The 57671-nt window shown below is 65.9% G+C and carries 51 protein-coding genes and 1 tRNA gene (1 of these 52 running past the window's edge); 24 read left to right on the top strand and 28 right to left on the bottom strand.

Translation table 11 applies throughout. From position 1 onward, the window contains the following. The 5 genes from J0P97_RS05380 to J0P97_RS05360 form a co-directional block, all read left to right on the top strand. On the top strand, positions 1–1356 hold the 3' portion of the coding sequence (locus J0P97_RS05380) for a glycoside hydrolase family 66 protein (RefSeq protein WP_215486760.1). The gene continues 237 nt to the left of window position 1, outside the view; only the last 1356 of its 1593 coding nucleotides appear in the window; the start codon falls outside the window, past its left edge; the stop codon is at positions 1354–1356. Beyond that, positions 1343–3079 (top strand): glycoside hydrolase family 13 protein, encoded by a 1737-nt coding sequence (locus J0P97_RS05375; RefSeq protein ID WP_215486759.1) that lies wholly within the window; start codon positions 1343–1345, stop codon positions 3077–3079. The genes J0P97_RS05380 and J0P97_RS05375 overlap by 14 nt, the downstream gene beginning before the upstream one ends. 144 nt (positions 3080–3223) lie before the next feature. Further along, positions 3224–3907, top strand: coding sequence for a GntR family transcriptional regulator (locus J0P97_RS05370; protein ID WP_215486758.1), 684 nt, complete (start codon positions 3224–3226; stop codon positions 3905–3907). Continuing rightward, entirely contained in the window at positions 3904–5154 is a 1251-nt protein-coding gene (locus J0P97_RS05365) for an MFS transporter (RefSeq protein WP_215486757.1), read from the top strand. The genes J0P97_RS05370 and J0P97_RS05365 overlap by 4 nt, the downstream gene beginning before the upstream one ends. A gap of 5 nt (positions 5155–5159) precedes the next feature. Further along, entirely contained in the window at positions 5160–6422 is a 1263-nt protein-coding gene (locus tag J0P97_RS05360) for a glucodextranase DOMON-like domain-containing protein (protein ID WP_215486756.1), read from the top strand. Between the two features lie 378 nt (positions 6423–6800). Here the strand turns inward: J0P97_RS05360 and J0P97_RS05355 are convergent, their stop codons facing one another. From J0P97_RS05355 to J0P97_RS05320, 9 genes are all read right to left on the bottom strand, one after another. Next, positions 6801–7472, bottom strand: coding sequence for a hypothetical protein (locus tag J0P97_RS05355; RefSeq protein ID WP_215486755.1), 672 nt, complete (start codon positions 7470–7472; stop codon positions 6801–6803). A 3-nt stretch (positions 7473–7475) separates the two neighbouring features. Then, the gene (locus J0P97_RS05350) at positions 7476–7844 is read right to left on the bottom strand and encodes a hypothetical protein (protein WP_215486754.1); all 369 of its coding nucleotides are present in this window, start codon (positions 7842–7844) and stop codon (positions 7476–7478) included. A gap of 184 nt (positions 7845–8028) precedes the next feature. Beyond that, a complete protein-coding gene (locus J0P97_RS15995) occupies positions 8029–8469 on the bottom strand; it encodes a nuclease-related domain-containing protein (RefSeq protein WP_344184845.1) in 441 nt (146 codons plus the stop codon). Next, the gene (locus tag J0P97_RS15500) at positions 8406–8786 is read right to left on the bottom strand and encodes a hypothetical protein (RefSeq protein WP_246539834.1); all 381 of its coding nucleotides are present in this window, start codon (positions 8784–8786) and stop codon (positions 8406–8408) included. The genes J0P97_RS15995 and J0P97_RS15500 overlap by 64 nt, the downstream gene beginning before the upstream one ends. Then, positions 8783–9496: a nucleotidyl transferase AbiEii/AbiGii toxin family protein gene (locus J0P97_RS05340; RefSeq protein ID WP_215486753.1), complete on the bottom strand. Its 714-nt coding sequence runs from the start codon at positions 9494–9496 to the stop codon at positions 8783–8785. The genes J0P97_RS15500 and J0P97_RS05340 overlap by 4 nt, the downstream gene beginning before the upstream one ends. Then, a complete protein-coding gene (locus tag J0P97_RS05335; RefSeq protein WP_215486752.1) occupies positions 9493–10101 on the bottom strand; it encodes a helix-turn-helix domain-containing protein in 609 nt (202 codons plus the stop codon). The genes J0P97_RS05340 and J0P97_RS05335 overlap by 4 nt, the downstream gene beginning before the upstream one ends. Positions 10102–10696: 595 nt before the next feature. After that, positions 10697–11413: a hypothetical protein gene (locus tag J0P97_RS05330; protein WP_215486751.1), complete on the bottom strand. Its 717-nt coding sequence runs from the start codon at positions 11411–11413 to the stop codon at positions 10697–10699. A 505-nt stretch (positions 11414–11918) separates the two neighbouring features. Beyond that, on the bottom strand, positions 11919–14042 hold the full coding sequence (locus J0P97_RS05325) for a GmrSD restriction endonuclease domain-containing protein (protein WP_215486750.1): 2124 nt from the start codon (positions 14040–14042) through the stop codon (positions 11919–11921). 89 nt (positions 14043–14131) lie between these two features. Beyond that, positions 14132–14722 carry a hypothetical protein gene (locus tag J0P97_RS05320; RefSeq protein WP_308163440.1) on the bottom strand — a complete coding sequence of 197 codons (591 nt, stop codon included), beginning with the start codon at positions 14720–14722 and terminating at the stop codon, positions 14132–14134. A gap of 127 nt (positions 14723–14849) precedes the next feature. Here J0P97_RS05320 and J0P97_RS05315 point away from each other — a divergent pair, with 127 nt between their 5' ends. Genes J0P97_RS05315 through J0P97_RS05295 form a run of 5 tightly spaced genes read left to right on the top strand, consistent with a single transcriptional unit; the run spans position 14850 to position 16974 of the window. Next, positions 14850–15068, top strand: coding sequence for a helix-turn-helix transcriptional regulator (locus J0P97_RS05315; RefSeq protein ID WP_215486749.1), 219 nt, complete (start codon positions 14850–14852; stop codon positions 15066–15068). Further along, the gene (locus J0P97_RS05310) at positions 15058–15351 is read left to right on the top strand and encodes a glutaredoxin domain-containing protein (RefSeq protein WP_215486748.1); all 294 of its coding nucleotides are present in this window, start codon (positions 15058–15060) and stop codon (positions 15349–15351) included. Before J0P97_RS05315 ends, J0P97_RS05310 begins: the two co-directional genes overlap by 11 nt. After that, a complete protein-coding gene (locus J0P97_RS05305) occupies positions 15348–15818 on the top strand; it encodes a hypothetical protein (RefSeq protein WP_215486747.1) in 471 nt (156 codons plus the stop codon). The genes J0P97_RS05310 and J0P97_RS05305 overlap by 4 nt, the downstream gene beginning before the upstream one ends. After that, positions 15815–16714, top strand: coding sequence for a hypothetical protein (locus J0P97_RS05300; RefSeq protein ID WP_215486746.1), 900 nt, complete (start codon positions 15815–15817; stop codon positions 16712–16714). The genes J0P97_RS05305 and J0P97_RS05300 overlap by 4 nt, the downstream gene beginning before the upstream one ends. Continuing rightward, positions 16711–16974, top strand: coding sequence for a hypothetical protein (locus tag J0P97_RS05295; RefSeq protein WP_215486745.1), 264 nt, complete (start codon positions 16711–16713; stop codon positions 16972–16974). The genes J0P97_RS05300 and J0P97_RS05295 overlap by 4 nt, the downstream gene beginning before the upstream one ends. 186 nt (positions 16975–17160) lie before the next feature. On the opposite strand, the gene J0P97_RS05290 is transcribed toward J0P97_RS05295, so the two are convergent. After that, positions 17161–18177, bottom strand: a complete 1017-nt coding sequence (locus tag J0P97_RS05290; protein WP_215486744.1) for a zeta toxin family protein — start codon at positions 18175–18177, stop codon at positions 17161–17163. 689 nt (positions 18178–18866) lie between these two features. Between J0P97_RS05290 and J0P97_RS05285 the strand changes: the two genes are divergently transcribed. The 7 genes from J0P97_RS05285 (at position 18867) to J0P97_RS05255 (ending at position 31797) form a co-directional block, all read left to right on the top strand. Next, complete coding sequence (locus J0P97_RS05285) at positions 18867–19460, top strand: hypothetical protein (protein WP_215486743.1); 594 nt, start codon at positions 18867–18869, stop codon at positions 19458–19460. Beyond that, positions 19457–20527, top strand: a complete 1071-nt coding sequence (locus J0P97_RS05280; RefSeq protein WP_215486742.1) for a hypothetical protein — start codon at positions 19457–19459, stop codon at positions 20525–20527. The genes J0P97_RS05285 and J0P97_RS05280 overlap by 4 nt, the downstream gene beginning before the upstream one ends. A gap of 22 nt (positions 20528–20549) precedes the next feature. Then, complete coding sequence (locus tag J0P97_RS05275) at positions 20550–23627, top strand: helicase-related protein (protein WP_215486741.1); 3078 nt, start codon at positions 20550–20552, stop codon at positions 23625–23627. After that, positions 23627–26968 carry a type ISP restriction/modification enzyme gene (locus tag J0P97_RS05270; RefSeq protein WP_215486740.1) on the top strand — a complete coding sequence of 1114 codons (3342 nt, stop codon included), beginning with the start codon at positions 23627–23629 and terminating at the stop codon, positions 26966–26968. The genes J0P97_RS05275 and J0P97_RS05270 overlap by 1 nt, the downstream gene beginning before the upstream one ends. Continuing rightward, positions 26968–28029, top strand: a complete 1062-nt coding sequence (locus tag J0P97_RS05265) for a DUF3644 domain-containing protein (RefSeq protein WP_215486739.1) — start codon at positions 26968–26970, stop codon at positions 28027–28029. Before J0P97_RS05270 ends, J0P97_RS05265 begins: the two co-directional genes overlap by 1 nt. Before the next feature lie 143 nt (positions 28030–28172). After that, a complete protein-coding gene (locus tag J0P97_RS05260; RefSeq protein ID WP_215486738.1) occupies positions 28173–31184 on the top strand; it encodes an AAA family ATPase in 3012 nt (1003 codons plus the stop codon). Positions 31185–31245: 61 nt separating this feature from the next. Further along, positions 31246–31797: a uracil-DNA glycosylase family protein gene (locus J0P97_RS05255; protein ID WP_246539833.1), complete on the top strand. Its 552-nt coding sequence runs from the start codon at positions 31246–31248 to the stop codon at positions 31795–31797. 19 nt (positions 31798–31816) lie between these two features. Here the strand turns inward: J0P97_RS05255 and J0P97_RS05250 are convergent, their stop codons facing one another. Further along, positions 31817–32704 carry a class I SAM-dependent methyltransferase gene (locus tag J0P97_RS05250; protein WP_215486736.1) on the bottom strand — a complete coding sequence of 296 codons (888 nt, stop codon included), beginning with the start codon at positions 32702–32704 and terminating at the stop codon, positions 31817–31819. Positions 32705–32827: 123 nt separating this feature from the next. Here J0P97_RS05250 and J0P97_RS05245 point away from each other — a divergent pair, with 123 nt between their 5' ends. Next, positions 32828–35179 carry a DUF262 domain-containing protein gene (locus J0P97_RS05245; protein WP_215486735.1) on the top strand — a complete coding sequence of 784 codons (2352 nt, stop codon included), beginning with the start codon at positions 32828–32830 and terminating at the stop codon, positions 35177–35179. 73 nt (positions 35180–35252) lie between these two features. Here the strand turns inward: J0P97_RS05245 and J0P97_RS05240 are convergent, their stop codons facing one another. The 10 genes from J0P97_RS05240 to J0P97_RS05195 all read right to left on the bottom strand — a co-directional run bounded on the left by J0P97_RS05240 (position 35253) and on the right by J0P97_RS05195 (position 44863). Beyond that, positions 35253–35705: a single-stranded DNA-binding protein gene (locus J0P97_RS05240; protein ID WP_215486734.1), complete on the bottom strand. Its 453-nt coding sequence runs from the start codon at positions 35703–35705 to the stop codon at positions 35253–35255. Between the two features lie 34 nt (positions 35706–35739). Continuing rightward, positions 35740–36222 carry a hypothetical protein gene (locus tag J0P97_RS05235; protein ID WP_215486733.1) on the bottom strand — a complete coding sequence of 161 codons (483 nt, stop codon included), beginning with the start codon at positions 36220–36222 and terminating at the stop codon, positions 35740–35742. Then, complete coding sequence (locus J0P97_RS05230) at positions 36219–36617, bottom strand: hypothetical protein (protein ID WP_215486732.1); 399 nt, start codon at positions 36615–36617, stop codon at positions 36219–36221. Before J0P97_RS05230 ends, J0P97_RS05235 begins: the two co-directional genes overlap by 4 nt. Then, positions 36614–38443: a type IV secretory system conjugative DNA transfer family protein gene (locus tag J0P97_RS05225; protein WP_246539832.1), complete on the bottom strand. Its 1830-nt coding sequence runs from the start codon at positions 38441–38443 to the stop codon at positions 36614–36616. The genes J0P97_RS05230 and J0P97_RS05225 overlap by 4 nt, the downstream gene beginning before the upstream one ends. A gap of 21 nt (positions 38444–38464) precedes the next feature. Further along, positions 38465–39742, bottom strand: coding sequence for a ParA family protein (locus J0P97_RS05220; protein WP_215486730.1), 1278 nt, complete (start codon positions 39740–39742; stop codon positions 38465–38467). Between the two features lie 2 nt (positions 39743–39744). Beyond that, the gene (locus tag J0P97_RS05215) at positions 39745–41265 is read right to left on the bottom strand and encodes a putative type IV secretion/conjugal transfer ATPase (protein WP_215486729.1); all 1521 of its coding nucleotides are present in this window, start codon (positions 41263–41265) and stop codon (positions 39745–39747) included. A 429-nt stretch (positions 41266–41694) separates the two neighbouring features. Beyond that, the gene (locus tag J0P97_RS05210; RefSeq protein ID WP_215486728.1) at positions 41695–43185 is read right to left on the bottom strand and encodes a hypothetical protein; all 1491 of its coding nucleotides are present in this window, start codon (positions 43183–43185) and stop codon (positions 41695–41697) included. Then, on the bottom strand, positions 43185–43481 hold the full coding sequence (locus J0P97_RS05205; protein WP_204962929.1) for a hypothetical protein: 297 nt from the start codon (positions 43479–43481) through the stop codon (positions 43185–43187). Before J0P97_RS05205 ends, J0P97_RS05210 begins: the two co-directional genes overlap by 1 nt. A 19-nt stretch (positions 43482–43500) precedes the next feature. Further along, positions 43501–44103, bottom strand: a complete 603-nt coding sequence (locus tag J0P97_RS15740) for a M23 family metallopeptidase (protein ID WP_215486727.1) — start codon at positions 44101–44103, stop codon at positions 43501–43503. A gap of 13 nt (positions 44104–44116) precedes the next feature. Beyond that, the gene (locus J0P97_RS05195) at positions 44117–44863 is read right to left on the bottom strand and encodes a hypothetical protein (RefSeq protein ID WP_215486726.1); all 747 of its coding nucleotides are present in this window, start codon (positions 44861–44863) and stop codon (positions 44117–44119) included. Positions 44864–45249: 386 nt separating this feature from the next. On the opposite strand from J0P97_RS05195, the gene J0P97_RS05190 reads away from it, so the two are divergent. Both J0P97_RS05190 and J0P97_RS05185 read left to right on the top strand, forming a co-directional pair. Further along, entirely contained in the window at positions 45250–45573 is a 324-nt protein-coding gene (locus tag J0P97_RS05190; protein WP_215486725.1) for an ArsR/SmtB family transcription factor, read from the top strand. 79 nt (positions 45574–45652) lie between these two features. After that, on the top strand, positions 45653–46123 hold the full coding sequence (locus J0P97_RS05185) for a hypothetical protein (RefSeq protein ID WP_215486724.1): 471 nt from the start codon (positions 45653–45655) through the stop codon (positions 46121–46123). A 327-nt stretch (positions 46124–46450) separates the two neighbouring features. Here the strand turns inward: J0P97_RS05185 and J0P97_RS05180 are convergent, their stop codons facing one another. Continuing rightward, a complete protein-coding gene (locus J0P97_RS05180; protein ID WP_215486723.1) occupies positions 46451–46603 on the bottom strand; it encodes a hypothetical protein in 153 nt (50 codons plus the stop codon). A 319-nt stretch (positions 46604–46922) separates the two neighbouring features. On the opposite strand from J0P97_RS05180, the gene J0P97_RS05175 reads away from it, so the two are divergent. Continuing rightward, a complete protein-coding gene (locus tag J0P97_RS05175; protein WP_215486722.1) occupies positions 46923–47978 on the top strand; it encodes an EcsC family protein in 1056 nt (351 codons plus the stop codon). Positions 47979–48060: 82 nt separating this feature from the next. Here the strand turns inward: J0P97_RS05175 and J0P97_RS05170 are convergent, their stop codons facing one another. Both J0P97_RS05170 and J0P97_RS05165 read right to left on the bottom strand, forming a co-directional pair. Then, on the bottom strand, positions 48061–48717 hold the full coding sequence (locus J0P97_RS05170; protein WP_215486721.1) for a hypothetical protein: 657 nt from the start codon (positions 48715–48717) through the stop codon (positions 48061–48063). Next, on the bottom strand, positions 48718–49083 hold the full coding sequence (locus J0P97_RS05165) for a hypothetical protein (protein WP_215486720.1): 366 nt from the start codon (positions 49081–49083) through the stop codon (positions 48718–48720). Positions 49084–49581: 498 nt separating this feature from the next. Between J0P97_RS05165 and J0P97_RS05160 the strand changes: the two genes are divergently transcribed. Continuing rightward, a complete protein-coding gene (locus J0P97_RS05160) occupies positions 49582–50763 on the top strand; it encodes a site-specific integrase (protein ID WP_215486719.1) in 1182 nt (393 codons plus the stop codon). A gap of 46 nt (positions 50764–50809) precedes the next feature. On the opposite strand, the gene J0P97_RS05155 is transcribed toward J0P97_RS05160, so the two are convergent. From J0P97_RS05155 to J0P97_RS05140, 4 genes are all read right to left on the bottom strand, one after another. Beyond that, positions 50810–50885, bottom strand: a tRNA-Met gene (locus tag J0P97_RS05155). Between the two features lie 134 nt (positions 50886–51019). Further along, positions 51020–52624 carry a catalase gene (locus tag J0P97_RS05150; RefSeq protein ID WP_215486718.1) on the bottom strand — a complete coding sequence of 535 codons (1605 nt, stop codon included), beginning with the start codon at positions 52622–52624 and terminating at the stop codon, positions 51020–51022. A 171-nt stretch (positions 52625–52795) separates the two neighbouring features. Further along, entirely contained in the window at positions 52796–53533 is a 738-nt protein-coding gene (locus J0P97_RS05145) for a phosphotransferase (RefSeq protein ID WP_215486717.1), read from the bottom strand. 48 nt (positions 53534–53581) lie between these two features. Beyond that, entirely contained in the window at positions 53582–53980 is a 399-nt protein-coding gene (locus J0P97_RS05140; protein WP_215486716.1) for a YccF domain-containing protein, read from the bottom strand. A 141-nt stretch (positions 53981–54121) separates the two neighbouring features. Here J0P97_RS05140 and J0P97_RS05135 point away from each other — a divergent pair, with 141 nt between their 5' ends. Continuing rightward, on the top strand, positions 54122–56554 hold the full coding sequence (locus J0P97_RS05135) for an ATP-dependent helicase (RefSeq protein WP_215486715.1): 2433 nt from the start codon (positions 54122–54124) through the stop codon (positions 56552–56554). A 25-nt stretch (positions 56555–56579) separates the two neighbouring features. Next, positions 56580–57611, top strand: a complete 1032-nt coding sequence (locus tag J0P97_RS05130; RefSeq protein ID WP_215486714.1) for an SseB family protein — start codon at positions 56580–56582, stop codon at positions 57609–57611. The last annotated feature ends 60 nt before the right edge of the window (positions 57612–57671 follow it).

The raw sequence follows: 57671 nt of genomic DNA, 5'->3' as shown, positions 1-57671 counted from the left end.
ATCACAGACGATGCGCGCGCCCGGCTGCGCTACGGGTTCGTCGCCAGCTACGCGCCCGGCAAGGACGTCCACGCCGTCGCCGACCTCGCGCGCAGACTCCACCTCAATGGCATCCAGTTCTACGACTGGGCGTACCGGCACGCGGATCTTCTCGGTGGCGGCGAGCAGTACGACGACGCGCTGGGCCAGCCGATCACTCTCGAGACGGTCCGGGCGCTCGTGGACGCGCTGCGCGCAGCGGGCGCGGCTTCGTACGGGTACGCCGCGGTGTACGCGGTCGGTCCCGAGGAATGGCCGCGGTGGCAGCAGCACGCGCTGCTGCGTCCGGACGGGGAGCCTTATGCGCTCGGTGACTTCCTCTTCATCCTCGATCCCGCGTCACCGCCCTGGCTCGCCCACTTCGCACAGGATCTGCGCGCATCGGTGGAACAGGTCGGCTTCGACGGTTTCCACCTCGACCAGTACGGGTACCCGAAGCACGCCGCCACCCCGGACGGCACCGCGATCGACGTGGCCGAGTCCTTCCACCGGATGATCGACGTGGTGCGCGACAACCTGCGGGACGCGCGGCTGATCTTCAACAACGTCAACGACTTCCCGACGTGGGACAGCGCGTCGGCGCCGCAGGACGCGGTCTACATCGAACCGTGGAAGCCGGTGCTCACACTCGGCGCGCTTGCTGCCGTGGCGACACGGGCGCGGGCGGTGGCCGGGGACAAGCCCGTCGTCCTGGCCGCCTATCAGCACGTGTACGACCAGGCTCCCGCCGACGCATCCGATCGTGCGACGGCCTTCACCATGGCGACCCTCCTCTCGCACGGGGCCACCCAGCTGCTGGCCGGCGAGCACGGCAGACTGCTCGTGGACCCGTACTACGTCCGCAACCACGAAGCCGAGCCGCGGACGCTCGAGTTCCTCACGCGCTGGTCGGATTTCGCGCTCGAGCACGATGCCCTGCTGCTGGATCCGCAGATCGTCGACGTGACCGCGTCGTACGTCGGCGACTACAACGACGACCTCGACGTGGCCTACGCCGACGTCGCCGTCGCCGAGACGGCGGTAGCGGGGGCGGTGTGGCGGCGGGTCACCCGCGCCGCCGACGGTCTCGTCGTGCACCTGATCAACCTGGCGGGGCAGGAGGACACCTCCTGGGATGCGCCGCGGAACGAGCCGGCCGCCACCGGCGACGGGGAGCTGCGCTTCCGACACATCCGCGGCCGGATGCCACGCGTGCGCGTCGCCGATCCCGACGCCGGCGGGCGCTTGAGCGATCTCGAGGTGCGTCTCGAAGAGAACCACGCCGTGGCCGTCCTGCCGCCGGTGCACATCTGGCAGGTCGTCCATGTCGCTCTCTGAGGTGCTCTTCCCCGGTGCGGACGTGCCGGCCTCGTCGCAGTGGTGGAAGAGCGCGGTCGTCTACCAGATCTACCCGCGGAGCTTCCAGGATTCCGACGGCGACGGGATCGGCGATCTGCAGGGTATCCTGCAGCGCCTCGATCATCTGGAGCGGCTCGGCGTGGACGTGATCTGGCTCTCGCCGATCTACCCATCGCCGCAAGCCGACAACGGCTACGACATCAGCGACTACCAGGGCATCGACCCGGTCTTCGGCACCCTCGATGACTTCGACGAACTGCTGACGGCGTTGCACTCTCGCGGCATGAGGCTCGTGATGGACCTCGTCGTCAACCACACCTCCGACGAGCATCCGTGGTTCGTCCAGTCGCGGTCCTCGATCCACAGCGCCAAGCGGGACTGGTACATCTGGCGACCGCCGCGAGCGGGGCACGCCCCCGGCGAACCCGACCGCGAGCCCACGAACTGGGAGTCCTTCTTCTCGGGGCCGACGTGGACGCTCGACCCCGAGACGGGGGAGTACTACCTGCACCTTTTCGCGCGGAAGCAGCCCGATCTCAACTGGGAGAATCCCGAAGTTCGTCAGGCGGTGTACGAGATGATGCGCTGGTGGCTCGACCGTGGGGTCGACGGCTTCCGGATGGATGTCATCAACCTCATCTCCAAGAACCCGGACTATCCCGACGGACCCGTCCGCCCGGGTGCCGAGTACGGCGACGGATTCGCGCACTACTCCGCCGGCCCCCGCCTGCACGAGTATCTGCAGGAGATGCGCCGCGAGGTCTTCGACGGGCGCGGTTCACTGCTGACCGTCGGCGAGACGCCGGGCGTCACGAAGGACGCGGCGGCGCTGTTCTCCGACCCCGCGCGGCGCGAGCTCGACATGGTCTTCCAGTTCGAGCACGTGAGCCTCGACCACGGCGACGGGAAGTTCCGTCCCCGCGCGCTCGAGCCGGGGGAGTTGGCGGCATCCTTCACCGAGTGGCAGGACGCGCTCGCCGACGCGGGATGGAACAGCCTGTACCTCGCAAACCACGATCAGCCCCGCCCGGTGAGCCGCTTCGGCGATGCCGGCGAATGGTGGCGGGAATCGGCCACCGCGCTGGCCACGGTCCTGCACCTGCAGCGCGGCACCCCGTACGTCTACCAGGGCGAAGAGCTCGGCATGACCAACGCACCCTTCGACGCGATCGAGGACTACCGCGACGTCGAATCGCTCAACTACTACGCGGACGCCGTGACGCGCGGAGAGAAGCCCGAAAGGGTGCTTTCGGGGCTCATGAGGATGAGCCGCGATCACGCGCGGACGCCCGTGCAGTGGGACGCCAGCTCGAACGCGGGATTCTCGACGGTCGTCCCATGGATTGCCGTCAATCCGAACCACCGTCACGTGAACGCGCAGGCGCAGTACGGCGATGCCGCCTCGGTGTTCTCCCACTACCGGGCGCTGATCGCTCTGCGACACCGGCTTCCCGTGGTCGCTGACGGCGACTTCGAGCGACTGGACGTCGGCGCGCCGGCCGTGTTCGCCTTCCGGCGCACCCTCGGCGCCCAGCGCCTGCTGGTGATCGCGAACCTGTCCTCGTCGGCGGTGACCCCGCACCTGCCCGAAGCTGAGCGCGACTATTGGCGCGACGAGCGTCCGATCTTGAACAACGTGGACGGCGAGGATCGTGCCGATGCCGCCCTGAGTCCGTGGGAGGCGAAGGTGTACGCCCGCTGACGTGGCTCCGGCGGGGACCGGCTCACCGGGTATGCCCCCGACGACATCGGCCCGTGCCGCGCGCCGATGCGTGGGAAACGCCCGGCCGTTCGAGCGGGACTCGAGCAGTCGATTCATGACATAGATACGACTAGTATCTATGTCATGGATACATTGGAGAGCGACATCGCCGCAAGCTCGACCCGTGCGGTCGACACGCGCTCCGCGGCGGAGATCGCTTATCAGGTCGTCAAGCAGCGGATTCTGGACGGAGAGCTGCCCGGTGGGTCGATGGTCAGCGAGGGCTCGATCGCCGAGGCGCTCGGGATGAGCCGCACGCCCGTGCGTGAGGCATTTCTGAGCCTGCAGGCCGAGGGGTGGATGCGGCTGTATCCCAAACGCGGGGCCCTCATCGCCGAAGCCCAGCCGCGCGAACTCGAAGACGTCGTCGACGCCCGCGTGCTCATCGAGACGGATTCCGTGCGCCGAGTCGGTCGCGACAGCGGGCGGGCGCAGGGCCTCGTGGCCATTCTCACCGCCATCATCGAGCGGCAACGCGCGGCCTTCGTCGAGCAGGATCTCGACGGACTCGCCGAAGCCGACACCGCCTTCCACGCCACCATCGTGGAGGCGGGTGAGAATGCCCTGCTGGCGGGATTCTTCGCGACGCTGCGGGACCGTCAACGACGGATGGTCACGCGCTCGCTCTGGCGGCGAGAGGATCGCACCGCGCAGGTGCTCGCCGACCATGAGCTGCTCGCACGCCTCATCGGCGATCATGACCCGGATGCCTTCGAGGTGGCGCTCGCGCGGCACATCCGCAACACGCACCGGGATCTGCTGTCGTGAGCGCAACCGCCGAGGTTCCGACCGTCGCCGCCGCGCCCCGCGCCGCCGCGTCCCGCGCTGCCGCGCCGTGGCTGAGCGTGGGCGCCGCGCTGTTCGCCGTCGCGTGGGGAGGGAACGAGTTCACCCCGCTGCTGGTCATGTACCGGCAGATCGACCAGATGAGCGCGCTGACGGTCAACGTCCTGCTCGGCGCCTACGTGCTCGGCATCGTGCCCGCGCTGCTGCTGGGCGGTCCGCTCTCGGACCGCTACGGCCGGCGCCCGCTCTTCGTGCCGGCACCGCTGATCGCCGTCGCCGGCAGCGCTCTGCTGGCGGTCGGCGCGGCCTCGGCGCCCCTGCTGTTCGCCGGCCGGGTGCTCTCGGGCGTCGCCCTGGGCCTGGTGATGGCGGTGGGGACCAGCTGGGTCAAGGAGCTCTCCGAGGCGCCGTTCGAACTCGACAGCGTCGACGGCCGCGGCGCGTCGCGTGCCGCGCTCGCGCTGACGTCGGGCTTCGCGCTCGGCGCCGGCGTCGCCGCCGCGCTCGCCCAGTTCGGCCCGCTGCCGGCGGCGTCTCCGTACGTGGTGCACATCGCCATCACCCTGGCCGCCTTCTTCGTGCTGCTGCGGGCGCCCGAGACCCGCCGGCGCCGCCTGGACGCCGCGCCGCTGCTCGATGACCTGCGCATCCCGACCGCAATGGACCGGCGGTTCCTGCTGGTGGTCGCGCCCATGGCGCCATGGGTATTCGGCACGGCCGCCAGCGCCTACGCCATCCTGCCGGGGCTGATGATGTCGCAGGTGCCGGGCCTGGAGGTGGGGATCTCGGGCCTGCTGTGCGTGGTCGCCCTCGGCTGCGGCGTCGCCGTGCAGAAGCTCGCCGCCCGGATCGACTCGCCGCGCTCCGCGCGCGGCGTCGTCGCCGCGCTGGCGGTGACCGTCCCCGCGATGTGCCTGGCCGCCGTCGCCGTCGGCCTGCACTCGCTGCCCTGGGCGTTCGTCGCGGCCGCCGCGCTGGGCACCGCCTACGGCATGCTGCTGGTCGGCGGTCTGCGCGAGATCCAGCGCATCGCAGGACCCGACGACCTCGCGGGGCTCACCGCCGTGTACTACTCCCTGACCTACCTGGGCTTCTTCATCCCGGCCATCCTGGCGGCGCTCGGCGCGTGGATCACGTATTCTGCGATGTTCTTCGCGGGCTCCCTGATCGCAGCCCTCAGCCTCGGCGTGGTCGCCATGAGCGGGCGTCGCCACCTGCCGACCGGCTGACACCCGTGATCGCGGGGCAATGTCTCTGCGGGCCTCGGCGATCAACCCTCGGCACCCTGCTCGGCTCGGTCGAGGATCCGGTCGGCGACGACAACGGGCCCGGCACGTACACCTATCCGACCGGCATCTTCGACCTGACGGGCCTGGACGTGTATCGGGACGGCGACCTCGTGCGATTCGTCGTGGCGACGGGTGGCGAGATCCACAATCCCTGGGGTGGCTCGGGCATGAGCACGCAGCGGGTCACCATCTACGTGCGCGACGGCTCGTCGACCGCGGTGACGCCCATGCTGCCCGGTACCAACACCTCCACAGAGGGCGCCTGGACGCACGCGATCGTTGCGGACGGCCGGTACGCGGATGCCGCGTTCGGTGGCGGTGTCTACGACGCCGACCACCGGCGTGTCGGCGCCGTCACCCTCGACCCGAGTGGGTCGATCATCGCCACCGTGCCGGCCGCCGCTTTCGCGGGGAGCGACCTGGCTGACGACGGATATCAGGTGGCCATGTTCAGCGACGCAGAGGACGGTGAGGGCGTGGGCAACGTGCGCCCCGTCTACAGTGCGGAGTGCGCGCAGGGCATCGACTGCCCCGACTTCGTCGGCCCCTTCCGCGGCGGCGGCGGAGCAGGAAGCTTCACCGACCAGGACCCCTCGCGAGTCACCGACACGTCCGACTCGAACGCATTCGACCTGTTCACCGGCGCGAGGCCGCAGGCCGAGGTGATGGAATGGACGCGCGGTCCGGTCATCGCTCCCTACCTCGCGCTGGAACGTGCCGCCGACCCAGGCACCGACCCCGGTACCGATCCGGGCACGGACCCCGGTACCAATCCGGGCCCGGACCTCGGTACCGATCCGGGCACGTTCCCGACGATCGCCATCGCGGGCGGAACCGTCGTAGCCGGCGGCAAGGTCACGGTGACCGGCGCGGGCTTCGCACCGACCGAGTCGTTGCAGGTGACGCTGCACTCCGATCCCGTGGACCTCGCCGTGGCGGCATCCGACGCCTCGGGCGCATTCTCGACCGAAGTCACCGTCCCCCGCGAAACGCCACCGGGCGCGCACCGCATCGAGGTAAGGGGAGCGGCGTCCGGCTCGGCATGGGCGAACCGCACCGTGACGGCGGCCGCCGCACCGCCCGGAACGCTCGCCGTCACCGGCGCCGACGTCCCGATCCTGCTACTGACGGCGCTCGCTCTGCTGGCACTCGTGGCCGGTGCCGCACTGCGCCACGTCCGCTCGCGTCTGGAACGCCATCGGCCGTAGATGCACGGCGCAATACGGAGCGGTGTGCTCAGGGTGTGTCCAAATGGCGTCCAGGCGGTCATCGCCGAGCGGAGCGAAGTGGCCGCGATCCCTTGAAAGCACTGGGATCGCGGCAGTTCGCGCATTGACGCGGCGTGGGGAGTCGAAACTTCGGTTGCGCTGATTTCGGTCTTCCCGGGGAGGCGCGGAATTACGCGGGTTGGGGCGTCCTGCCGCGGAAAATCAACGAAGTGCGGACTGCGATCGAGTCTCGTGTCGTTCGGTTCTGATCAGCGGGGCCGGTCTGAATCTGCGCGGGTTGTGTCCGCATGGTGTCCACGGCGTGAGGGAGATTCGACGATACGTTGTGTCGCCTTTCGCCTAGCGGATACGTCGAGGTCACTCCCATACTTCAACGAGGCCGACATCGTAAAGCTCGATCTGCGCCACGCCGTTGTACAAGGAGATCGGTCCGGTCGCGCAGAGTGTCGTGCCGGCTGGCAATGACTCGACGCTGCCCACATCCCAGAGGACGATGGTGAACCGAGCGGGGTCGGGGTAGTCGCGTCCGATGTTGAGGAAAATATCGTCGTTGTCGGCACGTGTGGTCATCAGCGGTCCGCATACCCGCTGGTTGGTGCCGGCATAGTCTCCAGCGGTGTCCCAGGAGAGTCCGCCAGCTCCGCTGGCGGACGAACCCGAGTCCGCGGGAGCGGAGTCGGAGCAAAGGCCGTCCTGACGTAGGAGCTGCACAGCTTCGGAGCGAATATGCTCCGCCCACTCGTCGCAGGTATCGAACGCGAACTGAGGGTCCGCGCTACGTGATGAGATGTAGTCGATTGTCACGTCGTAGGCGTCGGAGCAGTTGTCGGCGAGGTATTGGATTTCCTCGTCGATGGCCGAGGACGTATCGTCAGCGCGTGCGCGATGGATGACGGACGTCGAGACGTCGTCGCACGAGATCGTCGACTCTTGCACGTGGTTGGCGTAACCCACACGGCTACACGCCGTGAACGCGCTGGCAATCACGATCGCGGCGACGACGACCGTAAGGGTGCGGATTGTCGGCATTGATCAGCCCGCGAAGTCGCAAGCTATGGCGTTATACGAGTGCATCGCCGGGTCGTCCGTCGCCGTGAAGTGCGAGTCGCCCTTCGGCTTGATAGTGAGTTGAGCGAGGTCGGCCGACGACAACGCTGAATCGGCGGACAGGGCGACGAGATTGCCGTCGTCGACCGTGGCATCGGCGTACATCCGGTTTCCAAAAGCATCGACCAGGACCTCGTACTTCCCGTCTGCGTTCACGAAGACGGCGGTGCAGTTGTAAGGCCCGTCCTTCAGGGCGGCGAAAGAGGACTGAGAGTTCCACCACCAGATTCCGCCGATGGCCAGCGCTGCGATGACCGCATACGGCTTCCAGGTGCGCCACACCGATTCGTCCACTTTTCCCCCAGTAATGATCGCCTGCCGGTCGACCAGATCGCCGTTGAACGCAGCCCGGGACCTTCCGCGGCATGGAGGAGCCACTGGTCACGTACTCGCCCGCCCCCAGAGCGGACGCTACCGACCATAGTGGACCGCACGGCCCCGCCGCGAGACTTCGCGCAGTCCAGCGAGGATCAGATCCCTACGCGACCGAGAACGCCTCCGCGCGGCACGCGTGAGCCTCGCTGACGTCGAAGGCCGCGCCCGGCGCTTCCGTCATCCGCTTGACGAGGAGTCGCGGCCAGACGACGTGGACGTCGTCGACCGTGAAAGATCCTCCGAGGAGCGGCCAGTCGGCTTCGAGAAAGCACAGCACGCCTGTGATCGGGATCGTGTCGTGGGCTAGTGCCTCGCGGACGCGGTCGACTTGCGACTTCACGCCGTCGACGAGTTTGGTGCCGTCGCGGCCGCCAACTCGAAGCGACTCCACCCGCGGTCGGAAGAGGCCGCCCCCAACGCGCAGCTCCGGGCGCTTGTCTTTGTATCGCTTCGCGTCGATCCCCCAGACACCCGAGGGCCCTATCGCGATGTGGTCGATGTTCGTTTCGCCATGAGCTCCTCGCCGACCGCTCCGCGCTCCCACGCCTTCGTGCTCTGCGGATCGTCAGACAGTGCGAGGATCAGCCCGCCGAGTTTCGGATGCTCACCGCGGATCCGCTGCTCACGGGCATCCCGGCGTCGCTCGTACTCTCGGCGCGCGGACGCACCGGCTTCGCCGCCCACGACTTCGACCGGGGGCGCCTCGACTGCCGTTTTGTCGCACTCCACGCAGCGAATCGCCTTTCGAGCCCGCTCGTAGATGGCCTCGGCACCCGCACCGTGCGCGCGGCCGCACAGCCGACAGCTCCCGGCGTAGCGCAGCTTCATGCGTTTGTCGTCGGGACCGAGTTCCAGCGTCACGTGCCCGCTCCGAGCGTCGGTCCCGGGCGCCCGTCTGACCGGCGACGAAGCTGCAGTTCAGCTTCTTCGATCCATTCGCGTGCGAGGGAGGCGTAGCGGCGACGGTCCTTCTGGTTGAGTCCGGCGAGTGTGGGGAGGAGTTCGAATGTCGTGCGCATGTGCCCGGGAATGTCATCGACAGGTCCGCCGGTGGATGACAGGAGAACCTCGATCACGCCCGCGGCGGTGCCGCCGCTGTCGATCAGTGCGACGAGTTCGCGGGCGTCCTTCCTTCCCTTCTCCGTCGCGTGCCGATCCAGCAGGGCGGCGATCTTCGTGGCGATGTGCGCGTCGAGCGTCAGCATCAGCCAGCCCTCGACCTTGAGGTCGGGGTCGACGTACCGGGTGAGTGCACCGACGTCGAGGAGCAGCTTGGTCCCGAGTTTCGATTCGTATGGGAAGTACGCGTCGACGTGGACGCCGTCGGCGTTGCCGCGCGCTTTCCGTCCGCCGCTGTGAAGGTGGTTCTCGCTGTACTCGGTGAGGCGTTCCGGGAGCCGCTGTCGGAGGCTCTGGTCGGTGATGATCAGGTCGATGTCGTGGCTGATCTCGCCGCCGACGCGGGCGTTCGTCGCCCACCCGCCGATGAGGATCGAGGGCTCTAGGTCGTATCCGAGCGAGTCGAGCAGAGCACGAAGGCGGCCCTCATCGTCCGCCCCGAGAATCGTCATCGCACGTCACCTTCCTGATCCCACTCGCGGTCCCGCAGGAAGCTGTCGCGCAGCGCCTTGCGGAACTCGGATGACTGCCACCCCGGAGTCGCGAAGAGATCGGCATACGTCTGAGCAAGACTCGAGTACCCGTTCCAGGTCTTCGCCGCACGCTTGTCCATCGACAGCACGCGTACCTCCTTGCCGGCGGGCAGGGTGGTGAGATTCACGGACGCGGGCAGGTACACGATGTGTTCGTTGAAGTCCGCGACGGCTCGGCCGTTCAGGATCGCGTTCGCCGCATCAGCGCCGCCGAGCGCGTAGGGGCCCAGCTTCGAGTCGAGAACCGGACCGATGCCTTCGCGTGTCGTCCACGTGAGGGTGTCGCGCTCGAGGTTGCGCCACGCGCACAGCATCGTCAGCAGCTTGTCGATACTGACGACCGCGAGCCCGCCCCGGCTGTATCGATCGACGGTCCCGTTGCTCTCGAGTCGCTCGAGAGCAAGATACGCGGTTGTGCTCGGCACGCCCGCTTCGTAAGCGAGATCCGCGACGTTCCGCCAGGTGCGCTGCCCTTCGATAGCGCGATCCGCAAGGGCGCGCCACACCAGCTCGTTTCCCTTCATCGCTCTCCCCGGCTTCCAGGTATTCAAATGATCACAGTTACGGGATTACATGTAACCATGATTACAGGAAAATCGGAAGAGTGATCCACGTGACGAGAACGCGAAACTGGGCGTCGTGGTCAAGGTGTGTCCACCTGGTGTCCGGATGGTCGTCACCGAAGAGGAGCAAAGCGGCCACGATCCCTTGAAAAAATTGGGATCGCGGCCTTTCGTGAAGAGACGCGGCGAGGGGAGTCGAAACTTCAGTTGCGCAGACTTCGGCGCCTCCGGAGAAGCGCGGAATCACGCGGGCTGGGCCATCCTGCCGCGGAAAATCAAGGGAACGCGGGCCGCAATCGAGTCTCGTGTCGTTCGGTTCTGATCAGCGAAAGAGGTCTGGATCTGCGCGGGTTGTGTCCACATGGTGTCCACGGGGAGCCATTCTGCCAGTCGTTGAGCTTGGGTGCGGTCGCGGGGCTGAAGTGTGCGCAGAAACTGCAGTTTGGCTTGCTCGAGCGGGCCGCCCGCGACCCGCGCGAAGTTGCGCCGCGGACCTCCCCGCAGGGCAGGTATCAGCTATCCGCGGCACCGCAAGCTAGACGCAGCTGCCCAATAATCACACGGTGCTGAAAAGGTCGAGTCCAGTCACATCGACCGTCTCGCCGAACGCGCGAGCGACTTCCGTCGCGACTACACCCGCGCCGATCGAGTAAATGCGCGCGGCCGCGACTGCTGGCCAGAAGTAGAGGGCGCGCTTGTCGGGGAACCCGCGGATGGTTGCCAGAACGTTTGGATCGTTCGCGCTCGGGAGGTTCCCCTGATTGGCGAGCGGGCGTGCCGACACTGGAGCAGGCCATACCTCGGGGCCAAGTCCGGTGACGAGACCGTGCGCGAGGCAGTGGCGCACCTGCACCCAGCCCGCCGAGCGTTCGAGCACCTCAGCCCATGAGGTGGCTCGATCTGCCCACGCCGTCGCTGCCGTCTGCCGCGGGAGCGTAATCGTCCAGGTCGTCGCTGGTGCTGACGATATCCCTGCTGCGTAACCAAGCTTCTCCACGAGCGTGGCGAGCGAAGGATTGGTGAGATCGGCGTTCTTGGCCACATGGGCCCAGGACCGGCCCTGTTCGACAAGCGCTCCCGCGAGCAAGTCCTCGGCAAAACCCTCGAATGCGCCAATCACCGCAAGCGTCGTGGCCGCGGGTAGCGCGGAGTACTTGCGCCCCGGTCGGCCGACTGGGCGAGGACTCGGCCACAGGTCGAAGAGGAGACGAGGAACTTGAAGCGCTACAGCATACTTATCGACCACATCCTGGAAATTCACGCGCACAGCCACGCTGTCAAGCTATCGCTATCTGCACGAACGGAAGGCGGTGCGTGCCCTTTCGCGCATTCGTTTGCCGTCAGCTCCGGACGCCACCGTCAGGACCCTGGAAGTAGCAGCGTTGACCGCGGCAAGCGATTACGCGACGAGCGTCGACCTTCGCCCCGTTTGGTGATACGTCAGCTTGACTCGATCGCCCGGCGTACTTACACAAGCACTTCGGGTGTTGCTGGTGGTAGAGCCGCGCTCGCGACTTCGCCGGATAACCTGCGAATGAGTTTGATCTTCTCTTCGAGCCGCACACGATCCGTCGAGTTCATCTCCTCGTGAACCATTCGGGCGAGATAGCTTCCGCCCAGGACGAGCCCGTTGCTGCGGTTGGCCACTGAGGGCCACGGTTTGCCGCCCGAGGTTTAAATCCTCGACGCCTCGGCAGCCAGTACTTCGAAGTCGACCGCCCCGTTTCTTCTATTGAGCCGACGCAGTTCGAGTACCGCACGATCTATCTGCGCCGACGTCATGGCTTCGGGAGTTCGAGGTCTTCGTCGGCGGGCATGGAGTTCTGGAAGTCGGTGCGTACGTCTCGCAGCCTCCGGCCGTCTGCGATCGCCCAGAAGTACCAGCCATTCGTCGACCGCTTCCGCAAAGCGATTCCGGCGGCAGACGGTGATTTGTAGAGCTTGCCGTCGAGAAGGATCGCCCCGTCGGCGGTGATGGTCGCTTCCCGCCCCTTGTAGTCGCGGTGTGTTGCGACGAGGCTATCTCCGGCGCGCAAGAGTCCAGCCTCGATGAGGTGCTTCAACTCGACCCAGTCGCCCGCCTTGGTCTGCGGGTCCACCACCTTGCCATGGTGCCCCTCGGGAACGGGCCACACGCGAAGCAGCGTCTCGATGAGCTCCGCGGTGCGCTCATCGATGAGTTCCTCGTCCCAGGCTTCGTGCTCAGTTCGCTTGATGACGCGACCGGTGAGCGTGATCGTGTTGTGATCCTGCAATGCAGAACGCTTCAGCGACCACGGTCCGTTGGAGACCTTGGAATTGAGTGACCGAGTCAAAAGGGTCAAGTTTCCAAGACGGTGCACGTGCGCCTGCCGTGCCTCAACATCGTCCGGATCGACCGGCCAGGTGTCCTTCCAGCTCCGCGGCAGCAGGTGCTCGACCGGATAACCCTTTCGTTCGATTTGAGGTTGCCCAGTCTCCGCGCGGTAGTAGTCCTCTGCTGCCTCGAGGAGCATTCGCAGCCGACCCCGCGGGAAGCGTGTGTAGGCGGCCTCGATCGCGAGCGTCTGCCGAAGCTCATCGTCGCCGGGCCAGTATGTGCTCGTGACGTTGAGGCGTGCGAGGTGGCCGGTGACACGCTCGGCGATGTCGCTGGCCGACGCTTTCGCGTTCGCGGCGATGAGGTCAGCGACGATACGGCCGAGGTCGCTCCCCGAGAGCCGCAGCAACTGGCGTCGGATCATCCAGCTCTCGGCAACGTTGATGATGCGGTCTACCGAGTCCGGTGTGATGCCGCGGCCGGGTTCATGCGCCCAGATGAGCAGAGGCTTGAGGACCTCAACGCCCGCAGCCTGCATTCGATAGACAGCCATCTCGGTTGACGTGAGGCTCCCGCCTGGGCGGGCTGCGGACTCCGTCCAGGATTCGTACTGCTGGGCCTGTGTCTTGATGATTGGTAGGAGCTGTCCCATGGACTGACTGGATTCCAGCTCGACGTAGGACTTGAACCTGTTGAATGTCGCTTGCGGGCTGACTTCCTCGCCGGTCCGCGCTACGAGCCATTGGTTGAGGAACAGTGAGCTACGGCTGACGAGGCTGCGGCCGACGCTCACTTCCTTCATCCAGAACTTGGTCTCGAACGGCCAGTCCTCTCGATAAGCCTTCGCGGTGTCTGCCCCCTCAGCATCCAGTCGCTGGAAGACGAAGTTCCGGACGAGATCAGCGGCCGTCAGAGGCGTACCCCGCGCGTTGAGGGTCTCGAAGATCTCTTGCGAGTTCTCGGAGGCCTCCAGTTCGATCGAGACCAGTTGCAGACCGTCGAGCAGAACCGTGGTCAGCTCCTTCGCTTTGGCTTCGTAGTCCTCGGAGTCCACCGCCCCCAACCACTGCTCGACAACCGTAGAGAAGTAGGCGTGTGCCCGCACGATCTGGGAGTCCGAGTGGACCATTCCCGCGTGATCGACAGGCGGCTCGGCAATCATCACCTCGTCGAATGCCGCGCGATCCTTGTTGAGGTGGCGAACCTTCAGCCGGCTGTCACCCTCTTCGACGTAAATCTCGTCGTTGTGTGTCAGGCGCTCGAGCTGCCCGGCCAAGCGAGCCTGCCCGTTCTCCGCCAGGAGTGCGCAAGCGGCGTCGGCAAGAATCTGCAGCGTCGTGAGTCGCTGCTGGCCGTCGATCACGTTCCACGTCGTCAAGCGCCGACTCTGTGCATCGTGGGACTGCAGAACGACAGCCCCCAGGAAGTGCGTCGCACCCGAGCGTGGCTCCGCGATCCGCAGCTCCGTCACCCGGCGGATGTCGCTCCACAGCGGCGCCCACTGCTCTTCCTCGCGCCAGACATACGGACGCTGGAACAGGGGGATCACGAAGTGCTGGGGCAAGTTAAACAGCTGCAACGGTGTTCGCTTGAACGTTTCCACGGTGTCGATACTTCCGTATGAGTAGCTCGCTCGCGAAGTCGTCGGCGCTTTCCCCACCTACACGTGAGTGATGCGCCCCGAGGCGAAAGCTACGCGCCAGCGGGCCTGCCCACATTCGACGTCATCCCCACGAGCCAGCCCGCCGCCCGCGCTTTCTGGACCCAATCCGACGCGGTGCGCTCGGGCACGTCCAGTTCCAGGGCGATGAGCTTGACCGGCGGGAGGTCCGCCAGCGCGGCGGTGCCATAGAGAATCTCGATGACCTCCCATCGCTCGCCCTTCATCCCTCGCTTCACGACGGCCTGCGCCATCCAGGGCGGGATGATGCGGCCCTCCGCTGTCGTGAGATCCGCAACCGTCGTCCACGGCGCATTGGGATCGTCGCCGAGTTGAAGTGCGACGCAATGGGGGATCGCGACCTGCAGAATCGCCTGCGGCGCTGCGTGCTTCAAACGGTCTTCGTTGAAGTCGTCAGCGATCGCCCGGTTGACGATCGTGGTGATGACGTAGCGGCCGCGGGCTGCGCTGTAATGCGCTTCGATCGTCGTCTCGACGCCGGTCGACTCATCCACGGCGGTCGCGACGAACGCGGGAGCGATGCGCAGTGTCGACCCCACTGATTCCGAGACGGCGGATGCCGACATCGTCTGGCCATCGATTGTCCGCACGTCGACCTTCACCCCCTCATCATGTCCTACTCGACACGAGTTCTGCAGAAGCCCTTGACTAAGGATACGACTTAGGAGTGTACTGCTGTCAAACGTCAAATCGAATCCGCATGAGGAGGCGAGTTCCATGACGACAGCGATGAACTCTGACACTGCCGGTCTCAGTCACGTCTTCCTGAGCCCGGACGAACTTGCTGCGGCCCTGCCCGGCGTCACCAAGAGCACCCTCGCGATGTGGCGCTACGAGGGAAGGGGGCCGCGGTACCGAAAGCTCGGACGCATCGTCGTGTACGCGCTCGATGAGGTCGAGAAGTGGATCGAGGACGGAGCGAGGGAGGGTGGCTCCCATGCGCGCTGAGACTTCGACCAACGGTCTTCGATCAACGGAGCGCGCCGTCTCCGTGTACACAACGGGACCAGAGTGCATCCGGTGCGTTCTCACGAAGCGCGTACTCGCGGAAAAGGGCGTCCGATTCCTCGAGGTCGACATCCGAAGCAACGACGCCGCGCGCGAGTACGTCGTAGACGATCTTGGATACACCGAGGCGCCGGTGGTTGTCGTCACCGACGAAGACCACTGGTGCGGCTTTCGTCCCGACAGGATCGACGCGCTCGCCGACCAGCACCGGAGCCTTCGATGAGCTCGCTCGCAGCAGCTGCCGAGGGTGAGAGTCTCGCGGAAGCGGGGGAACGTATCCGGTCGGCCGCTCCGATCCGCGGCGACCGCGCGACCGACGAGGACTGCCGCATCCGACGTGCGCTGATCGACGAAGCACTGGCAGTCCGCGGCATCCATCCCGGTGCGCACGAGTGGCACACTGCCCAATTCGTCGACGGACATGTCGCCGGCGTCTGGGCGAACTCAGTCGAGGAAGCTGAGCTCGATCTCACAGTCTGGTGGGGCGTCCAATGCCATTGGGTCACCGTCGACCCGCACTGCCTGCTCTTCCACGAGTACTTCCCGAAGGGCAAGCGGTCGGCAGCAGAGGCCGATCGACGCTTCCCGCTCGCGCCTCCGCGCACGTTGCGCGACCGCTTCGCGCCCGCCGAATCGCTGCTTGACGCTATCTGGTCGCCACCGGCATCCACTGCTTCGTTCGTGAGGTGATCACTGTGGTCGACGATGCTGAACGGCTCCAGCGAGCGAACGAGGACCTCCGCCTTCAGATCGCGCATGCTCGCGCTGCCCTATACGAGAGGGAGAAGCAGCGGAAGGAGCGGCGCCGCGAGTACGCGCGCGAGTATTACGCGGCACATCGCGACGAGTACCTCGACTACCAGCGCCAGTACCGCGCCGAGCAGCGCGAGAAGGACCCCGAGGCGTATCGGGCGGGCAAGCGCGAGCGCAACCAGCGCTGGCGCGATTCGCACAAGGATCAGGTCAATGCGCGGCTGCGCGACAAGTATCGCGACAACGCCGAGAAGCACCGCGAGCGCCGACGCGAGTACTACGCGGAGCATGCCGAGGAACAGCGTGCGCGCCGTCGCGAGTACTACGCCCGCAACAAGGAGAAGCAGAAAGCCTCCCATCGTGCGTGGCGCGACCGCGAAAAGCGGCGCCGAGCGGCCGGCCTGCCGACGCAGCGTCTCCATCGCGTACCTCGCGACGAGCGCAAAGCCAACCGCGTCGCTGCCGACGCCTTCTTCTCACGAACCTGGACCGAAGAGGAACTCATGACCATGATGGAGATCTTCGTGACGCCGCCGGAACTACTGGCGGCGTGGAAGCGAGACTGCCTCAAGGCGCGCGCGACCTACACGCTGGCTGAGCAGCAAGAGGAGCTCGCGCGTCTGCGGAAGGAACTCAACCGTGTGGCTCCCGGCCCCAAGCCGAAGCCGAGCCTGACGCCGCAGCAGATCGAGGAGGCACGGATGGACGCCATCGCGAAGCAAGTCAACGATCGCCTCCGCCACCGCGAGGAGCAGCGGCGCGTTGATCATCTGGACCCCGTCGCCCCGCATCCGATGCTGCATCAACCCAACACGACAGGACTGAGCCGATGAGCGCCATCGACCGAGACCGCGCCGAGAAGGTGCTCTACCGCACTGCCATCAGCGCGTTCATGTATTACCCCGACAAGCCCGACAACGAGCCGGGGTACGACGTCGAAGAGGACGTGGCGTGGTGTGTTGCGCCGCTTGATCGACAGTTGCCGATGCCGGATGTCGAGATCTTCCGCGGAGTCATCCGGATGCTAATCACTGAACCGCTCGCGGACCGACGGCCCTTGATCCAGAAGCTTGCTGAGCTCTCGGGGGAGTAGGAGGCGGATCGGTCCTGGCGGCCGATCGTAGCGACCTCCGGCGCGCTCCGTTCCGGCCCTGCGGCATATCCTCCCTCGCTGCGCTCAGTCCGGTAATCCTCGCACTCGGCACTGCTCGCGCCTCCGGTCGCGTTGTGAGCCACTACCAGGAGGATCCGGGAGGAGTTGGCGCACGCGAGAGTGGCGTCAGCGCGAAATGCCGCCCCGCTCCGGGCTTTTCGGAGAGATGACGGGCGCGGCGAGGTCGACGGCCTGCTCGCGTGGCAGCGAACGCTGCAGCTCGCTCAGGCGCGCCGCCGTCTTCCGTTCGATGGTGCTGACGAACTTGCCGTCGCTGGGCACGTACAGCTCGGGGATGACCTCGCGGAGAGCGACTTCATGCAACTCGAAGAGCAGCTCGGTAACGCCACGGGGAAGATCGCGACGCGTCAGCGCGAAGTCGGTCGCGTGGTGCAGCTCGCTGAGCCACTGCGTGGCGTCGAACCGACTCAGGCGTGCGGCCTGCTCTGACTCGAGCGCTCCAACGCCGCCCACGAACGCCGCGTCACCGTCAGCGCGGTGCGCGTCGAACACTGAGTTGCCGTCGCGGCCGATCACCGTCAGACGGCTGACGGAAGCGGAGTTCACGGTTGCCTCGGCGAGAGCGCGGGTCGCCTCGAATGCGCGGTCGTGGGCTTCTCGGCTGACGAGCCGTGCAAGCTTGCCGGCGTGAGCGTTGGCCAGGTAGAGGGATGCGACCGAGAGAAGACTCTCGGCTCGCCGTGATGCGACGATCACGACGCGCGTCTGAAATCCCGCCGCCGCGAAGCGTTCGGTCGTTGCGACCGCCACAGCGGGGTCCTGAAACGCTCCCCCGAGTACCAGGGATCGCTTGTTCTCTCGGGCGTAGCGTATGCAGTCGCGCATCCATACCGCTGTTGCTCGGGTGACGGCGTCGAGTGACTCAGGTGCGCTGGCGACGGAAAGCTCAGCGAAGCGCGGGTGAAACGCGCGCAGATCATCGGCGCCCACAACGGCTGGCGCTTGATCGTGATCGACGATCAGAGTCCGGATCGCCCTCTCACGTGCAGTCCCAGGCTGGCCAGCCAGCAGGGTGAGAGATGGTGACTCTTCAGGGTGGGTCGAGCTCTGAAAGACCAGAGGAAGGACATCGCGCGCCTGTATCGCGTCGCGCTCACTCGAATCGAGCTCCCAGCCGGTCAAGGCGTCAACTCCGCAATCCGAAGGGCGATTCGGTCGGCGAGCGAGTTCACGGCCGCGCGGTCGTGTCCATCCACGTCGAGGATGTCTCGATGCAGCTGCTGAAGCTCGGACAACGCAGCTGCTGAGGGTTCCGAGCTCTCGATGGAAGACTGCAGAAGCAGGCTCGTAAGCAACGTCGCGGACTCGCGCATCGCCTCGTAGGCGACAGCGTCATTGACGCGCCATGCCGATATCCGAGCCACGCGGCCTCCCTGGCTCATCGTACCGGCGACGCTGGGACACGTGCAGATCGGCCGCCGGCTTGGCCGTCGGGGAACCGGAGCCAGCCAACAGGTGTGTCCGTCGTGGTTCCTGAACGATGGCGGGAGCGACAGTTCGCGGGACCGGCTGCGCCGTTTAGCCTGGGTCACCGAAAGCGACTGTACTCGTCAAAGGTGGTCGGAAGTGGCCACAGTGACGGCGATCTCGCGCGAGGTCTCGTCCGTCGTCGACGGATAACCGCTTCGCTACGGTTACATGTAGGTAGTCGCTTCTTGGTTGTCTTTAGACGTCGTCTTGGGCGTCCTGGGAGCGAGCAGGCGTCGTTGCTCGCATTGATCACTGGGGTCTTGTCGGAGCTACGGCATAGCTTGGAAGACTTCGCACGGAGGACCCAGCGGAGGATCTGCAGAAGGAAGGCAACGCGCAACATGAACACCTTCACGGTGGGGACGGTGAGTGTCGAGGTGATCGATGGCGAGCACGCGATCGCGGTCGTCCCGCCGAGCCAGTGGCACGGCGATCGGCAGGAGCGTCCGGCGCACGCGTTGCTCGCCAACCTTAAGGCGGACGACGGCCTTCGCGCACAGGTCTCGCTGGTCCACTGGGACGACAGCGACGAGATCTCGCTCGGCTTCGCCGAGCTGCTCTCGGGCCCATCCGACTATGAACGGCTGGAGGACGCAGGAGCGATCTCGCCCAAGCTGATCGACGACAAGCTCGTCGCGCGGATTCGCGCGCTCCGCTACGGGAAGACCGGTAGAGCCACCGGCGCGGCGGTGGAGTGGGCGCAGATCAGCGAGTGGGCGGGCGGCGACGCGCACGGCATGCTTGCCGACCTCGGAGCGACGCGCACGGGCACGTATGGCGTGCTGCTGCCGAGCTCGACGCGCTTCAAGACCGAGCCGGCCATCGAGGTGCCCGTCGCTGATCCGTCAGCGTTGTTCGCTGTCTACGCGCTCACGCGCGTCGTGCCGATCATGACCGGCTACGGCAAGGAATCAGTGGAAGGCCCGAACGCATGAGCGGCGTCGACGTCTCTATCGCCCTGCCCGAGGACGAGACGCCTGGCGAACTCATCAAGGGCTACTTCACCCTCATGCGCGCATTCGGGTGGGATCTCTACGTCACAAGCCACTTCACGCTACGGGAATCGTTGGGGTCGCAGTGGTTCGCGGCCCGCATCAGCGAGCTGAAGGACTCGGACCCGAAGAACTGGCGACCCAACCACCGCTTCGAGCCGCAGGATCCTGGGGTGATTCTCCGCGATTACATCCACGAGCAGGATTCGCCGTATTTGACCGTGTTCGGCGGGCAGTTCCAGAAGCAGACAGCCGCGAAAAAGATCCTCGCCACGAGAAACACCTGGTTCCACTTCGGTGACGATCCGACGACGGCCCAGCTCGAGGAGGCGGCGAAGGTCGTGCGCGGTTTCGTGCATTCCAGCGATATGCACATCGCTGGGCGCATCGACGCGCTGATCGAGCGACTGAGTGATCTGCGTACCGGGCGCCATCCCGTGGAGGCCGCGCCGAGTGCGTCTGCGACGATTCCTGCCGTCCCCGAGTCCGCCCCGCTCGACGCCCCGGAGGACTTGCCACGCCCGAGCATCGGGGGCACCTGGGTCGGTCCCATCCCGGAGCTGCGCTACCGCATGACCCGCGCTGGAGACGTGGTGCACCCCGACACGATGGAGTCTGTGCGCGCCAACGTCGCTGGCGACTTCGCCGACAAGTTGCGCGCCTGGACGGCCGTCGAGCCGCGCGGCCGCGAGTTGTGGATCGACTCGGACGGAGCCGTTGGCGGATTCATCGGTGCAACGCCTCGTCTGCTCGGCTACCTCGGCCCCGACCCCGTGAGCGACGTCGCTCGCGGTTTCTTCACCCCGCATTTCTACGGAGTTGAGGGCGACGAGATCGCCGACCTCGACTCGGGCGAGCGGCGACAGGTGCCGTTCGCGTCGCGCATTGCCGATGACGTGATGCTTCGTGTGACGACGTACGGCGATGTCCTGGTCGTTGGGGACGCAGACGGCGTGGAACGGGTGGCCACGGTGACGGCCGCCGAGTGGTTTCCGGGACACCTGAACTAGACGTGGAGAAGAGATCGGGCAAATGACTACCCCCACCCTGAGCGACCTGATCGTCGACAACTCCGACGAGCACTGGAAGGCACTGGACTACGTACGTGAGTGGTGCCAGATCAGCGAGTCGATCGACATCGCCACCGGTCACTTCGAGCTGGGCGCGTTCCTCGCGCTCGACGGGGAGTGGCAGAAGGTCGACAAGATACGGCTGCTGATCGGCGGCGAGACCAGTCGTCAGACGGCCGATGCGATCGCCGCCGCGCTCGACCGCTCGATCGAGGTCGAGCGTGCCGATGGCGACCCGCTGCTGACTGGCGCCCCGGCGGTCGTCCAGGCGATCCGAGATGGGAAGATCGAAATCCGCACCTATCGGGAGAAGAAGTTCCACGCGAAGGCGTATATCACCCACGGTCGCCTGTCCGTCGTCGGCTCGGCGGCGTTGGTCGGCAGCTCGAACTTCACGAAGCCGGGCCTGACACAGAACGTCGAGCTGAATGTGCGCTTTGGTGGCGTAGAGGTCCGCGAACTGCAGACCTGGTACGACCAGCACTGGGAGGACTCGATTCCGGTTGAGGCCGAGTTGCTCAAGGTGCTCGATCACAACGTTCGGGAGTTCACGCCGTTCGAGGTCTGGATGAAGTCACTGCAGACACTCACGCAGTCGGTGGATACGCCGGATCGGGAATGGGAGACCAGCGAGTCGAAGATCTATCCGACCCTCGCGCCCTACCAGCAGGAGGCGTTTCATGGTCTGCTATCGATGGCGCAGGCCTGGAAGGGCGGCTTCCTCACCGATGGTGTCGGGCTCGGCAAGACCTTCGTTGGCCTGATGCTCACCGAGTATTACGCGGTTCGCAAGCACCAAAACGTGCTTATCCTGGCGACGAAGACTGCCGAGGACGCTGTCTGGCGCAAAGAGCTGCAAGAGCGGCTGCCGTCCCTCGATGGCGAGTTCACGAATGTTCGGATCATGGCGCACACGGATTTCCAGCGCAAGGATGCCGCCGAGCGAGTCGAACGCCTGAAGGATCGCGTTGACGTGGTGATCATTGACGAGGCGCACAACTTCCGCAACCACGGTCCCACGGACTCGCGCTGGTGGAAAGTACAGGAACTGTGCGAGGGCAAGACCGTATTCCTGCTCACGGCGACGCCGATCAACAACTCGTTGCTCGACTTTGCTCACCAGACCGAGCTGTTCACCGGGATGCAGGAAGGTTACTTCGCATCGCTCGGCATCAGCGGTCTCACCGCCTACTTGTCCGGGGTGGAGCGCGCCTTCTTCAGGGCTCGATTTGAGGCCGCGATCAGTGGGGCACCAGTAGACCTCACTGACTTCGATGATCTACTGCGGCAGGACAAGCTACTCCAGGCGATCGTGTGGCAGAACACCCGCAAGTACGCGAAAGAGAGTTCGAAGGCGGCAGGTGGCCCGGATGTGCTTTTCCCGGAACAACAGAGGCCAGAGGTCGTGTCGTACAGCCTGAGCGGGCACTATGGGCGACTCATGGACGAGATTGAGTCCGCCTTCCAGCGCAGCGCCCCGCTCTTCGCGCTGCCAATGTACTACCCCTTGGCCTTCTCCAGGGACCCGGACGTGGATACCCGCGCCCAGAATAGGCAGCAGCAGGTTGTGGCGCTGATCCGCACGATCTTCCTGAAGCGGTTTGAGAGCAGTATCGCGGCCTTCGCTGGTTCCTGCCTGGACCTGACGACGAAGGTGCTCGACTGGCTGTCGATGAACAGTGCTGGCGACGAGGCTGCCGAGGAGCGCCTGCAGACGTGGATGGGCACCTACGGGGATCTGCGCAAACGGGTGCACGACCAGTTCCGACCCACTCGGGAGTTCGCCGACATCGTCGACGTGAGCGATCTGACTGCGGAGGAGTTGGACGAGCTGGAGCTGGCACTCGATCCCGCCGAGTACAAGCTCGATGAGATGCGGAACTCCGCGTTCGACGATCTCGACCAGCTCCGCATCTTCCTTGAGCTGTCTCTCGTGGCCGAAGGTGGTGACGACAAGTATGATCACCTCCGCACTCTGATCGACCCTGCTCAACCCCTCGGTGCCGAGCCTGTTTTCGACCCGCTGTTCCGCGAGCAGAAGGTGCTCATCTTCACCGAATTCGCCGACACAGCGCGGTACCTGCATGAGCGTCTTGTTGCTGACGGTATCGCGGATGTCGATCGACTGGACGGCTCACGCACCGCCGACCGGGTGGCGATGATTGAGCGCTTCGCCCCGGTCTACAACCGGGTTTCGCCCGCCGACCGGGCGAAGCAGGCGCCGCTGCGCGTCCTCATCACAACTGACGTGCTCGCTGAGGGCGTGAACCTCCAGGACGGCACACTGTTGGTCAACTACGACCTGCATTGGAATCCGGTTCGGCTCATCCAACGCATCGGCCGTGTCGACCGTCGCCGCAGCCAGGTTCAGGAGGACGAGATTACTGGCAGGGTGGAGGCGCGGGTCAATGAGCGGAAGGAGATCCGCATCCGGAACTTCCTCCCTCCGGATGACATAGAACGGTTGCTTGCTCTGCATGGCCGGGTCGAGGGCAAGATCCTCCTCATCTCGAAGACGCTGGGCATCCCGGGCGGGAAGCTTCTGCACGCCGATGACATGCTCGACGACGTGAAGGTGCTGCAGGCCTTCAAGGACGAGTATGAGGGGGAGCTGAGCCCGCTGGAGCAGCTTCGTCTCGAGTACCAGGAGCTCATCGCCGCCGACCCGGGTCTCGCCGATCGGATCGAGGCTTTGCCGCGCGGTATAGGCACCGGCAAGTCCTGCTCCGAGAAGGGCGTCTTTGCCTGCCGCGAGGTGCCGACGCATGTGAAGACCGAGGACGGTCCCGGCTACTGGACGCTCGACCGACCCCAGGTGGTGTGGGTGCTGGATCGCGACGGAGAGCAGACCGAAGGCGTCACAGAGATCGCCGATCTGATTCGCAGCGATGCCACGATCGCATTGGTTGGCCCCACTGCGGCGGTCGCTCAGGCATTGCGCGCCGCAGAGCGCGAGCAGGCGAAGCGGTACCGCAAGGACGTGCAGCTCCCGCTCGACGCACCCGCACCGCGAACCGTGGCCTGGATGGAGCTTCGCTGATGTCGACAATCACTGAGTACCTGAAGAAGGCCGGTTCTTCGCTGCAAGCCTTCACCGACTTGTTGATCTACGGTCTGAAGTGGCCGATTCCGAGCGGATTGGAGTGGGACGACCTGCCTATCGACTGGAGTCCGGCGGAGCTTGACCTCGACCCGGAGAAGGTCGGGCCCATCCGCATCCATCAGTTGAACATCGTCACCGATCAACAGGTCGGCATCCTGGTCTTACAGTTCGATGGCAAGCGCCTCCCGGTCGCGGCCGTTCGTCGCATCATCGAGCGCTTCCTGAAGACGTCGGGCGGTAAGACCCGAAGCGGTCGGCGACCGGCGTGGGAGGAGGACCGTGTTCTTGTGTTCGCCATCTCGCCGCAGGACAACTCGATCCATGCGATCGGTGTCGGCCGTGAGGATGGCCGCCGGGTGCTGCGCTCCCTGTCCTGGTCGACCGGATCGACGCCGGCGCGACTGGAGCTGATCGCCGAGCGCGGCGTACCGGAGCTCGTCTGGGGCGACCGCGGGCCGGCACTCACGACCGGCCTGTCGAGAACTGCAGGCTTCGGGGCTTACCGGGGCGCAATCCGGTCGGCCGCATCGCTTGCGGCACGGATGGCTGAGGTCGCGCGCGAGCTGCGGGAAGAAGTGCTCGACCTGCTGGATGTTGAAACCCAGGGCGGCCCGATGCGCACGCTCCTGGGTGAGTTTCAGGAGCGCCTACTCCCGGATCTCGATCATAAGAAGTTTGCCGATGTCTATGCCCAGACGATGGTGTACGGCTTGCTATCGGCACGAGTGACGCACCCGGAGCTGTTCGCCGGAGATCGACCCCTGCTAGGCATCCGCTTCTCTAACGAGCTGCTCGACTCGATCTACGCCCGGTTCCGCGAGCAGACCGCAGGCGAGCTCGACGTCGACGAGCTCGGCCTCGGGGAGCTGGCAGGTGAACTCGCGAAAACCGATATCGAGGAGCTCCTCGCCGATTTCGGCTCGAAGGATCGGAAGATGGACCCGGTCGTCTTCCTTTACGAGCAGTTTCTTCAGCAGTACGACAATCGCCAGCGGATGGATGCGGGCGCTTTCTATACACCGTTGCCCGTCGTGCAGTTCATGACGCGTGCCGTCGACCACATCCTCAAGACCACCTTCCGGCTCCCGCTCGGTATTGCCGATCCGTCGACATGGTCAGCGGTATGTCGCAACCTCGGGATCGTTCTCCCTGACGACACGGTGCCGGACCGAGCGTTCGTCTCGATGGTCGATCCGGCGACCGGTACGGGCACCTACCTCATGGAGTGGATCCGCGTTGCACGGGAGTCCTTCGTTGCGGCGAATGGCAGTGACAGAGGTTGGTCCAAGCACTTCGAACAGCACGTTGCTCCCTCAATGCACGCCTTCGAGCTAATGCTTGCTCCATATGCGATTGCGCACCTGAAGTTCGCCGTAGAGGGTCATGCCGCGGGGATCGACGACATCGAGCCGACGATTCTGCTTTCAGACACCTTGTCGTATCCCGCTACACAAGGAAGCTGGGACTTCGACGAGGATCCGATTGCGGTCGAGGCGCAAGCTGCTGACGACATCAAGATGACCGAGCGATTCACAGTTGTCATTGGCAACCCGCCGTACAACCGAGAACAGGGTGCGGCGGCTGGGGAGAAGCGCGGCGGTGGCGTGGTGCGGCATGGAGTTCCTGGTATCGAGCCTCTCATCAACGATCTGACGAAGCCGATGAGCGACGCTGGGCTGGGCGTTCACATCAAGAATCTCTACAACGACTATGTCTATTTCTGGCGATGGGCGACCTGGAAGGCGACGCAGAACCTCGGCGATGGTCCGGGCATTGTTGCGATGATCACCGCAGCGTCTTACCTCAGCGGTAAGTCGATGAGCGGGCTCCGTGCGCATCTTCGCGATGTGTTCGACGACTTCTACGTGATTGACCTCGGCGGCGAGGGACGCGGGGCGAACACGGAGGAGAACGTCTTCGACATCCTCACACCGGTCGCGATCGGCATCGGGGTGCGGTCCACCGGTGCGCGCAACAGCTCGAAGAGCCGAAACTGCCGGGTGCACTACGTGCGGGTCAGCGGCAGTCGAGCCGACAAGTTTGACTGGCTGGAGCGTGACTTCGCCGACGTCGACTTTATCGAGGTGCCGGGCAAGCATCTCGACTCGCTCGCACCTGCGGCGAGCGGCGCTTACGCCGACTGGCCGAGCCTGGAGGACCTTTTTCCATACTCGGTTAGTGGTGCACAAGCCAAGCGTTCGTGGCCAATAGCTGTCGACTCGCCGACGCTCGGACGACGGTGGGCGGCGCTCCTAGCGTCGGCCGAGCGCTCACGAGCTTTCAAGGTTACTCGTGACCGAACGCTGGAAAGCACCCCGATCGCGCTCCAGTCGCCCCCAGAGCGACTGGTTGCCCTTGCAAAACTGTCAGGCTCAGCACAGCACGAGCCTATTCAGTACTACGGTTACCGCAGTTTCGACCGACAGCGCATCCTCGCGGATGCCCGCCTGCTCGACTACGCGCGCGGGGACCTCTGGGCCAGTCTTAGCGAAGGCCAGGTGTTCCTAACCTCTCTCGCTGCAACCACACCTCTCGGTTACGGCCCGGTGCTAGTGGCGTCTCCTTATGTTCCGGACATGGCAGCCTTCCGGGGGGCGTACGGTGGCAAGGATGTCTTCCCCCTATGGATTGGCGCTGCACCTGTAGACCCCAACCTTGCACCTTCCTTGCTTGACGGCCTTGCTGGGGTCGTCGGCGAGGGGATCGGCCCGGACGAGGTGCTGCAGTACCTCTACGGGATTGGCGGCACCGCCGCGTTCAGTGAGCGTTTCGCCGAGGAGCTTGCGGTCGCCGCCGGCCCAGTGCACCTGCCGATTACGAAGGATCGTGCCCTATTCGGCGCGGTCGCGACGCTCGGTAAGGAACTGCTCGCCTGGCACACCTGGGGCGAGCGTTACACAGACAGTCCGATCCCGCTCGGGCCTGCCGCCGAGGTCGCGAAGATCACCGGCAAACCGGAACACTTTGGCTACGACACCGCATCGCAGACCCTCACCGTCGGCAACGGGGCCATCGCCCCGGTCTCACCGGCGGTCTGGAACTTCGAGGTTTCCGGCATGAAGCCACTGCAGAAGTGGCTCGGCTATCGGATGGCTAAACGGCAGGGCCGAACCTCCAGCCCGCTCGATGCGATCACCTACGACGAGTGGACCTTCACCGACGAGCTGCTTCTTGTCGTCAGCATCCTCCAGCACACCGTGGACCTCACCCCGCGCGCGGCTGAATTGCTCTCCCGCGTCCTCGACGGCCCGCTCTTCACCGCCGAGGATCTGAGCTGATGATCAAGGAAGCGCGACTCCTGAAGGAGAAGGCAGTGAACTCGCTGCTCCTATCGATCGACCACTTCAACCGAGTGACGGATGTCGGTCGACCGGAGGCGGTCCTCATCTTCGCCGATCATTCGTTCGAGATGCTGCTCAAGGCGGCGATTCTCGCGAAGGGCGGCAAGATTCGGGAGCCGAGGGAGAAGAACACCATCGGTTTCGACCGATGCGTCCGTAAGGCGCTCTCGGAACTCAACTTCATTACCGACGAGCAGGCGCTGGTACTTCAGACGATCAACGGACTCCGGGATGCCGCCCAGCACCACCTCGTTGAGCTTTCCGAAAGCCAGCTCTACTTCCATGCCCAGTCGGGGGTCACTTTGTTCCGCGACATCCTGAGAGATGTCTTCTTGGAGGACCTGGGCGCAGTGCTACCTCAGCGCGTTCTCCCTGTTTCGACGGTGGTGCTGACCGATCCTCTGGAGATGTTCTCGTCGGAAGTCGAGGTCGTTCGTGAGTTGTTGGCTCCAGGACGTCGTAGACGCGCTGAAGCCGCAGCGAAGTTGAGGGGTATCGCGATTGTAGACGGCGCATTGCGGGGCGATCCTTTGCAGCCGGGAGATGCCGAACTTCAGCGGCTTGGCCAACGTCTTGTCGCAGGTGAGACCTTCGCTGATATCTTCCCCGGTATCGGCTCCATCAACTTCAGCACGGATGGTAGCGGGCCACAGATGGGGCTGCGGATCACCAAGAAGGAGGGGGTGCCGGTAACTCTCGTGCCCGAGGGGACGGCGGGCTCATCGGTGGTCGCTGTGCACAAGGTCGACCTCCTGGGTTTCTACAATCTTGGTCACGCTGACCTCTCGAAGAAGGTCGGCCTGAATCGCTCGAAGACGACCGCAGCAGTAGCTGTAGCGGGTCTCAAGGCTGATCCGGACTGCTACAAGGAGGTAGCGGTCGGGAAAGCGCGATACCAGCGCTACTCGCAGAAGGCGATCGATCGCATCCAAAGGCTTGTCGAAGACAAAGGTGCTGATCAGATCTGGGCGGAGTACAAAGCGAAGCGTGAGAATTAGGATGCCCGCCTGGCGTAGGCGTCAAGACTCACGGGCGTGCACCGAACTCGACGAGAGACGATGAACTCAACAAGAGGCGATGCACGCAGGCACTTTCTGTGGAACTAGTATCGAGTTATACATATTGCGGCTAGACTCGCCCCATGCGCGGAGGCCTGGAGCGCTGGAAACGTGGTGTCGGATCGCAGGGGGTTCGACAGGCGCTCGCGTACGCATTCCAGGGATCCTGCGATTCCCACCTTCGATCCACCGCCGGTGCTGAGGCGCTCGCCGCCTACAGCGAGGCCGGCGGCGGTGTCGTCACGCGCTTCGTCGTCGAAGACGGCGCCGTCAACGCGGACGCCCTCAACGAGCAGCAACTTCGTCGCTGGGTCGACGGTCGCGACCCTGCGAGCGGCGAGCGTCGGGGGCGCGATCTGACCTCGCCTGACGCTGACCTCATCCTTGACGGCACGATCAACGCCCCGAAGTCGTACAGCATCGCGGCCATGCTTAACGCAGACCTCGCAACCGAGTTTGAGGCGCTCCAGGATCGGCTCCGTGACCTCATCATCACGACCTGGCAGCGCGAGTTGAACGCGCGCCGAGGCGCCGGCGGTCGCATTCGAGAGCGTCTCCATCGCATCGAGGTGGTCGAGCTGCAGCACCGCCGGTCGCGCGCGCTCGACCCGCACATCCACCGTCACCTGTGGCTCAACGTCAAGGTGCTCGGCGAAGACGGCAAGTGGTCGAACGTCGACTCCCGAGTGGCCATGAAGATGCAGACGGTCATCAACGCCGAGGGGGAGCTCGCGGCGCGCACCGATCCACAGTGGCTCGACGCTCTGGCTCGGCACGGGCTGACCCTCGACGCTGGCGGCGAGATCGCAGAGCTTGCCCACGCCGTGCGTCCGCTCTCCCGACGTTCGACGCAGATTGAGGCGAACCGTGCGGTGCTCCTTGCCTCCTGGCGCGGTGACCACCCCGGCCTCGAGCCGAGCCCCGACGAGCTGCATCGCATCGACCGCCTCTCCTGGGCAAGAGCGCGACCGAACAAGCCGGGCGACGTCGACGAAGCCGCATGGGAGCAACTCATCGCTGACGAACTCGCGGCGATCGACCCCGCCATACTGCGCGACCGGGACGCCGTGTCGGCGGAGAGGATGCCGGTCGACAAGCTCGACCGGGACCTGCTGGCCGCTCAAGCCGTCGTCGAAGCGGATGCCCGTTCAGCATGTTGCGGCGGACGGTTCAGTCTGTTCGATGTCAGAGCCAGCGCGACGCGCGCTGTCGCGGCATCCGGCGTCGTCGCTCCGCGAGAGCTGCTGCAAGAGGTCATCGACGACGTTATCGTTCGCGCGCTCGCGCAGACAGTCGACCTGCTCGAGGGCGAGATCGACCGCCCCGCGCATATCAAGGGGTACATGGCCTCGAGCACCGCAGCGGCGAAGGTCGAGCTCGCTGCTCGTTTCGACGAGCTCGCCATCGGTGGCGTGCCCGCAGATCAGGCTGAGGTCGTGACGGCGGCCGCAGCGGTGCTGCAGAACGGAATTCAACTCGAGACCCGGCAGATCGAGGCTGCTGCGGCAATCGCCGGCACCGATCGCTTGGTCTCCATCACTGGCCCGGCGGGCGCAGGGAAGACGACGATGCTACGCGTCGCGAAGGCCGCCCTCGCACACCGCGGACGCCGCATGGTCGTCGTCGCTCCCACCAAGAAGGCGGCATCCGTCGCCGGTCGCGAGATCGGCACCTCGGCCTCCAGCCTGCACGCGTTGCTCGGCGATCACGGCTTCCGATGGGGACGCGATGCCGCGGGTGCGGAGACTTGGACGCGGCTGACCGTTGGAGCGATCGATCCTGTGACCGGCGTCGCCTACACGGGGCCGTCGCGATATCGGCTCGTCTCAGGTGATCGAGTGGTCGTCGACGAGGCCGGCATGGTCGACCTCAATGCAGCAAACGCGCTCGCAGCGATCGCCGTGGAGTCGGGCGCTGGCATCGCGATGGTCGGCGATCACATGCAAGCGCGCCCGGTCGGTCACTCGGGAGCGATGGCCACGATGACCCGGCGGGCGACTGCCGTGGTGGAGCTGACATCCGTTCACCGCTTCACCGATCCCGAGTACGCGGCTCTCACGCTTCGAATGAGGGAGCCTGCGTCGAAGGATGCTGCGGCCGCCGTCGCGACCGAGCTCGCAGACCGGGGACTCATTCACCGCGTAGCCGACCATGTACAAGCGCGCGACGTGATGGTGGAGTCGTACTTCCGCTGGGCGGGCGGTCAACGGCGCGTGGCTCTCGTAACTAGCACGAACGAAGAGGCGGATGCCATCAACGAGGCCATCCAGCAACGACGAGTCGATCGCGGCGACTTGAACGTTGATCGAATCGCGGTCGGGCAGAACGAGCAGCGGCTCTTGGAAGGCGACGTTGTTCAGACCCGCCGCAACGATCGCGCGACGGGCGTGGAGAACCGTGCGGTGTGGACTGTTCACCGGATCACATCAGCGGGCCTCGAGCTACGCAGCGTGAACGATGCGATCGACACCCGCGTCGTGAGCCACGAGTACGCGGCCGAGCACGTGCACCTCGCGTACGCGTCGACCGTGCACGGCATCCAGGGAGAGACGACGGATGCCTCGATCGTCGGGCCGGGGGTCGACGCGTCGGGTTTGTACGTCGGCATGACGCGTGGGCGTGCGCGCAACGAGGCGATCGCGATTGCGCGAACCGATGCCGCGGCGAAGGAGCAGATCGCGGACAGCATGCTGCGCGGCGTCCCTGAGGTCAGCATCGACGACTCGGTGCGCGCGGCGCGGAGTGAGCTCGGGAGGGCGGCGCGGCCGTCATTGGACGCAGTCGGCGGGGACCTGCGGCGACTGAACGAGTGGATGCGTACCGCTCGGCGAACACTGCTCAACCTCGACAGTCGGGCCGCCGCTCATGAGGCGGGCGCGCATGGTCGAGCACGTCGAGGTGAATCGGACCCCGAGGCTGCGGAAGTCCGTCGTGTGCTGCGTTCCGAGTACGAGGCAGCATCGCAGCGACACGCGGACCTCGTGCGCCAGTACCTCGGGGCCAGAAGCAACGGCGGCTCGACTGCTGATGCTGGGGACGCGGCTGCACCCCGTGTAGCGCCCGGGGAGCGGAGCCACGCGCTGCTGAGCCGCTGATTTCGATCGATCGGGCCGGCGCGTCCGATCGATGCCCGACATACCTGATAGAGAGATCCTCATGGACAAGTTGATCGGCTATCAGGCTCGCGAGCATTGGATGGGACACGAGGTACTCACGATTGCTGATGTGTGGCCGGCCGAGCCGCGCGCCATGATCGTAGGGCTCAACCCCGCACCATCGAGCGTCGAAGTGGGTCACTACTACCAGGGCCAGGTCGGTCAAAGCCAGCTGCGCAAGCTAGCCGCCGCGGGGTTATTCGGTGCGCCGTCCGGCCGCTACTTCGAGGGGGCGGCGCTCGCCGCGAGAGTTGGCTTCACCGACATCGTCAAGCGTCCGAGCCGCGGTGAAGGCGACGTCGGCGCTGACGAAATCCGGTACGGGAGCGCTCAACTCACCGACAACCTCCGCGCGCGCGGTGTTGGACTCATCGTCTGCGTGTTCCGTCATCCGGTGAAGGTTCTGCTCGGCAGCGAAGGTGTGGCGGGGATGCAGCCGAAGGTGACGCCGTGGGGAGCGCGCGTGTTCCGGATGCCGGGACCGTTCGACAAGCGCGAGAACGTCGAGCGTGTGATGTCGGAGCTATCCGAATACCTGGATGCGGGCGAGTAGCTGGCGCGTCTCTGCGAGCTCACGTCGCGGTGCGCAGGTGGGAGAGGACGAACCGTCCGACCGTGACCTGGCGATCGGCGAGTTGGGTCGCCGCGCTCAGGGACGCCGTCGCATAATCGGTGTCGAGGTCACCTGTGATCGGCCGCACGCCATCTGTGTAGTGCATGACGACCGCCCCTCGCTTTCCTCGAGCGGCCACCTCCCGGAGCTCCGCTGGCGAGAGATATGACGCGGTCCCACCCAGCGCCAGCACGCTGTCAAAGCGGCTGCCGCACAGCACTCGCTTCTCTTGTGCTTCGCTCCAGCTCATTGGATGGATGCCGGCTGTGACGGGGTACTTGGCGACGAGCGCGTTCAGCATCGCGGTTGAGGGATCGATGCCGACGTAGCGGATCGGGTCCACGAGGCCGGCTGTCAGCGGCCATCCCGTGCCACACCCGACGTCGAGGGTGCGCCACAACTGCTCACCGAAGACGCTGTGGATGAACGATGTCGCACCGTCGAACTCGTCGTCGGTGAGCGATTGCTTCTTGTCCCACTCTGAAGCGACGGCGTCGTACGCGGAGGCGACGTTCGACCGCGTGACAGGCATGTTCTGGATGCCGTAGATATGCTCCACGCGGCCGCGATTGACGAGGGTCGTCTCGTCAAGGTCACGATCCATCGTCCAGTGCTTCCACCCCATCGGCGTGCGCAGGTAGATGCGGGTCCATTTGTAGAACTTCATGGGCTCACCGAACGTCTGGATCACATGTGCGGCGCGCGCGAAGTCCGCGGCATCCAACCCCGCTGTCTTCGGCGACGCGACGTACTCGTGCGGGGCACCCTCCGCATACGTCGTCGCGAACTGCCAGTCGAGCTCAGGCTCGAGGTCGAGCCACCAATTGAGGTCCGTGCGGGTGATCACCGTATTCTCCAAGTTCCGCACCGCCCACGAAGTCCGTGCACAGATAGGATCGCCGGAACCGCCGACATCGAGCGACGAAAGCGGAATCAATTCGGCCACTCAGGCGACTGGCATGATGGCGCTATGGGTGACTCGGATCGCGGCGACGCTCTGGCGGCGTCGGCCTCGGTGGGGGAGCTGGTTGCGCGACGATTGAGTTCAGCTGACCGTTGGAACCTCGCGCTGGTACAACGCGCCGAGGTCTGGGACGAGCTGCGGATGCGCCACCTTCTTGACTCGCTGCTCGCCGACTACCCGATCGGTGCCATCCTGTTGAGTTCGGTCCGGGAACCCACGCGCGAGCTCGTCGTTCAGGCGGATGGGTCGCGAGCGGAGACGGATGCAAATGCGGGATCGTGGCAGATCCTCGACGGGCAGCAGCGCATCAACGCGGTGTTCTCGATATTCACTCGGCACGGACATTACGGTCACTTCCTCCTTGACATGTTGATGGAGCGACCCGCCCCCGCACCGGCGCAGGGGCGAAGCGCGAAAGAACGTGCCCTCCCACATATTCGGCATCTGCGCGACACTAACGAGGACTTGGAGTCCAGGGGGCGCTTTGTCGATCTCTCCGGTTGGGCTGACTGGGTTGAGAGTTTCGATGATCTCCGGAACTGGCAGATCGACGAGCGTGCAATCGGTGAGCTGCTCCACGAACTTGATCCGAAGTTCGTGCACGATGTTCCGCCTGAAGCGAGGCGGATCGCAGTGAAGAACCTCGACCGGTTGATCCGAGCGTGGACTAAGCGCTCCATACCCGTCCTCCGCGCAGAGATGGACACGCCCCTTGACGTCCTAGAAGTCTTCAGCAGGATCAATCTCGGTGGCGTAGATGTCGCAGGAGCGGACGTCTACTTCGCCGGCGTCAAGACCTTCTGGCGAGACGCCGAGGCCCGCGTGGACCAGGTCCTCGACGACGCGCCGATGCTCCGAAACAGGCTCGGCGCACTTCGCTTCCTATCGAGGCTCGCAAGTCGCGCGCTCGGGCACGGTGACGTACTACCGCTCACGGTGGACAGGCTGGCAGGTAAGAAGGGAGAGCTGCTCCGTGCGGCACTCGCGGAGATCACTGAGCCCGGTTCTGATGTCCGCGTCAGGCTGGCGGCCTTCGCGTCGTGGTACACATCGGAGTCGAGCCTCGGCTATGTGCTTCACCAAGTCACGGCCGAACTGTGGGACGAGGTGCTGTCGTGGGCGGTGTCCTCGCCGAGATCCGATGTCGACTGGTACCGCGCGAGCGTCGAGGCGCTCGATACCTATCTGCTCGGAGCGACACTTTTCCGATACCGCGGTGTGATGGGAGATACCTTCCGGCGCATCGCCTTGCAGGAGTCCCTCGAGGCAGGGAGCAACGCCCTGTCCTTCCCGCTGGATGAGATCGTCTCGGTTGTCAGAGCGAAGACCCGGTTGCGCGGGCCGCGCGGCCGCGCGGTAGGGGGAGTCGAGTCAGAGGGCGACCTCGAGGCTCTCGCGAGCAGAAATGGTTGGATCCTCACCGCGCTTGCGCAACGCATCCCATACCGTTCGCAGCCCGAGGACGACTTTGACTGGGACCACATCTTCCCCCAAGCACAGGCCCACCGCATGTGGAGTCCAGGGCTGGGAGCGCGCCGAAGACATCACCCCGATCGTCACCTCATCAATTCGGCCGGCAATTTCTGGGCTCTCAATAGCTCGGCCAATCGAAGCCTCCAGGATATTTCCGGACGACGGAAGTTTGATCTGCTGCTCGCCTGGTTGCGCGATGGAGAAGCCTGGCGGGTTTGGGAGGCTGATCGCTGGTCGATCAGCCCCGAAGAGATCGAGAAGTTCGTCCTCGTCGACGAAAAGCTGAACGGCGATCCCGCGAGCATCGACGAAGCGATGGTCATCTTCAAGACGACCGTGACGGCGAGATCACGAAGACTTCTTGACGAGGCAGTCAGTCGCTTCCCCAATTTGAGGACGATGGCAGACAACCCGATTGCGCCCATGCATGACCCCGCGCCGAAGGCGCGGGACTACCGAGACGCGCTCGGCCTCTCGGTTGGGGACCTGACTCTATCGACACTGGATTATGCGGAGGCGCGAGCGCAATTACGCGAGCGAGCTCGCCGCCTCGGCGCGCTGATCGAAACTCGGTTGAGCGAACAAGACCTACGCAAGGACTCGTGGCGGTGGGAGCCGAGCGGCGTTGGTGCTGCAGAGATGGCGTTCGCCGCGTTTGAGCTAACGGGTGGAAACTGCGTCGAACTGATGGTCAAGTGGGATGCAACTTCGGGTGCGCGTTTCGAATTCAAGGCGTATCCCCACAGGCGGCGACCCAACGACCCCCATCTGTACGTGGGATTCGCTTCGATCGAATTGCAGGTTCCGTGGTCGGCAGATGACCCGGAGGTGGTTGAAGGGTTCCTTCGGTTGGTAGGCGAGGTCCAGGCGAGGTACCCCCGGTAGGTGCTGGGTGTCCAGCACGCGAGAGCGGCGTGGGAGTACCATGACTCGCACGCCGCTCTCCTGTTGCGATGGGTCAGCGCGCAACCCCGACGCCGGTGGTCGAGACCGGCTGGGCTACTGGCCCCGTGGCGGATCTGTCCGCGGCGGGGCCGTTAGCTTTTGGGGTGCGGTCCACCGAGACCGTCGCGAACTTGAGCGACGCCCCAATGTTGTCGGCGACGACGTCACGCGTCTCTCGAGTGTTGCCCGTCTCCTTGTCGGTGTACGTGCCGAAGCGCAGGTCGCCGGCGACGATGACACTGTCGCCCTTGCGCAGCGAGGTCGCGACATTCCGCGACTGCTGGTTGAACACGACGACGCGGTGGAACACCGTGCCGACGTCTTCCCACCGCTTCGTCGTCTCGTTGAGGCGGCGATCGTTGACGGCGATCGTGAAGCGGGCGTACTCGTTGCCCGATTCGCTCGCGCCGTGCTCGGGGTCACCGGTGAGGTTGCCCTCGATGGTGACCGGGATTCTGGTGGTCATGCTTTCTCCTTTCGATCAGAGACGCCGAAGCGGCTCAGTCGGCGTGGGCCCGGCTGGTCCACGCCTCCCATTCCTGCTCGTCGACGACATCCGTCCACGAGCGAGGCTTGTAGCGGCTGTGCCCACGCGAGCACCCGCCGGCATACGCCCGACGCAGGCGAGGCAGCGCGAGGGTGAGGCGCTCGTGCCAGCCGATCGGGCCGAACCCCGAATCGGATGGATGGAACGCCACTGTGTGCGCGGTGTGGAGCGCGGAGAGTTCCTCGACGATGTCGCCGTGCTTGAACCAGCACGTCGGGACCACCGACTCCGAGATCTGGTACCGCACGGTGAACCATTCGACCCAGTCGCGCAGCAGAATCCATGCGGCGCGTGCGTCTGCATCCGTCAACGAGCGCCACTTCACGATATGTGCGCCGATGGGAGCGGACGACCCGGACCGGTCTGGCGGGCTGAGCTCGGTCAGGTCGGTGGCGAGGGCGTCGTCGAGATCCTCCGGCTCATCTTCGTATCTCACGTTCCAGCTCCTTCCGCGTGCGTGAGTGTGCGACGCAGGGCGTCGAGGGCGAGCTTGGATGCCATGCGGCGGGTCCGATGTCGTGACAACACGGCATCCCGGTCGATGAGCCGATGAAGCAACTCATGGCAATACGGATGCAAGGGGATCAGATCGTCATCGGGCTCATGGGCGACCCAGCGGCCGTCCTCAAGCCGCTGGACGCCGGCATAGTCAAGATGGTGCAGCTCGAGGTCCCGCTTGTTCGCCTGGATGCCGCATGCCTCGCACGCGAGCGGGTGGAGTCTCGTCACCGCGTGCGCGAACCATGCGTCGCGTCGCGCGAACCATGCCCGCGAACGAAGGAACGTCGACCGGTAGGCGTTCGCATGGAGCGGGGTGCGGCGGTTGCTCATTCTTCGCTCACCGCCTCGGCGGGCTCGACGGGCTCGACGGGCTCTGCGGCTGGCCCCGCCGCAGCCGGTCCACGGTGCGCATCCTCGAACGTGCTCCGCTGCTCCCGCTCCGTCTCGCGCTTCCCGAGCTGGATCGCCCGTGCGTCGCGGCGCTCGTCCCATCCGGCGAGGTCGAGGAGCACGCTCCGACGGTTGCGGTACGCGAGCAGGCCGGCAGTGGGCGGCAGGCGACGGATCTCATCCACCGACATGAGCGGTCGCCGCTCGTGCTGCTCGCTGGTCGAGTGGCCGGCGTCGCGGGTTGACCACGACCGCTGCTCGCGACGCGTGTCACGTGTGCCGAGGAGGGATTCGATATCGCGCAGGTGGTCGACGTGGCTCGCCCCGCCGAGAAGCACTTTTGCCGTCGCGGCGGCCCAGATCGTGTCGGCCTCCGCCCGCGACCACGACGTCTCGGCTTGAGAAAGCGCCTGCAGCACGATGAACGTGCAGATGCCGCGTCCGCCGCCATCGGCCATGATCCGTGGCAGGCTGCCCCATCGGAACATGTTGGCGATCTCGTCGAGGATCAGCCCGAGCGGATGCGTGAGACGCGCGCCAGGCAGGGCGAGTGCGCGCTTGCGGGCGACCTCGACGATGTCGTCGAGGACCGCGCCGAGCCATCCGCCCATCGCGGCCGCGCCCGATGACGAGCCGATGAGATAGAGCGTGTTCGCCGCGTCGAGGAAGCTCAGTGGGTCGAGTTCGGGATCCCCCGGGCGGGGAGAGAGCGCGTCGCGGATCTGCGGCACGGCGAGTGGAGCGACGGCACCACTGACTCCGAACCAGATCGACGAGACGAGCTTCTCGTCGCCGGCGATCGTGGCGTCGAGGCTGTCGCCCCAGCCCGGGGCGCCGTCGGCCTTGAGGATCTCGACGGCGTCCCGCGTCTGCGCGGGGCTCGTGCCCCAGTCGTAGAGCTCCGCGATGGACTTGCCGCCGACGGCGGCGGCGTGGAGTAGCCGTCCGAGAACGACGCCGGACGCCTGTGCCCATTCACCGTTCGTGGTCGATGAGCCGAGCGCGGTGCCGGTGATGATGGCGTTGCCGCGCTGCATCGCGACGAGCGGATCTTCGCATCCGGCGATCGGCGAGATGCGAAGCGGATGCCGGACGCCGGACAGTCCCTGCGGGTCGAACACATGGACGTCGCCACGGGTTTGTCGCATCCGCATCGTCGCCGTGAGGTTGTCATTCGTCGTTGAGGTCGTGATGAGGGGACCCGACCAGTCGAGGATCGCCGAGATCAGAATCCGGTAGCCCTTGCCCGAGCGGGGCGGGCCTTCGAGCGCGACGGAGTCTTCGATGGAGACGTACACGTCTCTGCCCCGCGCTCTGCCGACTCTCCATCCGACGTCCGTTGCTTGCGGACGGGCGAGATCGGGACGCAACTGCTTCGCTCGACGCAGCACGGCCTTGGCGGACAGATGGTCGCGGATCTCGCTCGAGGTCGCGAATCCGGGTCGGGTGCGCAGGTCGGTGAGGAACGCGCTGTCCGATTCGCGGTAGCGGCGCACGGCGATCAAGATCCAGACGGCGCCGGCGCCGATCAGGATCACGACCGCGGCATCCACGATGCGGATCGCCGGGACGGGCATCGCACACTGCGCGGGTGCGACATATGCAGAAGTGTCTCCGGTGATCGCGAGGCCGAGTCCGGCGAACAAGTGCTCGGGAACCGGTCGTGCGCCGCAGGCGATCTGCGTGACGAGTTCGGCGAGGAAGCCGAACGCGAACGACAGGATCACCGCCGCCGCGATGAGGACCGCGATTACCTTCCCGAGCATCCCCCGGTTCATGATCTTCGCCTACAGCGCCTCGGCAACGGCGGCCGCGGTTGCGAGCCAGGCGTCGCGCGTGCGTCGCCGCAGCGCGTCAAACCGCAGCGGACCGGCCTTGAGAGCGGGATCGAACGGGATCATCTGCACCGCGCGCACGTGATCCCGGAACCCGTCCGCGATGCGGAATGCGGCCGCAGCGGACGGCTCCGACTGGGTCACGACGACGACTGCGCGGTCGGCGAGGAGACTCGACCGCTCATCGCGTCCGCGGAGCGCGTCGAGCAGCAGCGCGGCCGACTCTGCGGACTCGGGTGTCGCGAGCGTCGGGATGACGAGTTGGTACGAGTTGTCGACCATCCGCAACCAGCGCTCCGCCGACTCGTCGTTCCCGGAATCGAAAAGGACGAGCCGATAAAACCTCGCGGCGACTTGCATCAGCAGGTCAAACTCGGCCGATGCGATGCGCTGATCGGTCGCGAGAAGCTCCGGGTTCGAGCGAAGCACGTCGTAGCGGTCCAAGGCTTGGTGGTGCACGAAGCGAGTGATGTCGGAAACCCCGGCGCCGAGAGTGAGCAGGCGGGATGCCTCGGGCAGCAGGTCGCGCAACGTCGTGTCGTAGAGGCCTTGCTCGGTGCGCCACCCGAGCGTTCCGCGGGTGTCGTTGTTGTCCCACGCGAGCACATTCCCGCCGCCCTCGCGGGCGTAAACCGCCGAGAGCATCGCGGTGGTCATCGTCTTGCCGACGCCTCCTTTGCCGTTCGCGATCGCGATCGTGCGGCATCCTGCCCACTGTCGCGACACAACGGCCGTCCACTCCGCGCGCTGGCGCTCGGCGGCCGAGGGCTTGATCCTGATCCCCAGCCGCTGCGCGAATCGTCGCCAACCACCCTCGCCTGTGGCGAGACCGGATGCCGGCGCGAGGAAGGAGGGGCGGGCGGGCGGCTCCGCAGCCGCCGTATCGGGGGTGTCCGGCGCGGTCGGGTGCGGAGCTTCTTCGCTCACCTCCTCTCCATACGTGTCTGTCGGAGTGCTCGCGCCGGCAACCGGCTCCGCGGGCGCGAGGGGTGTGAGCTGCCCGTCCGGTGCGATGAGCAGGCGGTGGTCGCCGCGATCACCCGAGGTGATCAGTTCGACGGTCGCGCCGGTCCGCTTGGCTTCGGCGGTCGCGCGTCTGATGATCGCGAGCCGTACGTCCTCATCGGGTACGGCGGCGATCGACTCCGCATGGCCGTCCAGCGTGACGAAGGTGACGTGCGGGCCGCTCACCGTCGCATATGCGCGGGGGTGGGTGATGATCGTGCTCATGCTCACTGCTCCTCGGTGTTTTCGCGAGGTCCGGCAGTGAGCCAGCCCTCGATCCCGGTTTCCATCTCGCGCGTCTCGGGCCACAGCGTGTCGAGCATCGCCGCGTCGATCGCGCGGAAGTCGCTGTCATCGCGATCTGCAGGGGCCAACGCGTCGTCGGTGGCGAAAAGCTCGTACTCCCACTCGGTCGACGTCGCGAAGCAGTCGACGAGGTACGAGTACTGACCGACGTACGCGAGGAACTCGCCCTTGCGCAGGTGCCGCGCCATCTCGACGTGCGGCGCCGGCAGGTTGAGTCGTGTGCGGAGCGCGGTTTGCTCCTGGCTGTTCACGCGGAAGATGAACTTGTTCTCGATGTCACCGACGATCGAGTACGCGAGCGATCGCTCGAGCGAACCTTCGTCACCGACCGCGTCGAGGTCGCCCATCTTGTGCAGGATGACGATGTTGCTGATGCCGTAGTGGCGCGAGAGCTTCAGCCACTGCTGGAACATCTGCAGCGACGAGAGCGACGTCATGTCGCGCCAGCCCTCCTCACGAACGACGTAGCGAGTGCGGTGCGCGGCGCGGTCGGAGATCACGGCCTGGATCCACGCCGTCGAGCACACCTGCGTGAGCTGCGCCGCGAGATCGCCGCGCGCGAAGAGCTCGGATGTGTCGGTGACGACGATCGGCGCCTCCTGATCGAACTCCACGGTGGACTCGTCTTCGAATAGACCGGACAGGTCGCCCTCGACAAGCCGCCGCAGCACGAACCGTGGCTGGATCGCGCCCTCCGCGGCGTGGAACGCGGCATCCGTCTCGCCTGCGATCTCGCCAAGCTCCTCGAAGACTCCGCGCAACGTCGGGTGGTCGTCCGTGCGGAGAATGCAGCGGTCAAGAGCATCGAGCAGCGCCGCGTGCTCAACTGCCGACAGACGCGCGCCCAGGGTCATCTCGATGAGTGCGATCAGCGTGCCGATGCGCCGTTGCTTGACCATCTGCTCGTGCTGCTCGTCCGTCGTGCCCGTTCGTCTCGGACCGCGGTCGAGCGGGTTCAGTCGCGTGCCCGTGCCGCCACCGAGGCGGATGACCCGACCTCCGGGAATCGCCTCGGCGACCGCAACCCATTCGCCCTTGGGGTCCGACGGGACGACGACTTGATGCCCGAACGCGATCGACCGGGTCACGAGCGTCTTGACCGTCGCGGACTTGCCGCCGCGGTACGCACCCAGCACGAGGATGTTCGTGGAAAAGGTGCCGCGCTCGGACGAATCGACGTACGCCTCCCATGGCGAGAAGTGCCACAGTGCGTCGGCGTTGAGGTCGACCCCGAGGATCGGTCCGCGGTGCCCGAGCCCTGAGTCGGCGACGAACGGGTAGATGCCTGCGATGTGCTGCGATGTCGCCTGGTGCGGCGGGATCCACGCATTCGCGAGGTTCCAGTAGCCGCCGCGCACCAGCCCCGGCCCAAACGGCCCCGGAACGGCGGCCTCGGGCAGACCACGATCGTGTCGGGGCGTCCGGCTGGGCTTCTGGTCCACCTGGGCGCGACTGATCTCGCGGCGCAGGTCGCGCTTCTCGCGTCGGCTGTGCCGCGACGTTGTTGACGTCCCAGAGTTGGATCGAGGCGCGCGTGCCGGGCAGGTTGAGCGTGCCGGTCAGCCGTGGTCGCTCAGGGCGGAACTTCTCCGTCGTGGCGCCGGTCGCGTGGCGGACCTGCTTCATGAGCCAGAGTCCCGCCATCCTCGGCGTCGACATCCCGCGGATCGTCGTCAAGGCCGTAATGCCGAAGGCGAGATAGATCGGTGCTCCGTAAAGGAGCCCGAGAGGACCGAAGCGGTTGACGAAGATGAGCAGCGCGACTGCGGCGGCCGTGATGAACGTGAGCTGCCACGGATCCATGCCCATGACGACGCCCTGTCGCGAGCGGCGCGGCAGGCGGACGGGACGCGCGTACTCGGTGGAATCGGTCATGACGAGCTCCGATCAGGTTTGGGGATGGATATCGGATGGGGCGAGCGCGGTGGGGATGCCGCGGGCTGTGGCGACGGCGTCTGGGCGGTGCCCGGCGTCGCGGGTGAGAGGGAAGTCGTCGTTTGCGAGGCGCGGGTAGTCGCGGCTTGCGGGCGCGCCGTCGCGGTGCCACCGCGCGCGGCAACACCTGTCGTTGCGCGGGCCGTCGCCGGCTTCGAGGTAGGCGACGTCGAACCAGGGCGGGAGCTCGACGAGTGCATGCCCGAGGGGAGTGAGCCGAGTCGCGTCGGTATGCGCGCCGCCGATCGCGCCGCTCCCGCGGCCATGCGTCCGCCGTGCGAGCCGAGTCGTGAGCCGATGCCGTCTGCCGCAACAGCGCCCGCGAAGCTGAACAACCCGAAGATCGCGAACGGCGCAAACGCGACGAGGACGAGGCCGACGATGAGCGGCCAGGATTGCGGGTTCCAGATGGTCTTCACCGATGCCAGGCCGTTGATGATCAGCGTGACGAAGCCGATCGTGAGTGGACCGGTGAGCAGTAGGACGAAGATCGCCGAGACATAGCGGACCACCCACTGGGGTCCGATCCCGCGGACGGGGAACAGCATCCAGGCGACTGGGCCCACCATGATCAGCGCGGCGAGCACGATGTTGCGGAATGCAAACACAAGCATCAGCAGCAGCATCCCAAGCATGAGCAGGAAGTGGATGAGGAAGGCGAAGAAGTAGTTCGCTTGACCGCCCGCCCACATCACTGATTGCAGGGTCGAGTACAGGCCGTCGCGGCCGTCCTGCGCCATGATGTACCAGGTCATGTCGTCGACGGCGTTGAGCAGGTGTCCGATGAACCACAATGAAATCGGCACCGCGGGGACGGCGATGAAGGATCGCACGAGCGCACCGACGAGTTCTTCTCTGTCGCCGGACACGACGGCCGCGGCGATCGCCCACACCATCGCGCCGAAGGTGACCACGAGGATCGCCCACTGCCAGAAGGACCACTGGTCGACAGCTGCCGTCCACAGCAACGTGGACGTGTCGAAGCGCATATTGTCGGCGACGAGGAACATCATCCCCGTGGCGGCAAGCGCCATGCCTCGCCCGGCATTCTCGAACGTGACGCACACGGCGTCGCCCAAGCTGCAGCCGTACTTGACGATCAGGGCGCGCCCGCCGTCGGCCTGAATAGCTTGCACGTGGCCTTCGTAGGTCGTGCAGACCGTCGTCCGCGCTCCGTCGATGGAGACGCCGACGAAGCACTGCTGCGCCATGACGTTGTTCGGATCGTTCGGCGTGCAGGTGACCTGGTCGCTCGCGCGCTGGCAGTCGACGTCGAACGCCGGCGCAGACCACGGTTCGCCGCTCACGGCATCCATCGGGACGATCCGCGCGGCATCCGTCTCGACGGCGTGCGCGCCGGAGCCCGACCCGAGGATAAGCAGCAGCCCGACCACGAAGCCGATCCGAAGAGCGCGCGAGACGTTCATCAGAATCCGAAGTCGAAGTTCACGAACCACGCGAACAGGCCGGATGCCGCACCGAGCACGGCCGCGGCGATGAAGATCCAGAGGATGTTCTCGCCGGCCCACGTGCGCACACGATCGGACGCGAGGCCGCGGAACGCGAGCGCTGCGCCGGCGATGATCAGCATGATCAAAACGACGAGCATGGCGCCGGCGAGGATGTACGACGCGATCACTTGGAAGCCCTGAAAGAACGGGGCGGAGAAGTCCGGCTGGATGTCGGGGACATCGACATCCGTCGGCACGGTGTGAATGGACATGATCGTTCTCCTTCGTTGACTACTTCAGGGGGAGGCCGAGGTTGGCCATGAACGGCTCCGGGTCGACGCGCACGCCGGAATCGCGGACTTCGAAATGCAGGTGGCAACCGCTCGACCGGCCGGTCGAGCCTTCGGCGCCGAGTGGCGTGCCAGCGGACACCTCGTCGCCGACGCCAACGCGGAGCGACTCCCACTGCATGTGTCCGTAGATGGTGATGACGCCGCCGCCGTGATCGACGACGACGGCGTTGCCGTAGTCGAAGTACGCGCCGGCGACCGTCACGCGGCCGGGTCCAGCGGCGAAGACGGTCGCGCCGCAGGGCTGGTCCATGTCGTAACCCCGGTGGTCGGACTTGCAGTAACTGCACCCCTCGACCGGGTGATACCCGAACCCACGACCCTTCGCGTAATCGCCCGCAAGCGGGTAGCCCCACTCTCCGCTGACCGCAGGAAGCTCCGTATCGCTCACGGGTTGGTTCGCCGTCGCGCTGGCGCCGGAAATCGCGAACGGGACCGCGATGAGAGGCATGAGGATGAACCCGGTGCCGAGCAGGAAGACGACGATTGCCCCTACCAGGATCTTCCGACCAGTCCTCGTGTTGAGGGCTGCGGCGGCGATCACCGGGGCTCCCATGTCAGGGCTCCAACGGCTCCGAGAAGTAGCGGACGACCTTGCAGTCTCCTGACCGCTGGTCGGTGTCGGGGGTGGGAACCGATGCCGAGCCGCACAGCACCTGCACGCTCACGCGCACGTGGTCGTCGTACGACGTCTCCCCGCCCGAGCCATCCGAGCGGGTGAAGCTCAGCGTGACATCGGCGGTGCCGATGGACATGTCGCCCGACCCGTCGTCTGTCACCGGGACGTCGGTGACGTCGCTGGTGACGACGGCCACCACGCGACCGTCCTCGCCCGCGAGCGAGTCCCATTCGTCCTGGGGCAGCACGACACCTTGCCGCAACTCGGTCTGCGAGTCGGTCATCGCGGCCCGCTGATCTGCCGCCGCGGTGAAGCGGGTGTCCGGCGTGAACCAGGTGTCGAGGTAGTCGAGCCACTCTTCGCGCGTGCTCTTCGTCGTGTCGAATGTGGATGCCGCCGCGAGCGCCGCGCGGATGTACGTGTCGGCATCCGCGGTGATCGGTTCGGGCGTCCATCCGCGATCGGCGGCGGTCGGGTCGACCACCGCGCCGCCGGGGTCTGGACCGGGATTGGGCTCGCCGGAGGTAGTGGGGTCCGCGGAGGGAGTGCCGTTCGAGGTCGCCGATGGTGTTGGCGTCGGCCGCGCGAGCACCGCGCTGACGATGATCGCGACGATGCCGGCGAGCAGCACGATCCCGCCGATGATCGCCCATGCGACTCCACGGCGTCCCGAACTCTGGCTCATCATCACCGGTCAGGCCTCCTGATCTTTCAGGACGGCCACCGGGCACGGGTGGAACGGCTCGCGCATCGGTCGCCGTGTCGGCATCTTAAGTACGTCGGCGGAGACCCGATAGCGACTTTTGGCGAGGATGTGGATAACCGACGAGGAATCGACGCCAGTGGAGGAGGGGATGGTCCCCAGTCGCACCGTGGCGCCGGCGACTCGGGTGGTCCGATCGCGATTGATCCGTCGTGCGAACTGCGCCGTGCCGCGCGCGATGCGCTTCGTGGCTGCGGAAGTTCGCCGACTGGACATGCCCACACGGTATAGCAGTGTGCGTGAAAAGTAAACAACTAAATTGTGTGCTTTGCTGGACTTCGCGTCGGGCGTTGCGCGAGACTTAGAGCATGCCTCGTCTCGCGCAACCAGCGGGCTCGGAAGATGCCCAGGATCCGATCGGCCTTCTCGGCAACCTCGTCAAGGCGGCGATCCTCCGTTACCTGCGCTCGAACCCCGATGTCACGGTCGGGCCGATCTGCGATGCGCTGGATCTCGGGCCGACGACGGTCCAGCCGCGGTTGAACGAGCTCGAAGCTGCCGGCCTCGTCATCGCCGACCCGCCAATGGTGCCGGGGGAGTCGCGGAAGGGCGTCTGGGTCAGGTACAGCGCGGACAACGAGGCGATCACCGACCTCTACCTGCGTCTCGGGCTGGCGATCGGGGAGTTCTGACCGGTCGAGTGTCTGACGCCCGGAGTATGCCTGAGGCATACCCAAGGGAGTGGTCGCAGTGGACGGTTGGATGTGGGCGGTGCTCGTCATCGCGACGGCATCAACGATCGGCCTCGTGTGGTGGAAGCGGGGCGCTCGGCGCGTCTATGTGATCGATCATGTGAAGCTCGAGATGCACTCGGCGTGCGTCGTCGAGGACCGCGTGGTCGAGCAGGTCTGGCGCGTCGCGATCTCGATAACGAACACGTCACGGCGGCCGCGATTGCTGCCAGTGCTCGCCGAGCGCGCGACGGTGCGAGCGGACAGGTGCGTCTTCCTCGCCAACGTGTACCTCGATGCGGACGTCCGGGAACTGAATCCGCGAGCCGTTGCCCTCGCGTGGATTGAGTTCGTGCTCCCTGGGGGTGTGTCGCCGCGCGCTATTGACACCGACATCATCGTTGGCGACCAGCGTCCTCGCCCGCTCCGCTGGCTGGCGCGTCCGACAGGGCGGCGTGCGGAAATGGTCGAGGCGTTGCGGTCTCCGCTAACGCTCCTCGAGCACCGATGACGAGGACGGGAGCGCGTCCCGAGGGGCCCAGCGTGTCTGAACCCGCGGGTAGCTTGAGCGCGTGATTGAAAGCTTCGCCTCGCCGCCCAACGTTATGCGCCGCCCATCGGCGGGGGTGTCGCGGTGATACCCCCGGACGAGCGAAACGGATGGATCCCGTTGCCGCCTGGTTGGGTCTACCGCGCCCCCAGGGTCATCACGCGTGGCGCGCACGACGACGGTTTCGCCTGGTTCACGGTTCCCGATCCGAATGGATACGACGGGATCGGATTGGCTCTGATGGACAAGATCGACGGCGCGCGCGAGTTCTGGATGTGGACAGACGACTCAGAGGAGAGGGCAGCGCGCGTCGTCCGACTTGGCTACCGGCGATACGTTGTAGAACTCCACGGCACGGATGGTTGCTTCGTCGTCGAGGAACTGGCACGCATCACGGACGAGCATCGGGTGACCGACGAAGAACGGGATGTGCTCGGTCATCCCACGGTGTCCCCAGCGAGAACACTCACATCATCAGTCATGGCGGAGAGTTGCGCGCGCATGTGGCTCAGTCATGGCCTCGTGCACGACGGATTTGCTCTGAGTCGGTGGTCCGGTGTGTCGTGACACGCGATGCCAGCTAAGGCAGCAGCCGCCACCATTCCGAACGCTCGCTTGGAGCAGGCGCACATGGCTTTCCGCGTATCTCTGATGACGTTGGCCTCTCGATGGACTTCCAGAATGGAACCGGCGACCAAGTCGGCGCCGAGCAGACCACATAGAATCAGGAAAACAAGGGGGATGTATGGCGATTAGCGGAATGAGCGAGTACGAGCAGAAGGCCTACTCGGCTCTGACGGCTTCGCCGGGTGACTCTCACAGCCTCATCCCCCAGTGGGCGCGGGAGAGAGCTGCTAACATAAGCGCCTCTGTGCGTGCGGGGGCGTCCAGAATTCCGGGGAATGAAACCGTCGCTGAGGCGTATGCAAGAGCTGCTGCAAGCCTTATCGACTTCACCTCTGGGAACGGGGTCAAGTCCGTAAGCCTTAAGGCCTCGGTTAAGCGCCATCAAAAGGCGGGCAATGATGTCCAGACCGGAGAGGACTTTCGTGGACTAGACCTTAGCGCTTGTGATGCGATGCTGCCCCAGCGAAAGCGGGTGCATGAGCTTAGTGCGATCGCAGAGGGGGCGGCGTCATCGCTGCTTATCACGGGCGCGACAGTGTCCACGACAGTGTCGGGCGGAGCCACAGCAGCTGTGGTGGTCGGAACGGTAGCTGCTGACTCTGTGATCGTAATGGCGGGGATCGGACGCATTGTGGGGGAAGTCGCCATCTCCTATGGCTACGATCCGACCCTTCCTGAAGAAGAGTTGTTCGCGGCGCAGGTTATTGGTCTCGGCATGGCAGTCGGGAGCGGCGCGAAGACTGCGGCTTTGGCGAGTTTGTCGCGGCTGACGCAAGACATGATGCGTCGTGCAACGTGGACTCAACTCAACCAGCATCTGCTTGTCGAGATCGTGAATCGTGCCTTCGCATCGCTCGGGCTAAAACTCACACAGAAGAAGCTGGCCCAGATAGTTCCGATCGCCGGTGTTGCGATCTCGGCGGGAGTCAATCTGCAACTTGTTCAACGAATGCACTCTGCTGCCACGCACGCGTACAGGTTGCGATTCTTGACGGAAAAGTACTTCCTGGGCGAGCCGACGCCGCGCGAGGACGAATGGCTGGCGGCCAAGCGCGACGAGGAGGACGTCTTGGATGTGGAAGTGATGCTCTCTGAGGCTTTGGACAAGAACTCCTCGGAACTCGCGGCCGGTACGGACATGCGAGATGATCAGCCGGAAGCGCCTGGTAACAGGAACAGTACCGCGTAAGCGGCTGTGTGAGCGGTGAAACCGGGTGTGGCAGTCGCGCTAGGTGATCCCGGGTCGACCCTCAACTTGGTGGAATCGACGGCTATCCCAGCCTCTGTTGCTTTCGCGCTTGAAGCGCGATGTACCACTCACGGCCCTCGGGGCCACAATTGTCCCGAATATAGTCACGAAGCGTCCCCGTATTGATGTTGAACTGGTCGAGACGCTGGCCGCCGTTCGAGATCTCAGCATCGATCGATTTCAGCATCTGGTAGTGGCCGTCGATGACTGATTGGACTGACGAGATCTCAGCAATCGATTCGGACCTTCGAGTTCCACTCGAGGCATCCCGCTGGCGAGCAAGTGTTCTCTTCCGTTCGCGGTATTGATCTAGGCCACGCGAAAGGCGTTTCCGAGTCTCGGTCGCACTTCGCTTGTGGTCGTACCACGCGTCGGCCGTCTTCTTGCTCGCGTAATGCATGTCACGCAGCTGGCGGAAGTTGGCCCGGCGCACATCCCGCTTGACAGCGTCCTGTAACTCGACGGTCTTCCGTTCGATCTCTTCTCGGGCTGCCTTCAACTCCCTGATCTGGGCTCCTGCCTGATGTTGAACAGCACGAGCCTGGGTGAGAGACGGCGTTACGGGTTCGACGGCGATCGGTTGTTCAGTAGATCCACGCCTGCTTCGAGATTGCGCAATGACGATGGCAACGACAACGACAACGATCCCGACGATGAGGAGCAGCAGGAGGGGATCCACTCAAGCCTCCAGGCTGCGCCACAGCGCCACGTCTGGCGTGACCTCGCCGAGTTGAAACACTCGCGCAAGCCCGATGAGAAGGTCGCCGCGCTGGCCATGGAGACCCAGCATCTGGGCTCCCATCGCAACCGTCGTTTGCTGGGAAAGCAGCCGCACTTCGTCTGGCTCGGAAGGGTTTACCGACATGACGACGGCGTTGTCGTACGCCTGGCCGAGTCGGCGCGCGAGAATCTGTGTCTCACGCATCTGATCAGCGTGGCCGTCAAAGATCACCGTGAGCTTCCTGTGCCGGTAAAGCCACTGCTCCTTCATCTCAAAGTTGACGACCTCGCGTTGGGCCTGAAGTCGCCGGAGCGCAAGGTCCATCCGTCGATGGTCGACGACACATGCATTGAGTTCAGCAACCATCCGTGCCACGTGACCCAGCGGGTTAAGGGCGTCAGCGACCCGTCCTACAGCCGTCGCCCAAGTTATCTGTCCGCGATTGTCGATCTCAACGAGCTCGCGCCCCATCAGATGCCTCCCCACACGCGTCGGCACAGTATGTCGCAGATTGGGGCAATTGCGCACTAGTTGATGACGATGGATGTCCGCGATCTGCCACATTGTCGAGAGCCGTCGTTGGCAATCCGATCATGCGAGATCCCAACTGGAGGACGGTAGTCAGCCTGCTCGCCTGCTCGAAGGCTGAGTCCATCGCGGCCGTCTTCACCTATAGTCACGCCTTTGTTCGTCGGTCATGGATGAGATTCCCCAGGGTGGCCACGTTCTGAGTGCTGGTTGAGGCGCCGCGGTGGCCGAAGCCAGAATAGAGTATATGTTGAAAGGCAGAGGAGATCCGCAAATTAGATTCTGAGGTGCGCGATGGGAAGCATCGAGCCGTATGACACGGCATCGGGCCGTCGCTACCGTGTGCGATATCGACGCCCCGACCATCGGCAAGGCGCGAAGCGCGGGTTCCGGACAAAACGTGAGGCCGAGCGATATCTGATCTCTGTCGAGTCCCAGATCCAGACGGGAGACTTCATCGACCCCGCGGGTTCGCGCGTGACGGTGGGTGAACTCGCTCCCGACTGGCTCGATGTGAAGCGCATGAAGCTCAAGCCGTCCAGTTACAAACTGCTGGACGACGCCTGGCGCGTCTACGTTGAGCCTCGGTGGGGCTCGGTGCCGCTCGGGGCGGTCACACACAGCGACGTGCAGAAGTGGATCACTCAGGTAAGTGCCGGCACGGCCCGTACCGTCCGCCGCTATCACGCCAGGACGGCCGAGGTCGCGAAACGACCCAAGAGCGCAACGGTCGTGATTCGCGTCTACGGCGTTCTCGCCGCAGTCCTCGACGTAGCGGTCCGGGATCGCCGCATCGCGCGCAACCCAGCGCGCGGCGTCGACCTCCCGCGAAAGAGCAAGAAGCGCCATGTGTACCTGAGCCACGATGAAGTGGAGCGGCTTGCACGCGCCGCCGGGCCGGCGCACGCGACCATCGTCTATGCAGCGGCATACACGGGTCTTCGGTGGGGTGAGCTTTCGGCCCTCCGCGTGCGAGATCTCGACCTGAACCGTCGTCGACTTTCCGTCAACGAGAACGCTGTGCGGGTCGGCTCCGAGCTGCACGTCGGAACTCCGAAGACCCATGAACTGCGCTCTGTCGGCTACCCCCACTTCCTCGCAGAACCGCTTGGCGCGCTCGCCGAGGGCAAGGAGCCTCGCGCCCTGTTGTTCGGCGAAGGCGACGAGTACATGCAGCGGCCACGTTCTTCCGGCACGTCGCGTTCGTGGTTCATGCGTGCGCTCGCCAATGCCGGCCTGCCCAGGATGACGGTGCACGATCTGAGGCACACCGCGGCGTCGCTCGCAATCGCATCAGGAGCGAATGTGAAGGCCGTCCAGCGGATGCTCGGGCACGCCTCTGCAGCCATGACGCTGGACGTGTACGCAGACCTCTTCGATGACGATGTTGATGCCGTTTCGGCCGCCCTCGACCAGGCTCGTACGACCGCGATTGTGTCCAAACCGCGTCCACTGGCGCCTTCGGACGCTGATTGAGCTACCACGATCCCTTGCTATGACTGGGATCGCAGCCGTTCAGACATGGACGCGACGGCGGGAGTCGAACCCGCAACGCACCCGGGTATGAGCCGGTGCCCGGGACCACCCGGATCGCCGCGATGCGTCCGCCGGAACGTCGCCGGAGCGAGGTGTCGACGGAACGCTGCCACGTTAGCCCGGACCGTCGACACCGTCCCCGAGTGTGTCGGGGCGTTGCGTCATACGACGCCGTGTGACGGTCCGAGCCCGCGGGTCATCCCGCGTGCGTGTTCTTCTCGACGATCGGACCTTCGGCATCCTCGGCGGCGGCGTCCGGCTGACCGCCGGGGCCGCCGAGGTCGGCGTCCCCGCGGACGAGCTTCTCGATCTCGGTGCCGGTCGCCTCATCGACCGCCTTCCAATACGCGAACGCGCGCTCGAGGACGTCGCCCGTGACGCCGCCCAGGAGGTGTCCGGCCACCGTCTTGACGAAGGCGGCGCGCTGCTCGTCGTTCCATACGTCGCGCACGAGCGCACCCGGCTGGGAGAAGTCGTCGTCGTCTGCGCGGAGCGTATATGCCTCGCGCACCATGTCTCCGTCCACCTCCCAGCCCGGGTCGACCTCGCCGACGGTGTCGGCGTAGCCCCGACCGAAGGAGTTCGGGGCGTACACCGGGTCATCCCCGGTGTGGTCGTAGGCCATGGGCCCGTCCTTCGTGTACGTGTTCACCTCGACGTGCGGGCGGTTGACCGGAAGCTGCAGGTAGTTCGCGCCGATGCGGTGGCGATGGGTGTCCGCGTAGGCGAACGCGCGGCCGAGGAGCATCTTGTCGGGGGAGAACCCGATGCCGGGCACGAGCGCGGACGGCTCGAAGGCGGCCTGCTCGATCTCCGCGAAGAAGTTCTCCGGATTGCGGTCGAGCGTCATCCGGCCCACCTCATGGAGGGGGTAGTCGGCGTGCGGCCAGATCTTCGTCAGGTCGAACGGGTTGAGGCGGTACGTCTTCGCGTCCTCGTAGGGCATGAGCTGCACCGAGAGCGTCCAGCTCGGGAATTCACCCCGCTCGACGGCATCCCACAGGTCCCGACGATGGAAGTCGGCATCCTCCCCGGCGATGCGGGTCGCGTCGGCGTCCGGGAGCCCTTCGATGGGCTGGTCGGCGTGGAAGTGGTACTTCACCCAGTGCTTGTCGCCCGCGGCGTTCACCCACAGGTACGTGTGCGAGCCGTAGCCGTTCATGTGGCGGTACGAGCGAGGGATGCCGCGGTCTCCCATGAGGTAGGTCACCTGGTGCGCGGACTCGGGGTTGAGGGTCCAGAAGTCCCACTGCATGTTGTTGTCGCGCAGCCCATTGCCGCCCCGGCGCTTCTGCGACCGGATGAAGTGCGGGAACTTCATCGCGTCGCGGATGAAGAAGACCGGGGTGTTGTTGCCGACGAGGTCGTAGTTGCCCTCATCGGTGTAGAACTTCAGCGCGAACCCGCGCGGGTCACGCCAGGTGTCGGGCGACCCCTGCTCGCCCGCGACGGTCGAGAAGCGCGCGAGCATGTCGGTGCGCGCACCCGGCTGGAACAGGGATGCCTTCGTGTAGGCGCTGACGTCGGCCGTGGTCTCGAAGAACCCGAACGCGCCCGAGCCCTTGGCGTGGACGTTCCGCTCGGGCACCCGCTCACGATTGAAGTGCGCCATCTGGTTGAGGAAGTGCACATCGTGCAGCAGGATCGGGCCGTCGGCGCCCACCGTCAGCGAGTTGCGGTCGCTCGGCGCGGGTGCGCCGGTGTCGGTCGTCGAGCCGAGGGCGGCCTCGGGGGACGGAGCGGTCTGCACCGACGGTTCTCCGGTGCGGGGACGGTCGTCGGGGGTGCGGGGGTCGGTCATCGTCGGATCTCTTTCCGTCGTCGGTTCCGTGGCGTGAGGGGCACTCACCCCGCCCACGCTACGGGCCGAGCCGCGGGCCCGCGTCCCCCTTGCGGGCTCCGAAGCGCGGTGTTAGCCGGGCGCCGTGTGAGCCGGCGGCCGCGTGAGCCGGCAGCGGTGTCAGCCGCCGCGTCAGCCGGGCGCCCCCGTCAGGAGCGCGCGGAGGTACCGGGCGTCGGACGCGTATTCCTCGGCCTCCTCCCGCAGATGCGGCTTGCTGAGCTCGTCCGCCTTGCGGATCGAGAGCTCGGCCAGGTCGTGGAGGCGAATGGATGCCACGCGCAGCACATCTCTCCACGTGGCATCCGACCCGTAGCTGCGCAGCAGCAGCGCGACGCGCCTCCGCGCGTCGTCCATGCCGGGAGCGCCCGTCGGCGTCGCTTCGGTGAGCGGCACCACGCGCGTGGCGAAATACGCGATGTCCCAGAGACGCGGGCCGGGGGAGCACATGTCGAAGTCGATCGCGCCCACGAGCGCGCCGCCCCGGAAGACGAGATTGTGCGGGGCGAAGTCGTTGTGGCAGATGACCTCGGCGGGCACCTTCGCGGGCGACTGCCAGATGGCGCCGTCGAGCCCGAAGCCCACGCTCGCATCGTGCAGCTCGCGCAGGCGCCGCGCGCCGGCCGCGATCACGGCGTCGTCCCACACCCACGCAGGGAGGGGATACAGCGGGACGTCGCCCTCGACGAACGAGAGGCGCTCGCGACCCTCCTCGATGCCCACGGGGCGGGGGATGCCGTCGACGCCGGCCATCTCCAGGTAGCGCAGGTAGCGATGCACGGTCGGAGTCCAGGGCCCCGCGTTGCGCAGGACGCTGTCTCCGTCGCGGACGACCGCGTTCATGTTGCCGCCGGGGAGCACCTCGTCCATCGCGCCAGCGTATCCGTCGCGCGCGCCGGATACGCGGCATCCCGGGCCTCAGAGCGTCCGGTCGAACGCTCCCTGACGAGTCGAGACGATGTCCTTGCCCAGGGGCATGAGCGAGATCGGGATCATCTTGAAGTCGGCGATCGCCATCGGGATGCCGATGATCGTGATGCACAGGGCGACGCCCGTGACGAGGTGTCCGAGCGCCAGCCACCATCCGGCCAGGATCACCCAGATGACGTTGCCGATGAACGACCCGACGCCGGCCGTGGGCTTCGGCACGATGGTCCGCCCGAACGGCCAGATCACATACCCTGCCGTGCGGAACGAGGCGATCGCCCACGGGATCGTGATGATCGGGATGCACAGCAGGATCCCGGCGGCGACGTACCCGAGGAAGAGGCCGAATCCGGCGAAGATGACCCAGACGATGTTGAGGATCGTGCGCATGGCATCCATTCTCGCCGCTCCTCCTGACCGGATGCCGGGGATGAGCGCCGAGTCCCGGGCGGCGGTCTCCCGTGCGCCGGCCTCGCGGGCGCCGGTCTCCCGGACAGCGAGGTCGGAGCCCCGACCTAGACTTGAGGGGACATGCCTGACCCCATCAAACCCGTCATCGTCGGATCCGTGCGCGCCGGAATCGGCCCCGCCGGTGCCCGGCTCGACGAGGACCTCCTCGCCGGCTTGAACGAGCCGCAGCGCGAGGCCGTCACCTACCGCGGACCCGCCCTCCTCATCGTCGCGGGCGCAGGGTCCGGCAAGACCAGCGTCCTCACCCGTCGGATCGCGTCTCTGCTGCGCGCCCGCGAGGCGTGGCCGAGTCAGATCCTCGCCATCACCTTCACGAACAAGGCCGCGGGCGAGATGCGCGAGCGCGTGCGCGGCCTCATCGGCGACGTCGCGCAGGGCATGTGGATCTCGACGTTCCACTCCGCGTGCGTGCGGATCCTCCGTCGCGAGGCGGAGCAGTTCGGCTTCACCAAGAACTTCACCATCTACGACTCCGGCGACTCGCGCGCGCTCATCAAGCGACTCGTCAAGGAGCACGAGGCCGACGCGTTCGGCCTGACCCCGGCATCCGTGCAGGGGCGCATCTCGAAGCTCAAGAACGAGCTCGCGGATGCCGAGTCCTTCGCGCGCTCCGCGAACCTCAGCGATCCGGCGGAACGCGTCTTCGCCGAGCTGTTCGCCGACTACCAGCGCGCTCTCCAACGCGCCAACGCGTTCGACTTCGACGACCTCATCGGGCAGACCGTCTACCTCTTCCGCGCGTTCCCGCACGTCGCCGACGTGTACCGGCGGCGATTCCGGCACATCCTCGTCGACGAGTACCAGGACACCAACCACGCCCAGTACGCGCTGATCCACGAGCTGACCCGGCCCCCCGGGGACGGCGGGACCCTGCTCGACGAGACGGAGCCGGCGTCGCTCACCGTCGTCGGCGACTCGGACCAGTCGATCTACGCCTTCCGCGGCGCCGACATCCGCAACATCACCGAGTTCGAGCGCGACTACCCGGGCGCGAAGGTCGTCCTGCTCGAGCAGAACTACCGGTCGACGCAGACGATCCTGGATGCCGCGAACGCCGTCATCGGGAACAACTTCGACCGCAAGGACAAGAAGCTGTGGACCGACGTGGGCCTCGGGGATCCCATCATCGGGTTCACCGGGTACTCGCAGCACGATGAGGCGCAGTTCGTCGCCGACGAGGTCGAGGCGCTGCGCCGGCGCGGCATCCCGTACAGCGAGATGGCGGTGTTCTACCGGACCAACTCGCAGTCGCGCGCGCTGGAGGAGATCTTCATCCGCGCGGCGGTGCCGTACAAGATCATGGGCGGGACGAAGTTCTACGACCGCGCCGAGATCAAAGACGCGCTCGCCTACCTCATCGCCGTCGCCAATCCGGCCGACGAGCTGAGCGTCCGGCGGATCCTGAACCGTCCGCGTCGCGGGATCGGAGATGTCACCGAGACCGCGATCGCGCGCTACGCGCAGGAGGAGGGGATCACTTTCCGCGATGCGCTCGCCAATGTATCCGCGCTCGGCGTCGGGCCGAAGATCCAGCAGGCGATCGCGCAGCTGGACGCCGTCCTCGCCGAGGCGACGGCGATCATGCTCCCGGCGTCGGGCGAGGTGGCGGCTCCCACATCGGTGACGGCCGGACTCACCGTGCTGCTGAACAAGAGCGGTTACCTCGACGCGCTGCGGCGCTCGAAGGACCCGCAGGACGAGGCGCGGGTCGAAAACCTCGACGAGCTCGTCGCCGTCACGCGGGAGTTCGCGCGGGGCAATCCGGAGGGGACCGTCCTCGACTTCCTCACCGAGGTCGCGCTGGTGTCGGATGCCGACGATCTCGACGACGCGTCGGGGACGGTCTCGCTCATGACGATGCACACGGCGAAGGGGCTCGAGTACGACGCCGTCTTCGTGACGGGCGTCGAGGAGGACCTCATCCCGCATCGGATCTCCGCCGGCGAGCCCGGCGGTCCGCAGGAGGAGCGCAGACTGTTCTACGTCGCGCTCACCCGCGCCCGGAAGAAGCTGCATGTCTCGCTCGCGATGACCCGCGCGCAGTTCGGCGAGGTGTCGGCGGCGATGCCGAGCCGGTTCCTGCAGGAGATCCCGCACGCCCTCATCGACTGGCGTCAGTCGCCGGGCGATGTGAACTCCCGAGGCGGGATGAAGTCGCGCGCACTCAACGGACGCCCTTCGACAGGCTCAGGGACCGGCGCGGGGGGCGGGTGGAGCGGCGGATCGCGCTACGGCGATGACCTCGTGCCGCTGCCGAAGCGCGAGAGGCCGGCCGGAGATCTGACGAAGTTCGCCAACCGCATCCCCGCGAAGGTGCGCGACAACGGCGACCTCGAGCTCGCCCCCGGCGACCGCATCCGCCACGACGACTTCGGCGAGGGCCGCGTGGACATGGTGACGGGTGAGGGCGCGAAGCGCGTCGCGCACGTGCGGTTCGATACCGCCGGCCCGAAGAAGCTCCTCATCAAGATCGCGCCGATCTCGAAGCTGTAGGCGGAGGCGCCGTTACGCTCGAGGCATGGCATTGTTCTCGCGCCGCGGCACCGGCGGCGACACCACCCCCGCCGCGTCCGACCCCGTCGAAGCCCCCGAGGCGTCCGAAGGCCCCGGGGCATCGGAGGCACCCGCCGAGCCCGTCCCCCAGGTGGGCATCTCGATCAGCACCTTCGGTCAGGGGCCTGAGAGCGCTCGCCCGCTCGCCGACGAGGAGCCGTCCGCCGCGCTCCCCGTGACGCCCCGTGCCGCAGAGGCCCCGCCGGAGGTCACCCAATCGGTGCCGGGCCTCCCCGACAACGTCCTCCTGCAGCACGCGCTGCGCGCGCTCCCTGCCGACCCCGAGCCGCCGCACATCATGAACGTCATGCGCCAGGCGATGCAGGGGCAGCTCTATGTGCGGGCGCAGGGAGACGCGCAGGAGCTCCTCGCCGCCGGTCGCGGGCTGAACCTCGCGATCACGACCTTCCAGGACAAGCGGTTCCTGCTCGTGTTCAGCGGGGGCGAGTCCGTACAGGCCTCCGCCCAGGCCGAGAGCGGCGGTCAGACCTCCGCGCTCGGGCAGGCGGCGTACAACGTGCTGCGCACGGCGATCGATTCGGGCTACGACGGCATCTACCTCGACCACACCAATGAGGGCGCACGTCTCGTCCTGCCGATCGAGCTCGTCACGAAGGCCGTCGAACAGGGCGCCCCCGCTCCCTTCGAACTGAAGAACATCCTCGTGCGCGCCCGCAGCGAGGGGACCGTGGGCGATGTCGCCGAGATCCTCACCCGCGTGCCGGTATGGGTGGCGGGGAACCGGGATGCCGAGGGGCGGATCGGCCTGGCCGAGGCGCGCGGCGACGGAGGCATCCGCCGCCTCGAGGTCTACTCGCACCCCCTCGAGGTCATCGCGATGGGCCGTGGGGACGGGCCCCTCCCGCTCACGCCCGAGCAGCTCGGCCGCACCCTGGCATCCGAGCCCGGCCTCACGGGGATCGTCGTCGACCCGGCCGGGCCGTGGATCGAACTCGATCGCGACGCTCTCGCCCCCGTCCTCGCGCTCGCCGGCTGACGCCTCCGTCGCCCGCGCGTCGCGCCCGCGTCGCGCCCGCGCCCCGCGCCACCCCGCGCC

The sequence above is a fragment of the Microbacterium flavum genome, from assembly GCF_018717645.1.
GTDB classification, from domain to species: domain Bacteria; phylum Actinomycetota; class Actinomycetes; order Actinomycetales; family Microbacteriaceae; genus Microbacterium; species Microbacterium flavum.
Note: the sequence above shows the minus strand (reverse complement) of the source record. Positions and strands in the feature narration are given on the sequence as shown.

Excerpts from the sequence above, each read along its gene's own strand:
- J0P97_RS05280 (WP_215486742.1), top strand. The coding sequence starts at position 19,457 with ATGAGCGGCGTCGACGTCTCTATCGCCCTGCCCGAGGACGAGACGCCT.
- J0P97_RS05150 (WP_215486718.1), bottom strand. The coding sequence starts at position 52,624 with ATGACCGACCCCCGCACCCCCGACGACCGTCCCCGCACCGGAGAACCG.
- J0P97_RS05210 (WP_215486728.1), bottom strand. The coding sequence starts at position 43,185 with ATGAACGTCTCGCGCGCTCTTCGGATCGGCTTCGTGGTCGGGCTGCTG.
- J0P97_RS05180 (WP_215486723.1), bottom strand. The coding sequence starts at position 46,603 with ATGACCGAGCACATCCCGTTCTTCGTCGGTCACCCGATGCTCGTCCGT.
- J0P97_RS05175 (WP_215486722.1), top strand. The coding sequence starts at position 46,923 with ATGAGCGAGTACGAGCAGAAGGCCTACTCGGCTCTGACGGCTTCGCCG.
- J0P97_RS05240 (WP_215486734.1), bottom strand. The coding sequence starts at position 35,705 with ATGACCACCAGAATCCCGGTCACCATCGAGGGCAACCTCACCGGTGAC.
- J0P97_RS05275 (WP_215486741.1), top strand. The coding sequence starts at position 20,550 with ATGACTACCCCCACCCTGAGCGACCTGATCGTCGACAACTCCGACGAG.
- J0P97_RS05140 (WP_215486716.1), bottom strand. The coding sequence starts at position 53,980 with ATGCGCACGATCCTCAACATCGTCTGGGTCATCTTCGCCGGATTCGGC.
- J0P97_RS05190 (WP_215486725.1), top strand. The coding sequence starts at position 45,250 with ATGCCTCGTCTCGCGCAACCAGCGGGCTCGGAAGATGCCCAGGATCCG.
- J0P97_RS05220 (WP_215486730.1), bottom strand. The coding sequence starts at position 39,742 with ATGAGCACGATCATCACCCACCCCCGCGCATATGCGACGGTGAGCGGC.
- J0P97_RS05255 (WP_246539833.1), top strand. The coding sequence starts at position 31,246 with ATGGACAAGTTGATCGGCTATCAGGCTCGCGAGCATTGGATGGGACAC.
- J0P97_RS05265 (WP_215486739.1), top strand. The coding sequence starts at position 26,968 with ATGATCAAGGAAGCGCGACTCCTGAAGGAGAAGGCAGTGAACTCGCTG.
- J0P97_RS05160 (WP_215486719.1), top strand. The coding sequence starts at position 49,582 with ATGGGAAGCATCGAGCCGTATGACACGGCATCGGGCCGTCGCTACCGT.
- J0P97_RS05135 (WP_215486715.1), top strand. The coding sequence starts at position 54,122 with ATGCCTGACCCCATCAAACCCGTCATCGTCGGATCCGTGCGCGCCGGA.
- J0P97_RS05245 (WP_215486735.1), top strand. The coding sequence starts at position 32,828 with ATGGGTGACTCGGATCGCGGCGACGCTCTGGCGGCGTCGGCCTCGGTG.
- J0P97_RS05375 (WP_215486759.1), top strand. The coding sequence starts at position 1,343 with ATGTCGCTCTCTGAGGTGCTCTTCCCCGGTGCGGACGTGCCGGCCTCG.
- J0P97_RS05370 (WP_215486758.1), top strand. The coding sequence starts at position 3,224 with ATGGATACATTGGAGAGCGACATCGCCGCAAGCTCGACCCGTGCGGTC.
- J0P97_RS05355 (WP_215486755.1), bottom strand. The coding sequence starts at position 7,472 with ATGCCGACAATCCGCACCCTTACGGTCGTCGTCGCCGCGATCGTGATT.
- J0P97_RS05195 (WP_215486726.1), bottom strand. The coding sequence starts at position 44,863 with ATGAGCCAGAGTTCGGGACGCCGTGGAGTCGCATGGGCGATCATCGGC.
- J0P97_RS05165 (WP_215486720.1), bottom strand. The coding sequence starts at position 49,083 with ATGGACCTTGCGCTCCGGCGACTTCAGGCCCAACGCGAGGTCGTCAAC.
- J0P97_RS05145 (WP_215486717.1), bottom strand. The coding sequence starts at position 53,533 with ATGGACGAGGTGCTCCCCGGCGGCAACATGAACGCGGTCGTCCGCGAC.
- J0P97_RS05340 (WP_215486753.1), bottom strand. The coding sequence starts at position 9,496 with ATGACGATTCTCGGGGCGGACGATGAGGGCCGCCTTCGTGCTCTGCTC.
- J0P97_RS05285 (WP_215486743.1), top strand. The coding sequence starts at position 18,867 with ATGAACACCTTCACGGTGGGGACGGTGAGTGTCGAGGTGATCGATGGC.
- J0P97_RS05130 (WP_215486714.1), top strand. The coding sequence starts at position 56,580 with ATGGCATTGTTCTCGCGCCGCGGCACCGGCGGCGACACCACCCCCGCC.
- J0P97_RS05230 (WP_215486732.1), bottom strand. The coding sequence starts at position 36,617 with ATGAGCAACCGCCGCACCCCGCTCCATGCGAACGCCTACCGGTCGACG.
- J0P97_RS05225 (WP_246539832.1), bottom strand. The coding sequence starts at position 38,443 with ATGCTCGGGAAGGTAATCGCGGTCCTCATCGCGGCGGCGGTGATCCTG.
- J0P97_RS05335 (WP_215486752.1), bottom strand. The coding sequence starts at position 10,101 with ATGAAGGGAAACGAGCTGGTGTGGCGCGCCCTTGCGGATCGCGCTATC.
- J0P97_RS05305 (WP_215486747.1), top strand. The coding sequence starts at position 15,348 with ATGAGCTCGCTCGCAGCAGCTGCCGAGGGTGAGAGTCTCGCGGAAGCG.
- J0P97_RS05310 (WP_215486748.1), top strand. The coding sequence starts at position 15,058 with ATGCGCGCTGAGACTTCGACCAACGGTCTTCGATCAACGGAGCGCGCC.
- J0P97_RS05315 (WP_215486749.1), top strand. The coding sequence starts at position 14,850 with ATGAACTCTGACACTGCCGGTCTCAGTCACGTCTTCCTGAGCCCGGAC.
- J0P97_RS05270 (WP_215486740.1), top strand. The coding sequence starts at position 23,627 with ATGTCGACAATCACTGAGTACCTGAAGAAGGCCGGTTCTTCGCTGCAA.
- J0P97_RS05295 (WP_215486745.1), top strand. The coding sequence starts at position 16,711 with ATGAGCGCCATCGACCGAGACCGCGCCGAGAAGGTGCTCTACCGCACT.
- J0P97_RS05260 (WP_215486738.1), top strand. The coding sequence starts at position 28,173 with ATGCGCGGAGGCCTGGAGCGCTGGAAACGTGGTGTCGGATCGCAGGGG.
- J0P97_RS05205 (WP_204962929.1), bottom strand. The coding sequence starts at position 43,481 with ATGTCCATTCACACCGTGCCGACGGATGTCGATGTCCCCGACATCCAG.